Below are 56,667 nucleotides of genomic sequence, written 5' to 3' on the forward strand. Positions count from 1 at the left end.
TCAGCGATAATCTTTGTCCCAGATTCTGGACGGTTACCGATGACCTTGCGACCAGAAAACGCTTCCAATTTATCGATGATGTCTTGTGGGAATCCATTCGGGAAGGTACTCAAGGCTTTGCGAACGGGTAAGCCCATCATTTCCCAGTGACCATCCATCGAATCCTTACCTGCTGAAATCTCACGCATCTTACCGTAGTAAGCGTGTGGATCGTCAGCCACAGGAACGCCTTCGATAGGCGTATCCCGCAGGTTAGATAACCCAATTTTAGCTAAGTTAGGCAATGCCAACTTGCCGGCGAAATGGTGTCCAACGTGGCCCAAAGTGTCGGAACCTTCATCGCCATACTTGGCAGCGTCGGGTGCAGCACCTGCACCGACTGAATCCATAACTAAACCAAAAACTCGTTTGAACTTCATACCTGTATCCCCGCTTTCACAAATTAAATTCTAGTAGCCAGCCTTAGCACTTGCAGCGTCACCCGTTAAGATAGCGACCGTGGCACTAACACCTAAACGACTCGCTCCGGCATCGATCATGGCCAGTGCTTCTTCGCGGCTGTGAATACCACCTGAAGCCTTAACCCCTAAACGGTCACCGACAGTTTCACGCATCAATTTGACGTCTTCTAACTTGGCGCCAGCAGTGGAGAAGCCAGTGGACGTCTTCACGAAGTCGGCACCAGCCTTTTCGCTCAATTGGCAACCGCGAACGATTTCTTCCTTCGTTAATAAGCAGGTTTCCAAAATGACTTTGAGCAACTTGCCCTTGGCATGAACGGCGGTTGCTAAGGCCTTAATGTCAGCTTCGACAACATCATCATTACCAGACTTCAATTCACCAACATTGATGACCATGTCGATTTCTTCGGCGCCATCATCGATAGCCTTTTCTGCCTCAAAGACCTCACTAGCGGTTGCCATGGCCCCTAGTGGGAACCCAACGACGGCAATTGGATTAACCGTCATCCCCTTTAATTGCTCAGTAACGAACGGAATCCAGTAAGAGTTCACACAAACTGAAGCTGTGTTAAATTTTGCAGCTTCGTCACAAGTTTGCTTAATGCTTGCTTCAGTAGCATCTGCCTTTAAATTAGTGTGGTCCATGTATTTAGCGAGTTGTTCAGTAGTTAATGTCATTGTATGAAACCCCTTTCATTTATCATCAATAGCATACCGGATTCCTGCACAATTGTAAAGGCCTTTTCTGCACTTCCGTTCAACAACCCCCTGAATTGTGTAATACCGCACAAATAGTTTACAGCATTTTGGGTTTATCGTTTTACTAAGCACATTCCTACAACCACAGCGTTTTCGTGAGTTTGGGGTCACCAAACTAGTTAACCTGATTGACCCTAAACCCACTCGATTTGTTTAGCAAAAAATTTTTCAAAAAAATATCGCCTTGGAGCTGCTCCTCGGCGACGGTGATCCTAATTCTGTTTTTGTAACCGGATCAGCCCGGTCCCCCCTAGAACGCCTACTTAGTTCCTAGTCGCCCGTTGACGCAAAGAACGAATAAAATCGTTTTTCTTGCCAAAAAAAAGGACGGCCTTAGGAATTTGATAGAGTTGAGATAGGCGTTCGATGGTGGCTAAACCTAGGTTGGAGCTATCACGCTCCCAGGATGCCAACGTTTGATAGTGAATACCCAAACGTGCCGCAGCCTCTTTTTGCGAGTACCCCGCATTGTGGCGAGCAGCGTCAAGTGTAATCTGCACTTTCTCCATCACGCACACCTCCTTACAAACACTTTTGTATATTAAGCGAGTTTATTCGTTTTGTCAATTACTTTCAGCAGTTAATCAACTAATTAAGTTTGCTTGCATGCAATCTATTCGTTATAATGACGACAGCGGATTATTTCCTAGTCTGGAAAATGCGGTTTCCGGGTCACATAAATGACGACTCATCGTTCACGACCAATCTTGCGAATAGCCTCACATTTAGCGTCTTTTTCCAAGCACTGGTCGTAAGCAATTTGCTGTTATATTCCCTATTTATATGTTTTACTTGACCAAACTAAGGGTGCAAGGGCTTTCGCCATTAATTAATTTTTCATAGGTAATGGATGCCACTAATTGGTGGCTACAATTGACAACTGCTGTCACAAAATCCGTATCGTTTGTGAACTAACTATCCGAACTGAAGTTAGTTTTTAATTTTATACAAGCGATTGGCTCTGTCCAAACCTAGCCATCAACAAAGCTTTAAACCCATACTTATACGTAAAGGAGTGAGTGCAGTGCCCCGCCATGAACTATCTTCATTTGAAAAAAATATTCGCCGACTTATTGCTCAGAATCTCAAAACGGCCTCACGGGGCATGACCCAGGGCGACCTTGCCGCCAAAACCGGCATTCCCTCCTCAACACTTTCGGGATATTTCGCACAACGATCAACCCCCAGCCCAGAGAACGTCCAGCTACTCGCTGACATCCTCGGTGTACATAAATCGGCTATCGATCCTCGTTTCAGTGACACCCTGTTCACTCAAGATGCCGCGTTCGATGTCGCTTATCTACAACTGACGCCCAGCCGACAATTAGCCGTTCGCCTCTTCGCTCAGGAGCAGCTCAAACAACAGAACCAAGAATCATAAAAGTAGTAACGCGGTGACCGATTGGGTCGCGGCGTTACTACTTTTTTTACCAAATTTAAGTTAGATTTTTGCCTCAAAAATAAAGTTCAATTTCTGAATAAACCTAACCCGCCACGCTCTACCATAACAACAATCGCCTGTGCACTCAGGTTACGCGATACCCCTATGTATCATGATCATACATGGCAATGCCAATCGGCGTCACAAACTGAGGAAAGTCTGGCTTATAGGCGGGAGTACCTAACGCCTTACTGAAAGTATCAATAAAGTCCTTAAAATTAATAGCCCCACCAACAACAATCACCGGTTCCTGTGGTGACCCCGCTGTAACGTCGCTAGTAATTGTTGCCATTTTCTCTACAACTGGGCGAATTAGGGCGAACACATCATCTTCTTTTGCTGGATCTCGCTTAGCTTGTTCCGCTGTGTCCATATCCCAACCATTATGCCCCGCTACTACTAACGACATATGAAAGCCTCCAGTAGCCTCATCACTCACCTGAATCAATTTTTTATTCTTAAAAACACTAACGCCAGTGGTTCCCCCACCAATATCAACGACCGTACCACTTTTCACGCGTAAGAACTGCGCGGCAGCCGTTGGCTCATCGACTACTTTTCGACAAATAAATCCTGCCGACTCAATCACGTTGGCAACGATTTTTGCACTCCCCGCCCCTGTACCAGGTGGAATAGCGCCACAGGCTGTCGTCAGTGGCACACCTAAAATGCTCTCTGTCTGCTCTTTCAGTCGACTCAAAATACGAACAGAATCCATAAAGTTCACAACTAGGCCATCCCGTACAGCGTGATCGTATTCAAAATTACCGTAAATTACCTGGTCGTCTTGGTCTAAAACAACCATCACAATGCTCGAAGTTCCCAAATCAACGCCCACACGTAAAGACTCGCCCTTACGAACCGGACGAACTGCTTTATCACCATTCACTACCTGAGCAAACTGTTGCAGTTGTTGGTTCGCCTGAGTCAATAAATTACGATTACGCTGAACCATCCGTGTCACCTCATCTTCTTAGTCTATCTGTTTGTGCGATCTATGGTATCAACAAAGCTACTCATAGCCGCATCCAATTCTTTAGCGACTTGCTGATTAACCAACCTATCCTGATTATCGAATGCTGCTTGAACTCTGCCAATGGTGATGAAATCATTTTGAACGTTCATCCCCATATAACGGAGTAACTGCTGAATATGGGCATTGGCGTTTGCTCCCCCACGCTCACCAGAAGAATCAGTAATCACCAATGCGGGCTTATGAACAATGTTCGCCGGTGGTAACGGCACTGATAACACGTCAAGTGCATTTTTCAATCCACCAGGGATCGAAAAATTATATTCTGGTGTGACCAAAATCAGGGCATCCATATGGTCAACGACGCTGCGAAAAACCTGCCATTCTAACACCGGATTTTGCTCTAAATCTGGATTGTAAAGCGGTAAGATTTCGTAATTCACCTGAATAAATTTTACCGACAATTGCGCCTTCATCAAATAATTCGCAATCTTTTGGCTATAAGATTTTTGACTGAGACTCCCAACCAATATACCAATATTAGTCATCAGTGCCACTTCCTTAATAGTTATCTAGCAAATTTCTACGTCCTCTATGTACTCTTAGCATAACTGCTCTTAACGCTGACGCACGCTCTCATCAGCATCCTCCTCTAAAAAAAGTTCTTTGAGTTTAGTGAGGTCATCTTCATTGAGCCTAAGTTGTTCACGACAGTATGCCTTAATCCCACCATACTGATCATTGATAACTGCCACCATCTGGTCAAAATAGTCATCCCGAACAATGGACAAATCAAAAATCGATTGCAGGTAAGCCAGATTATCGCTGACTAACTTAGCCCCATTGAGTCGATTATTAATCCTTATTGCAGAGGCCCAATTACTATCCAAGTAGTCCGCCTTAATGGCCTTGTCCGAAATACCCAATATCATCAGCGTTAGTGCGGTTAAAACGCCAGTTCGATCCTTACCAGAAGAGCAGTGGAAAAGAATTCCTCCAGGCGTAGCGTTAAGCAATGACTTGAAGAATTGATGATACGCCTGTTGTGACTCCATACCGTCAATTAATTGACGATAACTATGCATCATCAGCTGGAATCCAGCCTGCTTATCCGTCAATTGATCAGCCAGACTCCTCAGATTCGCTGTACTCTCTGTCAAATCTTTTCTGGAGACTGAAATTTGTAAATAACGAATCCCGCTACCCAAACGATCTGGATAGGTCGTCACTTCCCTTGGCGATCTCAAATCAATAACAGTTCGTACCCCATAATCATAAAGTGTCTTTTGGTCCACACTATCCAAGTCAGACAAATAGCCTGAACGAATTAACCGATGGTGCTTGGTCATCAATCCATTGGGGGTTTGATAGCCACCCAAATCACGACAATTGAAGCCATTATTCAATTTAATCTCTTGCGCAAGTTGCATGACTATCTCCCCCCTTTATTTATCAATGACTAAAGGTTGAAAATTCCAGAGTACCGACTATGTCTGCTCTAGTAACAACAATGGAGCTAAAAATAAGTAACATAGTAGTTAACGGTATGAGCTGGAAACAGTGCAAACAACGCACCTGAGCCCATATCTGCCGACCTTTCGGCTTACGTTGTGCGCTCAGAAAACATTGAAACTAACTACAACCATTATTATTGACTGGACTAAAACCGTTAAGTAACTGTCGTCTAGAGCGTTTTACCTGATAGAACACAGTCAGCACCGGAGGAGGTCAGGAATGGAGCCAGCCGTGAAGGTGATGTTAGGTGGTGTTTTTAGCCAGCTTACATCACGGGCGACTTTGGAGACACGCGGTTTTCGTGGCTTCAAATCGAGCGAGAAGACTGGTGTTCTTCCAGTCTGAAGCGTCCCCACAGCAGGCGGAATTTCTGACAGCCGTAGTGTGCCGGATTTAGACTAGTTTAATGGGACAAACGCTTACCAATACCAAGTTGAAACCTGAGCTTCATCTTTCAACCTTTAGTCAATTACTAAGCCCAATAAGAAAAGAGCCGCGGCCTAACGCTGTGGCCCTTATTTCTTATTTAGGTTCTTGTAATTTTGGGGATGTCGAAGCCCAGGAGCTCATGTAACTTAGTGATGACCTCTTTCAGGGCAGACTCAACCTCTGACACTTCGCCAACGATGACCACCGAGCCGCTAAATCGATCGATAAATCCCAGCGTCACATTACTAGATTTAGTGGCTATATCACCAGCAATGATTGCTGCCTCACTAGGCGTAATCGTCAAAATTCCTAGTGCATTTTTCGGCGTCTGAATACCCAATTTTTCATAAATATCAGGAGTGGGATTAGCAACAATATGTGCTAATGTCACCTGCTTACCGGGCACATACTCCTGGATTGTCCGTTCAATATCACGACCCATAGAACATCCCTCGCTAACCGATACTATTCTCTACATCCTGCTTAATGCCTTCTAGTAAAGGAGAATTGTCCACATCAGCAGACTCGCCCTTAATCTTTTCCAGTACTGAATCGCGTAAATCTCTCAGTAATGGTGATGTATTGCTATCATCCAGATTGGCTCTACTTCCACTAGATTGCTGGTTCGTGCTGCGACCGGCTTCTTGGGCAATAATGTCACGAATAAGCGCTTCCATTTTTCCTTGATCCATAATCTTAATCACTCTCCTTCTTAAAAGTTTCAACAGCCACTTCACAAATAGCCTGATCCTGCTTAACAGCACCACCACTAACACCAATGGCACCAATGATTTTGCCATTAATCTCCAGCGGAATTCCACCACCAAAGGAAGTCAGTTGACCGCCCATCATGGTTTCAATTTGATATAATTCCGCCCCGGGCTGAACTTGTTCCGATATCTGAATCGTTGGCTGCTTCATCGCCAAAGCCGACCAAGCCTTTTTAGGTGCTAACGTGCTACTTACTAGATTCGCGTTAGGCATATGGTAACTCATCTGAACGACCTGGTCACTACGCATAATGGCAATGGTAACACCGATTTTGAATTCATCTGCTCGCTGTACCGCAGCGGCGATGACTTTCTCCATCTTAGTCAAAGAAAAGTAATCCACCTGTTGCTGCGCAATTACCTGTTTAATTACGCTGCTTAATTGATCTTCATTCATCTTTACCGACCGTCCTCAATTTTTGAATAGACTTTGATGACTTTTTCAGTAACATCATCCACTAAATCTTCATAGTCTTCAGACCGCGCCATGATGTATAGAAAGTCTGAGAGCCGATTAACGTATCTTTCTAACTCTGGGCGAAATTCAATACTTTTAGACAGTTTAACAAATGATCTTTCGGCTCGCCGACAAATGGTCCGACAAACATGGAGTTGTGCTCCTGCCGTGCTCGAGCCAGGCAAAATAAAACTATGGATGGGTGGCAACTCTTTGGTATAGTCATCAATGACCTTTTCCAAGGCATGCGTATCATCATCAGTGATGAATTGGCTCTGCTTTAAGAACTTATCTGTGTCTTTGGTGGCAATTTCGCCTTGAAGATAAAACATCCGATATTCAACAGTCTGTAAAATCTTTTTATTCTTTTCGCTCTTACAAAACTTATCTGCCAGACTGATATTTGCATTCAGTTCGTCAAAAGTTCCGTATGTTTCAACTCGAATCGAATCTTTTTCAACTCGCAGACCGTCAAATAGACTAGTCTTACCTTTGTCGCCGCCTTTAGTGTAAATAGCCACTAAGACTCACCCCTTAACGTCAACTTCTACTTGTCAAAACGATCAATAATTCCAACGATCGTACAATCATTAACATCCGCTGCATCCCGTTGAGAATCACCGTCTGCTCTACGGGCACCTGCGCCTCTGGTGACCAATACATTATCACCAATACCAGCGTTAACGGTATCAGACGCAACCTGTTCAAAGCGAATTGCTTTTTGGTCCGAATCAATTGGACGAACAATCATTAACTTTTTTCCAACTAAGGAAGGATCTTTCTGGGTAGATACAACACTACCGATTACTCTAGCCATATACAATTTTCTTCAGTCCTAATCTTTATTTTAATATTCTTCTTATCACAAATCTCTGCCCCTTCATCGGTCAAGGTTTGGCTCACAGTCTTGATTAAAACTGCATTATCCGGTAAAGTAGCGATTTCTCTTCTAGAAATAATTTTGTGATAACTTCCTACAATAAGCGAATTACGACCAACGACAAATTTGATTGGCCAGTCTAAGACCATTGCTCGAGGAATAAAATTAACGATGGCTTCGTTGACTTTTAAATAGAAGCAAACACCGTAATTAATGCCGTTTAACACCCATAATACCGAAGCATTATCTATTTTTAACGAATAGAGATCCTTGATAAACTGGATGGAAACGTCTTCTAAAATAACGCTGCCATAGTCAACAAACACCTGTTTATCCTGTGGAGATGGCAACTCATTCAGGGAAAGACTTGTATTCGCAGTTTGTCTTTCCTTTAATTTGGCAATAACTTTTTGAACCAAGTCATCCATCAGCACACCTCCAGCCCATTAAATATACTTAAACCTTTATTCCGCAGTTGTATCTGCAACCACCGGCAAGATGTTTTCAACCTCACTATGCGGACGAGGAATAACATATGATGAAACGACTTCACCGACCGATTGCGCCGCTTGCAGGCCTGCGTCAACGGCAGACTTTACAGCACCGACATCCCCACGGATCATAACAGTAACCAAGCCAGCACCGATTTTTTCTTGACCGGTCAATTGAACGTTAGCGGCTTTGACCATGGCATCTGCTGCTTCAATCGAAGGCACTAACCCTCTAGTTTCAATCATTCCCAAAGCATTATTCATTTATTCTTCCTCCTAATTCTTGTCGGGTTTATCCTTTTTATTCAATTCAGCTTTCTTTTCCAGCTCTTGATAGTGCAGGCACTTGTTATGTGGCTCGCCTAGTTTACGCGGACATTTGGGATCACCACATAGATTACACGTGGCCCGCTCGCTAGGTTGGTCATCATCGGATTCATCCGCGACTTGTGTCTTAGTACTATCATCAGCACTGGTTTTTGCCTGTGGATCAACTGGCATATCTTGCGTCTTGGTAACGCGATGTTCGGGATGTGGGCCAAACATTGCGGATTCTTTCATTGACCCATCTGGATTGTATTTTTCAGGATTAAATCCCCGAGGTGCCACATCACTAGCCCCTGAACTTCCCAATTTATTCAATCCATCAGCAGGACTACCAATGACTAATCCGGCGATATATTCTTTCGGCAAAGTCTGCTTGACAGTTTCAACAGCAACTTTCAACGCAGCTATGTCACCCGTAAACTCTAGCGTAATCCAACCATTTTCAGCATTACGAATTCTGCTAAGTTTAACGTCGCTTGTTTTTAACATGCGATCAGCGGCAACAGTCGCGCTGGACAGTCCGTTGCATTCTACATATCCTAACGCTTCCATAATTTTATCCCCATTCATGATAATTTCTTAAAGGGTATCCCCTTTACTAACCGAGCGGCGTTGGCTCCCAGCATTCGTAACTTAGCGGCATCATCAATCGTCAAATCAAACAACGGCTCGTGTTCCGGCAGATTCTTATAGTGGATCACGTAACGATGCGCATCGTAAGCAATCCCAACAGACAGCCTGGAAGCTAATGCTGCTTGATATGCCCGCGAGACAACATCACTAACCGCAATATCCTGCATTGCACTCGGAATTTGTTCTTCTTCGATACCATTTAAGAGTGGTTGCAACTGCGCTTGAGCAGTCGAAATCTCACCATCTACACCGATAACAATCGTTGGTCGCTCAAGCTTATCAGCCATTACTCAGCCTTCTCTCTTCAGCATAGCGAAGAACCAATCCTGTAGCGACAGCGTTCCGCGGTCCCATAATACCACGAACGTTTCCCCGGCCAGAGACCAGATTATAGTGTGCTAACTCATCTGTAACCAATTGTGGAATTTCAAAGTCCAGTGCGGATCCCCCAACAATTACGACAAACGGGATATCCCGAATATTTCCTGTGGGACTGACGTACTTTAAAGCCCGGATAGCGTTCGTCACGAACACCCGCTTCTTGGCACTTTGCCGCACTAATTTGATTTTTTCAATGCTAGGGTTACCCGTAACTGGTTCATAGCCATCTGGTTTGATGACCACAATTCGGGCAAACAGCTCGGACGGCAATGGATGATCGAAGAACTGAACGGACCCATCTTCGTGCCGCAATTGAAAGAGATTTTCAACCTTAGCTAATGGATAACGTTTAATATCTTCCGCTAGATAAGGGTCAGACAAACCCAATTCCGAGTTGATAATCATCGTCACCATATCACCAGCACCGGCAAGATGAATCGCAATCATCTTGTCTTCCTTGTTAATAATGGACGCATCCGTTGATCCAGCCCCAAAGTCAAGAATTGCAATTGGTTTAGACGTTCCGGGTGTGGTCAACGCCCCATGAATGGCAGACTCAACCTCTGCACCACCAATTTCAACCTTAACACCGAGTTCCTTTTCAATGAGCTTGGCGATCACTTCCATCTGCAGGTGGTCAGACTTGACCATTGCGGCAATTCCCACGGCAGATTCGTTCAAGAACTCCCCTGCCAAACCGCCAGTAACTTTCACCGGCACTTGGGTATCAATCGCCAACAAGTCTTGAATCGCGACATCCTTATTGTGTTTACCAGTCAAAGTCGCCATGGTCTGACGAACCTTTTCCAGCATACCACCAATGTTTGTTCCAGACTCTCCGGTAATATCCTTGATGTGCCGGAAGTTAGAGACTTTCTTCATAATTGCGTCGGCACCCCTTGAGACACCAACCTCTTCTTTTCCAGTCTCACCATTAATGATGATTTTACCAGCTGGAATCACACGAGCTTTAACGTCCCCGGCTGGCGTCTTAATGACCACTGCAGACCGGTTGCCAATCAGGGCTCGTGAGACGGGAACAATGTTTCGCGTCTCTTCAGAATCCAGATTAAACAGTGTCGCAATCCCGTACGGATTAGCCAACTGTGAAATAACCTGTCCGGGTCCAGCAACTTCAACCGCCGCCAGCATTCGAACCGGCACCTTATCAATCAGGGCAACCTCGTCAACGATTGGAATTTTCTTATTCAACCGATTATCAACAAGCACCGCATCATCGTTTTGTAGAATGGCAGCTGTCACATCGTAACCAACAGCCGTATACGCATTGATTAACTTGGCGCAATTTTCAAAATCGAGTTCTTTGGGGACAATCACAATATAGCTACGGTTCTTGTCACTTTCCCCAGCTAAATCCAAAATTGAAATTGTAAGTCCAGATGCAGTTCCCATACCACCTGGTGTATCAGGATTATGGCCAATCATGGTGGATTCCGTGACAATCGTCTCCGTAATCGTCTCCATGGCCACGTCGCCAATAACCGGAGTGGCTTCGTTAATTCTAATTAAATCAATGTCAGAAATTGATAAATTAGTCTTATCTAACACCTGATTGATTGAATCACGAATACCAACTAGGTTTTCTTTGGTTCCCTTAATACCCGTTGTTGCAGCTATCCCTGATCCAATAAAATTTGCCTCTCCACTATCGGAAACATTAGCTAGTGCAACTTCAGTTGACGAATTTCCAATATCAACGCCAATCACATTTTTCATTGCCATACCTAAACACCCTTTTTCGACTTTTACTACTTATCTCCTTTAAGCTTCTTACGGCTCTCATAGTATTTCGCAGCTTCTTCGAACCATGCCGCACAAATTTTGGCGTCGTACTTTGTCCGTAATTCGTCAGCAATGCTTAAGAGTTCGTCCTTAGAAGAACGGTATGGCCGTAACGCATTGTACATTTCCAATAAACGGTCATCGGGAATCTTGGTCAACTCTGCCGCCCGGTCAAAGTTCATTTGTAACGTCTTCCGCCCAGCATCGCCGGCAACATCGCCTTGCATTTTAAGTGCTTCAGCCGTAATCCGTAAATCTTTACGATCGACCCGATTATTTTGAATGTCATCAAGGGTAACATCATTCAATGCCTTACCAGAAGGTGTTCTAATGATGTCCCGGTGTTTTTCATATAAGGGATAATCCTTAACACCATACTGCTTGTCGTCACTAACACTGGTACTCGATGAATTAGTTGATCCAGCAGACGCGGTATCAGAATTATTAACCTGCTTTAAAATATTTGCAACTAAATCGTTAATATCGCTCATTGATACCTCTCCTTAAAATGTGACTTTAATCTCTTCTGCTGGCTTACCAGGAACAACCTGGTGCGTCTCACGAATATGTAAGATAGCAGAGATTGCTTGGAAGTTAGGCCGGGCCATTTGGTCGTTTGGTTGTGAAACGGGCTCTGGAGAATCACCCTTTGCATAACGTGCCGCATTTTTCCCAATTTGACGGAACATTTTAGCATCGATAACGGGTGCCTCAGGGAATAATTCCAGGTTGTTTAGCGCTTCTTGATCCTTCTGGTGAATGATCACAGTCCCTTTTGATTGAATCCCAATAGAGATTCCGGAACCTGACAGATGGTCAGCCTCTACGGCCATGAAGGAAACATCGGAGGTATCGTAGGCTTTAATGACCCGTGCTTTCAGCCCTTCCTCTTCAATCCCAGCAATAATCTGGCGAAGTGCCTCTTGATGGGAAACACCAGATTCAGTCTTCGTCAGCACTGTTGCGAATGCCGGGGCTACAGCAATTACAATTTCATCTTTAGAGTAGCCTGGCTTAGCTAAACCGATTGATTGGAACCAAGACACGTCCTTTTCCGGAACGGCATCGCCAGTGTATGAAGCGCTTTCAGAAGTAGCTACTGCACGACCCTTCTTCTGAAAATCAATAGTTTGGTCAGTTTGTGTTTGCGCTAAGACTTCACGGACAATTTTACGAACTAAGTTTTCATCAATTTCAGTCATAAAAATACCTCCTCCCTTACATATCGAAGTGTTCTGGATCAATGACTTGTGGAATATCCGTTACTTTCTTCCATTCTTCAGGATCATCGTAGAGCCGGTAACCGGTACCTGGTCCTTGGTAGTCATTTCCTTCATTGACAGCCGATTCAACGTGCCACTTATCATCAAAAATGGCTGACGTCTGGAGATAATCCCCAACAACCTTTTGCTTTTGCAAGTTCAGAATGGCTTCTGCAACATCTTTAACGTCGCCATCGACCAACGCCTTGATGACATCAACGGCCGTAATCCCTCTGTCCATCATGTCTTGGGCAGCCTTCATATCAGCAACCTTATCACGCTTAGGCATGTCTTCATGAACATCGGCATAGGTTGCAGCTTCAACTTCTTCGTCAGTAATTGCTGGTAACCCTAAACCTTTGAAGACAACCTGCAACGACTTAGCAGCCTTCCGACGAACATTAATGGCATCTTCTTCTTTAATTGAGTGAATCCCGAATGATTGCCCATAATCCCGTGATAGGAAGTGAATATCATCGTAGTCGTAAACGTCTTCGTTAGAACCGGCGAACGTGTTATCTGGGTTTGGTTCGGCACCATATCCGGAGCAGATAAAGTCAGTCCCACCAATGAATTGACCCATGAAACGCCAAGTCCGACGCATTGAGGAGTGAGAGAATGATTGGTCACTCCCAGTTGCGGCTTCCAGGTCATACATCATGCACAATAGGTTCTCACCTAAAACTTCACGCAGTCCATTTGGAACAGCTGTTGGAATTGAAATACAACTGAGTGACCCATTTTGCAATCCTTGCACACCAGAAGCCTTCGCTAACAAAATGCAACGTGCCTCCAAGTAGAGCATTGATTTACCTTCTGGGTACCCCATCAAAACTTCTGAACCAGAACCAGACGTAAAGCGCATCTTAATCCCACGAGAAGCATAGCAAGATGCCAAGAACCCTTTAGACCAAGGCGTATCATCACCATCGGTAAATGAACGGTCAGTCCCATAAACAGAAATGGTTTCGGCGTAAGAGGTCAGCCCCCGCATCCCCAATTGCAGTTCAGTGGCTTCATCAACGGAGCATTGGTGAAGCACACCTGGCCGGCCAGTTTGTGACCCAACCAATACTGAAAGTGCGTTGAAAGGAGCATCCCGACTGACAGCCGTCGTCGTTTCTTCTTCAGCAAATCCTCTCAAGGCAGCTTCGGCAGCATCAGCAGCTAATTCGACTGGATTATCGATGTAGTTGGTAACGTGACTTTGGTTAGCTGGCTTGCGCCGTTCACGCATCTTCTTAGCACCCATGATCATTTCACCAAAGTCAAGCTGACAGATAACATCTTGCCCCTTAGCAGGCGTCATCGCCGTCGTATATTTCAGGACTTCTTTATGAGAAACGTTTGGATCAATTAACATCTTAGCGATTTTAGCAGAATCCGTTGCCATTACTTTTTCAGCATTTTTAATGTTGATTCCGTAATTAGCAATGTACATATCAATCAAATCAAAGTCTTCGCGCTTTTTCCCGTCCATTTCGGTAATGATCCCATTTTCAACCTTAACACTTGGTTCAGGGTCATTAGGACTTTTCATGGCAACGAATCCTTCTTCAGGCCACTCTTTAACAATGACATCTTTGTTGATTGGACGCTGTTCTAGCTTTTCAAATCTTTTTTGACGTTTCATTAAGTAATCCTCCTTAGAATAAAGTTTTTACTGAATGTAGGAGGGATAATCGTTGGATGGTTTATCTCCCATTTGTCCCAGTAACTCTAGTCCACGTTCGCGAGCAGCAATGACGGCTTGACGCACTGCACCTGATTCGCCGCTGATGGTCAATGTCCCTTCGTTGGAAGGACTTCCGTTATGACTTGGTGTTGCCACCGAAATAATGTTTACACCGGCGGTCTTCAATGCCGTATCTGCCATTACAATACCGATTGCTGCAGGGCAAGCGTTGATGATGCCGAAGGCTTTACCTTCTGCAGCACCCAAGGCCTCAGTCAGGCAACCAGCAGCCCGAGCAGTATACTGTAATTCCACATAACCGGCAGCGTTCCCATACACATCGCCAAAGTAGTGATGGAGGTTCTCAAAGGTTACTTTAATCGCTTCACGTACATCTGATGGATCATAACCACCAATGACGATCATGCAGCCTTGTCCCCCGCCACCTTTGGTATCATTTGTCCATTCAACGTCAATCACTTCAGTATTAGTGGACTTGACCCCTTCATCCATTGAAAAGAGTTGCGGCCCACCACCTGTACGGTCACTGACGATACCAATTACTGAATAATGCTTTTTAACGTGCATCTTTTCTAGGAGCTCTGGATCTACGTTGGGAATACATAACCCAATTGTATCCCCAGCTGCATCAGCACCAACGAACTCCGGTGCGACACTGGTGGAATTCAAAAAGTCAATCATAAGACTGCCCCCTAATTTTTTGTAACAGAGAATTTTCAATCATATTGCTTATTACTAAAAAGGTTCTTATTTGTCCTCCACTCAAACAAAATAAGAACCAATTTTAATGACTATTCTTTATTCTTTGTGTGGAAGAATTTTCTCAACATCCGTATGTGGACGAGGGATGACATAACTGGAAACAACCTCACCGACGTTTCCTGCTGCTTGAACCCCTGCGTCTACGGCTGCCTTAACAGCACCAACGTCACCACGAACCATAGCAGTTACAAGACCAGCACCAATTTTCTGTTGGCCAATTAAGGCAACGTTTGCAGCTTTGACCATTGCATCTGCTGCTTCAATTGAAGGTACTAAACCTCTCGTTTCAATCATTCCAAGCGCTTCTTGTTCCATAAAGAAAGCCTCCTAATGTCAGTAAGCATTTGAAAACGCTTACTTTTTTAATACACGGCTATTATATAACAAGTGATTTAAATTTTCTTAGTCATTTTCATTTACAAATTATGTCAGTTCACAAGATATTAGCTAATTTTTATACGAATATTTGATTTATGTCATAAAATAAGCTATTGTGTAGTCACTAACAAGGTTAGTGACCTCTAAAAGGAGACTTTTTTATGAATTTCAATTCACAAGAAACTCGTTACATCCGCATCAAGCAAATTCTAACTTTGTTTTATCAACTAACGAAGACCCACCTTACCTTCATTGACGCCTCACTACACCTTGTCACTGGTGATGGTGTGTTCTTAGATACCAATAAAGTTACCGCTTTCTTTCGCAAAAAAAATCTTTCACTATTTTTCCCCTTGATTACAAATGGCCAATTCAATGGCTTGTTTGTCACAAATAAGAATAATATTCCAGTTAACACGATTGCCTTACATCAGGACGCCTTGGAAAATATCGCCACTAGTGTCTTAAATGCCTATTACCAGGAAATCAATATTTTATCGCCTCTGACCAAAGAGGACCTAATGAAAACGCGTCAACTCCTCAACCTGGTTATCTCTGGCTCTCCAAATGAAGCTGAAAATACAGCTAGCAAGCTTAAACAAACGCTAGGTACCACCAATAGTAAAGGAATCAATGATATCGACATTGCACTATCCTACATCGATCAGAATATCGATCAGAAGCTCACACTGGATACCGTTGCTAAAAACTCTTACTTATCGCCAGCATATTTGAGCCGTCTATTCAAAGAACACTTTAAAATCAACTTTTCTAGCTATATTCGCATTCGAAAGATTGCGCTTGCTCAGATACAATTGATTTCGACCGATCAACCCATTAGCGACATCTCAAGCACCATTGGATTTGCTCGAGCAAACTACTTCAACAAAGTGTTTAAAGAGACTACCAGTCTGACGCCTTTACAGTTCCGCAAACGGTATCGTGGCGCACAAAAAATCTACACCATCAACCGTGACTTGGCATGGAATGACAATATTTCAGTTTATGCTGCATCCCAGCACTATTTTCAAAAAGAAGGAATTACCCTTAAAGAGAAAAGTATCAATGGTCGTCCGTGCATCGTTGCCATTAATGGTTTGTCCTCTCTAAGCAACACGAAGGGCTGGATCTACCTCGTAGATGGCATCCAACCTCAAATTTTTCCAAGCGAAACATACGTCAAAAACAAGTCCGTCATCCAGTGGATTTATGTCACGCTCTCCTAACAAAATAGAATTTGACAGAATTAGCGGTGAAAATATGAAAATTTCACCGCTAATTTTGTCATTTTGACGTTAAAAACGGAAAAAAATGACAAATTATCATTGAAAATAGTCATCATTCTGCTAACTTTTCTCCAGAGTAAAAACTGACTTTTTTTCACAATCTATCTTTTGCAACCGCTTACCGTCACGGCATTAACCGCCTTTCTTCCCACTTTTTCCGGCTGATCTTTTCTATGTAAAATGCTCAGAAATGCTGATTATACAAAAAAGAAAGCGCTTTACATACAATAATCGGGTGCTATATAATACCTTTGTAACAAACTTTAGAACGGAGGCTTTATAATGGGACGTTTGCAAGGTAAGGTTGCACTGGTTACTGGTGGATCAAAGGGTATCGGCAAGTCCATCGTTGAACGTTTTGCCCAAGAAGGCGCTAAGGTCGTATTTACGGCGATTGAAAAAGAAGCTGGCGACTTATTGGAAAAGGAATTAATTCCAAACCGCTTGGTATTCATGCAACAAGATGTTTCAAAAAAGGATGACTGGGACCGCGTCATCAACGCAACAATGAAAAGATTTGGTAAAATCAATATCATCGTAAATAACGCCGGCATCGGTGTCTTTTCTGATATTGAGAAAATGGATGAAAGAAATTGGAATTCTACGATTGGTGTTAACCTCACGGGAACGATGTGGGGGGTTAAGTATGGCATCAAAGTTATGAAAAATAATCATGAAAAGAATTCCATCATCAACCTTTGTTCCGTTGAAGGCTTGATTGGCGACCCAGACTTACTTGCCTACAATGCTTCCAAGGGTGGTGTCCGACTGATGACCAAGTCCGCTGCATTACATTGTGCTCGTGAAGGTTACGACATTCGGATTAACTCTGTCCATCCTGGTTATGTAAACACACCATTAGTTGAAAACCTTGAAAAGACTGATCCTAAGGTTGCAGATCACTTAGTTTCCTTGCATCCAATGGGTCGTTTAGCTGAACCAAGCGAAGTTGCAAATATGGCTTTATTCCTGGCATCAGACGAGTCATCATTTAGTACTGGTTCAGAATTCTTAGTCGATGGTGGCTACACCGCACAATAACAGGTGCCGACTAGTAACATCATACTTAGCTTTATCTCCCTTTTAAGTATGTACTGAATAATAGAAATGAGGAACTTTTAATGTCAGATGTAAACGAAGATCTAATCAGAGAAGTAATTAAGCAAGTTCTCGCTGAATCTAAGTCTCAAGTCAGTTCAACTCCTGCAAAGAGTTCCAATTCAAATGGCAAAAAGCGTATTTTCGCCTTCAGTATTCGTAAGGATGAAGAACCTTATGTTAAAGAATGGGCAAAGAACCATCCAGAAATTGAAGTTGGCTACACTGATGAATTACTATCACCCAAGACTGCCAAATACGCTGAAGGTGCTGACGGGGTCGTGGTCTATCAACAACTTTCCTATACTGCAGAGACCCTGCAAGCACTTGCAGATCAAGGCATCACCAAGATGTCTTTGCGGAACGTTGGTGTCGACAACGTTGACTTAGCTAAGGCCAAGAAACTTGGCTTTGAAATCACCAATGTTCCTGTTTATTCACCAAATGCCATTGCAGAACACGCGGCTATTCAGACTGCACGGATTCTGCGCCAATCCAAAGTCTTGGATGAAAAGATTGCAAATGGTGACCTACGCTGGGCACCAACTATCGGTCGTGAAGTCCGCGATCAAACGGTCGGTGTCATTGGTACTGGCCATATTGGTCGGGTCTACATGCAAATCATGGAAGGCTTCGGCGCTAAAGTCATTGCTTTTGATCCCTATGAGAATGACGAGTTAAAAGCTAAGGGCTACTACGTTGATACTTTGGATGAGCTTTACGCACAATCCGATGTCATTTCCTTACACGTCCCTGCCACCAAAGAAAACACCCATATGATTAATAGCAGCTCTATTGCCAAGATGAAGGATGATGTTGTCCTCGTTAACTGCTCACGTGGTGCACTGGTTGACACGGATGACGTCATTAAAGCTTTAGACAAGGGCAAAGTTGCTGGTTTCGTTATGGATACTTACGAAGACGAAGTTGGTATCTTTAATGCTGACTGGCGGAATAAGACCTTCCCCGACAAACGTCTAGAAGATCTTATTCATCGTTCAAATGTCCTTGTTACACCACACACAGCGTTCTATACGACACATGCCGTACGGAATATGGTGCTCAAAGCCTTTGACAATAACTGTGAGCTGATTCATGGCAAACCAGCTGACACTCCCGTTAAAATCGACTAATGTTTCATATCGTACAACGCCGTAGTTAATAAGCCTCCACTAAAACTAAAGGTTGTCTGTACGTCAAAAAATAACCAAAAAGATATGGCACCCTCTAACTTGAGGATGCCATATCTTTTTGGTTTCACAGAACACAACTCAAAACGATACACTAAACGAACGACCGTTTTGAAGTGTTCCAAATGTAGCTCTACTAATCATCTAGGAACTGGCGGAGCGCTTCCGTATGATCACCAGTCAATGCAGACACCTTGAACAGCTGCTGTGCACCGGCTCTTTTCAGCTGGTCACTTGCCCAATCAATTGCAGCTTGATCGGCAATATCCGTCTTAGTGACTACCCCCACTACTGGGCGCGCAAACATTGTACTGAGCGCCTCCGGAAAGATTAAACGCTGATCTGTTGCGCTCTGCAGCATGACGACCACATCAACATCCATCGCCGTTGTTGCTAAGCTCGTATACATTCGGCGATGCTCAATGTATTCACCTGGTGTATCAACAATGTTCTGATAAAATTCAAGCGCCTGTGTCTTGTCATAATGAATGGTCAGATCCTTCAGTCGTTGCAAAAGGGTCGTCTTACCACAGCCAATAGCGCCAATAAACATCGCTCGTTTCATATTAGTACCCCGCTGTCGTGAAGTACCAGTGCACGTTGTCGCCATTAGTCACATGCTTGGCATTAGCGGCTTCGTCAATGAACTTACCGTTGACCTTATACTTCCAACCACTGCCAACCTTCACGTCGTTTTCGGCAAGACCATTAATACTGCTGACGTATACGGCCACACCACTCTGGTAGACCAACTTCAACTTGGAAGCCTTCAATACCGAGAAGGCCGTGGCATTCTTAGAAATAGCCACTGAGTCATTGAAGAACGTCTTCTTATAACCCGTCACGGTCAAATGGACTTTTCCCGTTGACTGCGACTTAGACGATGACTTTTTAGTTGTCGTAGCTGCCTGCCGTTTAGTCGTCGGCTTGGTCACTTTTGCCGTCTTCTTGGCGGACCGCGTCGGTGCTACCTGCTTGGCTTTAACGCTAGCGGCACTGGCAGCTTGCTTGGTCGTTCGTTTGGCCTTTTTAGTGGTTCTGGTACGGGCCTTAGAACTAGCCTTACGCTTGGCAGACGATGACTTTTGGTGGGCCTCCTTTTTGCTGACCACTTTTGCGGCTTGCGATGAGGAGGACGCCGATGATTGACTAGCAGATGAACGCTGACGCGATGATGAATTCGTCTGTGGCGCCGTGGACTGCTGTGCGTGCTGTTGCATGGCCAATGCCGTTCCCATGGTGAAGATGGTGACGACGACCGCCACGATGATCCAGACTGACTTTTTCATGACTGACGCTCCTTAACCTTTATTTGAACGTGTAAACCAGCTTGTTGGTGTAGGTACCATTGTGGGCAGCACTAGCAGCTAAGCTCACTTGACCATAAGCTAACGTCATGCTGAACGCATCTTTAACCGTACCGTCAGACTTTACGTAACCCAACATTGCCCGTAATGGCGTTGCAGTCTGGCCACTAGTCAGCGCCGTCTTATTGATGTTCTTGAAAGCCGCCTTCGTCGTTGCTAAGCCCATAATGGCTTCGGCAGTTGAGTTGGCGTTAGCATTTTCCTTACCGTTGTAGGTGTAACCAAAGGCACCGCTCTTGTAAACAGCCTTCTTCAAGTAACTCCGACCGGCAGTTGCCGCTGCTTTGACTGTCTTGTTCTTGCTCTTGCCCATGGCTAAGGCGTTAACCGCAACGGCCGTGGTGTCACTGTCGACACTAGCAACCGTGTTGTTGTAGGCCCAGCCCTTGTTGGCTTGTTGACTCTTAGCAATCTTCAAGCTTAATGAAGACTTGGAGAAAGCGGCCTTGCTAGGCTTCTTAAAGGTCTTGTTAGAAGAGACGGCGATCAAAGTCGTGCTTTGAACGTTAACCGTTTGCTTATTCATAGACTTCTTGTACAACGTGCTGACCAAGTTCATAGACTTCTTAGCGCCAGCTGGTTTGTAGGTCGTTGGATTGACCCCAATTGCTTGCAGACCAATGATGGCGTTCGCCAAAACGGCCGGATCACTCTTCTTGGAAACAACCAAGTTCTTCTTAACTAATTTCTTCTGGCTAGTCGTAAACTTGTAGCCTTGTTTCTTCAAGCCTAACAGAAAATCAGAGTAACCAGCAGCAGTCCCTGTCGTTGGATATGCGGACTTGCTAAAGATCTGTGCTTTGCTGGTCAAGCCGTCTTTGTTGGCTTTCAGCATCTTCTTTGCGTATGTAGTTGCAGACTTGGTCTTGCTCGTCCGGTAGCCCTTGCTGGCAGTCTTGACACTGGCGGCACCCGCGTCAACTACTGGTACTAAGGTCCCTAAAGCCAATACTGCAGTTAGTGAAGCCGTCATTACTTTGTTCATCTTAAACATTATCCCATCATCCTTTAAATTAAATTTCACTGGTGATAACCAGTCACAGTTGTCAACTGCGCCACCCCATCATGTCTCCGTGATGGGGTGAATCATAGCTAGCTACAACCCGTGTTTTATAACATATATGTTACCCACTACCATTTGACACACTAATTCCAATAACAATTGATTTTTGAATAATTTCGCCACTAATAAATGCTGTACGATAATTAATTATCCAATCAATCACTATGCTGCAAGCCACCAACAGTCAGCCTCACAACTTACCGTATGCCACTATCCAGTAACCGTCTACACCCCGTAGTAATTTCCCCGCTACGTCGACATGGGTGCTTTAGCTGTGATGCTGACGACCGCTCACCATACTCTTGGGTAAGACTTGATACTTGATGATCAGTCGATCCATCAGTCGCCGCCACGGTCGATAGAGCAGCAGAATGCTGACCGCGTTAGTAGCGGCATGTAGCGCATCGAAGAGAAAACTGCCGGCAAACGCCAGTAAGAAACTGGTGACGCGTAACGGTCGTACGTAGGCCAAGGCATACCAGAGATCCATGATCCAGCCGAACCAGAATCCCCACAAGGCTCCCCAGACGACCAGTAACCAGACATTATCCTTAAGCTGACTACGTCGTAGCAATCCCGTTGTCAGCCCCATCAGGCCCCACGCCAACATTTGCCACGGCGTCCACGGTCCCTGCCCCAAGAACAGGTTTGAGACCAGTGCCATCATCGAGCCGCTCACAAATCCCATCTCTGGGCCCAGGCTCACAGCACTCACGATGACGACAAAACTAGTCAACTGAACATTAGGAATTGCGGCTAAAGGCACCCGTCCCAAAACACCCAGCGCAACGATCACTGCTAGAAATACCAGTAAACGAGTACTCATTTCCCGCTTTTCGAAGTGCCAGTAAGCCGGTAAAAGGCTAACTGCCAAACAGCCAAAGCTGAACCAGAGGTAGTGTTTACCCTTTAGCAGGAGCATTCCTGCTAACAAGATCAGCATTAATACGACCGGAACAATCAGGCCCCAGTTAACTTGTTGTCGTCGTTGTTCGATTGTAATTCACCTCCCTTCGTGGTCAGCCGAACGTCTTGCCAAAAGAGTGCGCTAGGTACTTGTTGTCGCAGCAAACGATTAACGGCTGTGGTTGATAAAAAGTTGCTCGTAAAAAACGTACGGGTTGACTGCGGTTGACTAACTTGCCCATCAAACATAAACGTACAGTTGGTCGCAAATGCCGCACAAAAATCCATATCGTGACTGGCCATGACGACCGTTAATCCCGCTTGATGGGCCTGCTGCAAGATACCGCCAATGTGTTGTTTGGTATCTGGATCGAGCCCCTTAGTGGGTTCATCTAGCAATAACAACTCCGGCTGGGCCATCAAGGCTAAGCCTAGACCGAGCAACTGTTGCTGCCCCCCGCTCAGGTCAAAAGCATTCTGCTCAGCCACTCTGGTCAAATGACAAGTGGTCAACATCGTTTGAACGGCCTGATCAATATCGGTGCGACCCACCAATTTGGCCTGCGCCGTGAGCTCAGCTATCACCGTTTCCCCACTGAATTGTTCCGTGGGATTCTGTGAGAGGTAGCCGATGTGCGCCAGTCGTTCGCCATTTTTCAACTTCCAAACGATCTGTTGATTCAGCCGTACCTTACCATGTTGCGGTTTTTGGAGACCAGCTAAAATTGTCAACAACGTCGATTTACCCGACCCATTCTTGCCAATAATCGCCAACCAATCACCCGTATTCACGGTCAAGTTGAGTTGCCGCAGCACGGCTGACCCATTCTCGTAGTGCCGGGTAATTTCTCTAGCCGTTAATAATGGCGTCGCCGCAACCTTCAAGGTCGTCGCCGCTGGCTGTACAGCAAAGTGCCAATTACCAGTCTGCAACGCCTGTCGACCCGCCGTCACCGTTAAGGGCAAGGGTCGTACGGGTAATTCGTGAGCCAGAAAGAACTCAGGGACCGGCGGCACGAACGCCCGTAACTCCGGCGTCTGGTGCATCTGCCGCAATCCCGGCGAAACTGGCCCAGCGTAGGTGACCTGCCCAGCCGTCAGCAAGACCAGCTGATCAGCCATTGACAGGACCCGACTTAACCGATGTTCGGTCAAAATAATCGTAATTCCCAACTCATCGTGAACTTGTTGTAAAACGGTCAGAAAATTCTGAGCTGTCGTTGGATCCAACTGGGCTGTCGGCTCATCGAGTAAAATGACCTCTGGCTTAAGTGCCAGCACTGAGGCCAAGTTGACCAGCTGCAATTGCCCCCCAGAAAGACTGTCGATGGTCTGATGTAACAATTTATCCAGGCCCAAGAAGTTCGACAATTCCGCGATGCGCATGGTCATGGCCGCCGAATCAACCCCCAGATTTTCTAAAGGAAAGGCCAGTTCCTCAATCACAGTCGCCATGATTGGTTGCGTCTGTGGGTCTTGTGCCACATAGCCCAATTGCTGCGCACTGGCAACACTAGATAATGCCGTCAACGGCTGATTGTGAAAACGAACTTGCCCCATTTGTTCGCCAGCGGGTTGTAGTTCTGGTTTAAGTTGCTTCAGTAACGTGGTCTTCCCACTTCCCGTGGCACCGACGATGGTCACAAAGGCCCCCGCTTCGATGGTTAGGGAAATGTCGTTCAGTGTCGACTTCGTTTGCCCGGGATAGGTGAACGCTAGATGATCAAGCTGAATTAATTTTCCCATAAGCGATACACTCCCTCACCCAGTACTGGCAGACCAACAAACATGAGTAACGGCAAAACCAGCCACCAATCCATGCTGGCGCCAGCCGTCATCTGATAGACATCCGTGGTCCAACCGTAGCCTCGCCACCGGAAACTGATAATTAATATAAATAGGAACAGCCCACTCAAGCCAAAGATCACGTCGAGCGGTTGCCAAGCGTACGTTTGGTAATGGCTCCGCTTATGCGCCCCGAAACCCCGGGCCTCCATTAACACCGCTGTTTCCATTGCCGATGAGACAGAATCAATCAACAAGATACGCATGAGTCGACCCGTCTTTTGGATCCGTTGCCCCCAAGATCCTTCAGTAACCACAATTCCGCGTGTCTTTTGCAACATGACCAACCGGCGAAATTTCTGTGTAAATAGACTGACCAATCGTAAGGAGATCGTAAGGAGCATCGCTAGTCGGGGAACTACTGGAAATAGGAGATAGCTGAGCTTGGGAGTCGTCAAGATGCCATTAAAGAGAATAAATGCCAGAATCATCGCACCCAGCAGAATCGCCATCGTACAGCCATAAAGTAGCCCCGTACGCGTCAACCGAAACGTTATGGGGCCTAACGTCAAGCGCCAAAGTAGTCCCCGACCATGCTGATTGAGGAGTAGATTAAACAACACGATGACCGCCATTAGTGATCCGATTCCCTTTAAAACGCCGACAATCCGTTGCCGGCTAAAATACCAGCAGCTGATACCTAGTAATCCACCAAATAACGTAATTGCTAAGATTAAATGATTAAAAACTAATAATAGCGTAAACAATTCAACAAAATAAACGGCAACGACTGCCGGGTGAACTTGACTAAAAAATGATGTGCTGGCCAACGTTCCTACATTCACCAGAGGTCCCTCCCATTAATGCAACCGCTTTCAGATAGTTTCAAAACTACCCCACTACTAACTATTGCTATACGGTTACGCCAACTAAATTTTTGTTGGGCAAGTGGATTAATCGCGCTTGTTTTATTATCAACCATTTTAACAAAATTTGCTAGGGGACCTTCTCAGCCGTCCCCAAAAAATGACACTTTTTAAACGGCTACTAAAGTTTAAAAATGTAATTATGTACAATAAAATTCCCTATAATTAGCGACTTCATAGCATTTCCACTCATTTTCTATAAAAATAGTTCTCTGTTAAAAAGTGTATAAAAAAACAGCCACCCCAACCACGGATGACTGCTCTAATTTTCACACACATATTAAATCGACAATGCAAAGAATCAATGTTTATTACACATCATCTCTGATAATCGTGTTATTTCTTAACCAACACCGTCACACTTTCCACGTGTGGTGTCTGTGGGAATTGGTCAACGGGTTGAATTGGGCCATCAATGACGTAGCCGCGTTCTTGGAAGAGTTGCACGTCACGTACTAAGGTTGCTGGGTTACAGCTGACGTAGACGACCTTCTTGGGCCCCATCTTGGTGGTGGATTCAATTAAGGTTTCGGCTAGACCCTTACGTGGTGGATCAACCACGACGATATCGGGCTTGATGCCTGCCGCTTGCCACTGAATCATTTGATCTTCCGCCTTGTCCACGAAGAAGTCCACGTTGCTCAAATGGTTCTTCTGCGCGTTGACCTTAGCATCTTCAATGGCTTCGGGGACGATGTCGACCCCATAGACCTGCTTGGCGTGCTTCGCCAAAGCTAATGAGATTGTCCCAATACCACAGTAAGCATCGATCACGGTCTCCTTACCAGTTAAGCCGGCCTTGTCGATGGCCATTTGGTACAGCTTTTCGGTCTGCTGAGGATTAACTTGGTAGAAGGAGCGCGCAGAAATCGCAAACGTTAAGCCCATCAACGTGTCTTCAATGGTTGGCTTCCCATAAAGGACGCGGGTAACATTCCCCATGATGACGTTAGTCTTCTTGGCATTCACGTTTAATACGATACTCGTCACTTCTGGCAGTGCCTGATGAATCTGATCGACTAGTTGGGCCTGGCTCGGAATCTTTTGGGTCCGGCTGATCAGGACAATCATCATTTCGTGACTGTAGTAGCCGCGGCGAACCATGATATTCCGGATAACACCCTTATCACTGATTTCATTGTACGCTGGGATCTCAAATTGACGCAGCAAGTCGCGGACCTTGATGATGGCGGCATCGATAGCTGGATCTTGAATGTAGAAATCCGTCAACGGAATCAGGTCATGACTGTGTTGCCGGTAGAAACCAGTTTCCAATTGTCCCTTGATCATCCGGACAGGCACTTGGGCCTTGTTCCGGTATTGGGTTGGGTTCTCCATCCCTAACGTTGGTGCAACTTCAACATCTTGGTGCGCCTTACTGAAGAGTTCCGCAATTTGATGTTGCTTAAATTTCAATTGTGCTGGGTAGGCCAAATGTTGTAATGGCGCAATCCCGGTCTGCCGATAAGTCTTGTCGACATCTTTGACCCGGTCAGGCGATTCATTCTTCCAGGAAATCGCGCGCGCGAAACCATAGTTCTTAGCCACTTTAGTGACCTGGATTGTCAGCTCTTCACCGGGTAAGGCGTTTTCGATAAACAGTGGGAAGTCATCGACCTTAGCAACCCCCATCCCCTGATACGTCAGATCCATAATTGAAACGTCAAGTCGTTCATTTTTACTTACTGGTGCTTTAATTTTCATAGTAACCTCAATTTCTTTAATGCTTATTCTTTTTTGTTCTAAGACAATAGTTAACCATTTATTCTGAAATGAGGGTCCGACCGGTGTCATTACCGATCGTGCCAAATTTCACTGCATCTGCCATCATACATGGAAACCAACGCCACGTCCACCACTGGCTACCGAGATGTGTCCCCATCAAGCCACGGTAATGACCCGTTACTGTATGGGTTGTCTCAGTTGAAAGTTTCGTCGGCCGTGAAAGAAAGGGACTTTGCCACCTGTTGTGCAAAAGTCCCTTCCATCTTAATCTTCCGTTATTGATCCGTGTCTGGCAATTCCTCAACTTGTTTGACGAAGTTTTGTTCCGCCTCAAGTAATTCTGGAGATTCGCTAGTGACCGCGGAGTCTGGAATGGCATCCAAGTTGGCGTACATTTCGATATGTTGCCGCAGATTGCGGAACTTCATCGGTGCATCGCCACCATATTCGCCATCCAGGTTGATCATCATCCGGTCTTCAACTGGCCGGGCAACAACTTTGCTGGTCTTCTCATAGATGATGTGCGAGTCGTTGATGTGTTTTCCACCGTTCAAGACCAAGCCCATGAGCCGTAAAATTTCCGGCATACTGGCCGTCTTGACAATGATCATCGTGAACTTCCCGTCATCGAGCGCCGCATCCGGCACAATCTGCTCGAACCCCCCGATGGAATTGGTCAGCGCCAGCAAGAACATTGACGCCTTGCCACGGAAATGACCGCCATCGTAAGTCAGGTCCATATCGATTGGCTTGATCTGTGGCAGCAACTCGGCCCCTTTTAGCAAGTAGGCTAGGTAGCCAAAGATCGATTTCAAGTTCGATGGCACGTCGTAGGTCAGCTCGGTCAAGAGCCCCCCACCAGCAATATTGATAAAGTAGGTATCTCCCGCCTCACCAATGTCCATCTTGATGGTCTGATCCTTCAAAACTACCTTCGCCGCTGCCAACGGATCCTCGCGCGGAATGTGGAGCGCCCGGGCATAATCATTCGTGGTACCGGCAGGAATAATAGCCATCTTGGGACGATGAGGGAGTCCAGCAATGCCGTTGACGACCTGGTTAATGGTCCCGTCGCCCCCGGCCGCTACGATGAGTTCAAAGCCGGCCTTAGCCGCCCGTGTTGCTTCATCGCGAGCCGAGTTCGGCGCCGGCGTTGTGGCGTAGGCACTCGTTTCGTACCCCGCCCGTTCAAACACCGCTAAAATATCGATCAGGTCCTTCTTCAACGCCTCGCGTCCTGAAGTTGGGTTATAAATGACCCGTGCCCGTTTACGCATGATGTGCCTCCATTAGTTCTATTGTTGCAACGCTGCCATCAACAATTTGTTGACAACTTGCGGGTTTGCTTGTCCGTGCGTCTGTTTCATGATTTGACCAACTAAGAAGCCAACTGCCCGCTTCTTCCCGTTGTTAAAGTCCTCAATGGATTGGGGATTGGCCGACAAGACGTCATCAATAATTGGTTGCAACTTAGCAGGATCGGAGAGTTGAACCAGGCCATGTGCTTCCACGTAAGCCTTAGGTTCTTCGCCGTCAGTAATCGCCTTGAAGACCTTCTTGGCCATCTTACTAGAAATGGTCCCATCGGAAATCAAATTGATCATCCCCGCCAAGTTAGCTGGCGTCAATTTCGTTGCTTGTAAGTCAACTTGCTTCTCGTTCAGGTAGGCGTTCACGTCCCCTTGCAGGTAGTTGGCCGCCATCTTAGGATCAGCCTTTAAGGCCACCGTTGCGTCGAAGAAGTCAGACATTTCCTTGGTCTGTGTGATGACCATGGCATCGTAATCCGTCAAGCCAAGCTCGTTGACGTAACGTTCACGCCGCTTGGTTGGCATTTCTGGCATGGCATCGCCCAGCTCTTTGATCCAATCGTCACTGATGTTCAGCGCTGGTAAGTCTGGTTCTGGGAAGTAACGATAATCGTCTGCCCCGGCCTTGACCCGCATCAGGATAGTTTCACCGGTCTTTTCATCAAAGCGCCGCGTTTCCTGTTGCACAGCACCACCGGACATCAAGACCTGTTGTTGCCGTTTTTCTTCGTACTCCAACCCCCGTTGCACGTAGTTAAAGGAGTTCAAGTTCTTCAATTCCGTCTTGGTCCCAAACTTTTCTTGGCCCACGGGACGTACGGAAATGTTGACGTCGACCCGCATCGACCCTTCTTCCATCTTCACATCAGAGATCCCAGTAAATTGAATTCGTTGACGTAAAGCTTCCAAATAAGCGTAGGCTTCAGCAGGAGAAGCGATGTCTGGCTTGGACACGATTTCAATCAAAGGCGTCCCTTGCCGGTTCAAATCGACGTAGGAATAGTCCCGTTCATGGGTGTTCTTCCCGGCATCTTCTTCGATATGCATTTCGGCGATCCCGATTTTTTTCTTCACACCGTCCACGTCAATTTCGACCCAGCCATCGTGACCAATTGGCTTGTCGGATTGCGTGATTTGGTAAGCCTTGGGGTTATCCGGGTAGAAGTAATTCTTCCGGTCAAAGTGCGTGTGCTTTTCCACCGTAGCGTGTAAGGCCAGTGCGGCGATGATTCCGTCAGCAACGACCCCTTTGTTGGTGGTTGGCAGAACCCCGGGGTATCCCCAGTCGATCACGTTGGTGTTGGCGTTAGGGTCGGCCCCATAGGCAACTGGTGATGGGCTAAAGATCTTTGAATGGGTCTTTAACTCAATGTGGACTTCCAGCCCAATAGTCGTTTCAAAGTTCATTAGTTTTGGCCTCCTAACGTAGGTAATTGTAAATGAAAGTCAGTGTTTTGTTCGAAGGCGTAACCCGCTTTGTACAGCGTGCTTTCGTCAAATGGCCGGCCGATAAGTTGCATTCCGACGGGTAAATTGTTGCTAAAGCCAGCAGGTAAGGATAACCCTGGAAGGCCAGCTAAGTTGACCGGAATCGTCAAGACATCATTCATGTACATCGTGATTGGGTCTTTAATTTCAGCACCGATTCCAAAGGCCGTGGTTGGCGCAACGGGACCCATGATGAAATCGTGGTCTTTCAAGACCGCTTTAAAGTCGTTAATGATCACTGTCCGAACCTTGGCAGCCTTTAAGAAGTAGGCATCGTAGAACCCAGCGGACAAGGAGAAGGTCCCTAACATGATTCGCCGCTTAACTTCTTCGCCGAAGCCTTCGGAGCGTGACTTCACGTAAACATCTTCCAAGTTCTTCACGTCGTCTGCCCGATAGCCGTAACGAATCCCATCGAACCGTTGTAAGTTAGAGGAAGCTTCGGATGAACCAATGATGTAGTAAGCAGCGACCCCATACTTGTTGTGTGGTAAGGAAACTTCGTCGACCGTGGCACCTAACTTGCGGTAGGTGTCGGCAGCGGCCAAGATAGCGGCTTTCACCCCATCATCGACCCCTTCGGCCAAGAATTCCTTTGGCAAACCGATCCGCAACCCTTTAACGCTGGTTGCATCGTTCAAGTCGGCTGCAAAGTCAGGAACAGCTTGGGTAGAGCTAGTCAAATCATGGTCATCGTGACCGGCAATGGCACTCAAAATCGTGGCGTTGTCCTTCACGCTACGCGTCATTGGCCCAATTTGATCGAGGCTAGAGCCAAAGGCAATCAAGCCCCAACGAGAAACCCGACCGTAAGTTGGCTTAATACCAACGATACCGTTGAAAGCGGCCGGTTGCCGAATGGAGCCACCGGTATCGGAACCCAAGGCAACGGGCACCTGACCAGAAGCGACTGCGGCAGCAGAACCCCCCGAAGACCCACCAGGCACCTTGGTTTGGTCCCAAGCGTTCTTGGTCGTCTTAAAGGCGGAGTTTTCCGTCGACCCACCCATGGCAAATTCATCCAGGTTGGTCTTTCCGACGGTCACCATCTGCGCGTTAGCCAACTTGCTAACGGCGGTAGCATCGTAGACGGGGTTAAAGTTTTCTAAGATTTTTGAAGCAGCCGTGGTCTTTAAGTCCTTCGTGACCAAATTGTCCTTCAAGGCAACTGGAATTCCGGCTAGGGGCTGGTCGGCAGCGATGCCTTGAGCATCAATCGCATCCGCCTGTTTTAAAGCCGCGTCTTCATTTAAAGTTAAGAAAGCATCGATTTTAGGATCGGTGGCCTTGATGTTATCAAAAGTCGCCTGCGTCAATTCCTTGGCGCTGATCTTTTTCGCCACCAAATCGGCGTGGAGACTGGCGAGATCTTGTTTGAAGTAATTCATCTGTTAGTTATCCTCGCTTTCATCGATGATGGCCGGTACCTTGATAAAGCCCCGTGCTGCGTCTGGCGCGTTCTTTAATAACGCTGCACTTTGTCCCCAGTTATCGGCGACATCTTCACGCATCACGTTGAGTTGATCAGAAACGTTGCTGGTCACTTCGACACCGTCAGTATCGACCTCACTCAGCGTTTCAAACATACCGATAATGTCATCTAGTTGGGGCGTAAACGCATCCAACTCGGCATCCGTAAATTCAAGTTTTGCCAGACTGGCAACGTGTTGAACTTGTTCTCGATTAATTCGATTAGCCATCAATTATCCCTCTTTCTGATTTATCCGCATTCACCGTTTATCCCGGCCTTAGCCCAGAATAAACATACATTGCTATTTTACCATATATCTTGCTGGCACCAAAGATTCTGTTGGCAAATTGTGACAGTGATTCCGGCAAAACCAGTGGTCACCTAGGCGAACCGCTTCGCCTTCATCCGCCGGACCCCACCCAGTCAACCAGGTATCCCAAACGCCACCACTTTCGTTTAAGGCAACTGGTTGCATCTCGTTCATCTCGGTGATTAGAAACTGTATCATACCAAATTGACCACCCAAATAGCAACTCACCACTCACTGACCGCCAATCGTGACTGGTTAAAAAAGGACTAGGCCTCCCCAGTTGCTAACAGCACGTTGAGAAGCCCAGTCCAATTTAGGTTAAATAGCCAACTGCTAGTCTAGCAGCTAGAGCTATTCTGTTTAATAGCTATTAAATACGTGACTCGTGAACTTCTTGTCACCCGTGTTCCGTGAAAGGAAGCTCTGCACACCGTCCGTGGAAGACACAGTGATATCGATTGGTACCCCCGATGGCAAGTACTTCTGGGCCGCCGTTTGCAGGTACTGCGTGAAGCTGATGATCTCCGTTTGACTGTAGAATTGCGTCTGAATATTGACGTGCATCCCGGTCAAGCTCTTACCGTTGTAATGCGCCTGAGCCGTCACACCACTCAGGTTCGGGAAGAAGTTTTGGACTTGCGTCTTGAAGTTGGTGAAGGACGTTTCATCGTTACTGTTCGGGCTGCTAGAACCACTTTCGATTGGGAAGACGTAGTTCTTTTCGTTCAAGGCCTTCCAACTGGAAACGCTAGTAGCACCGGCTTTGTTCTCGGAGTATGCAATGAAGTCTCCACCTACCAGACTATCGTTAGAAGCCTGACGGTAAATGGCAATTGTGATTGGCACGTTCTTCAATGCTGACTTCTTACGTAACCGTTGGAGAACGGTGTTCGCTGCCTTCTTGGCATACGCCTCACCGGTCGCCTTATCGATCTTGGTTTCAAAGGTGGCTCCATACTGCGTCTTCTTGTAGTAATCGACCGAGTTTACGGCGATGCCGATGGTCACCCCACCTAAGGTCAGCTTATTGTTCTTTTGAGTCATGTAATCCTGTTCTTCCAGGGCTTGAATGTAAATAGGATTACGCTTAGTTGCCGAAGTTGAGCCGTTGCTAACGGGGTTTAGCCCCGTCGTGTTCGACTTACTCTTTCGATCCAACCAGTTCTGGACCGTATTGGCGCTCAAATACTGGCCTTCTTGAAAGACGTACTTCTTCGTCGAATACATCTTCTTAGAAACGTTCAGCATCCCGTTTTCAAAACTCTTCAGGTTGTAAGTATTTCCCGAATCCTGGCTGTTGGTGACCCCTCGTGATTTACTCGTTTGGTAGTGGCCACTCTTAATGACCCCTTCATAATCACCATCGCTGCTCTGACCAGTCAACTGCGTGGTCCCATTCTTACTGTTTCCAGAACTGCCAGACATACTGGAACTACTTAAATCGCCACATGCGGCCAAAAAGAGTGGCACCGTAGCCAACGCAATAAAGGTTCGTAACCGTTTCACGACTTGTTTCCTCCTAAAGTCATCATTTCGTTTCGTCCATAGCGGCTTGCAGCTGCGCTTCGTTCCAAATCGGAACGTTGAGCGACTGGGCCTTGGTCAGTTTGCTACCGGCGGCTTCGCCCGCAATCAGTAGGTCCGTCTTTTTCGAGACACTCCCCGTGACTGTGGCACCGTGTTGTTCCAACCATTCAGTGGCTTCTGGACGGGTCAGCTCTTGGAGTTTTCCCGTCAAGACTACCCGCTGACCAGCGAACTGTCCCTCGCCATCGCTAGCAGGAACCGCTCCGGTAAAGGTCAAATTGACCCCTACTTCGCGCAACTCAGCAATCAGCTGTTGGACTTGGTCACTGGCAAAATAGGTCACGACGCTGTCGGCAATGATTTCTCCTACCGTATCAATGGCAGAAATCTGTTCGCTGTCAGCGGCCATTAAATGATCGATGTCACCGAACTCGGCGGCAATCGAACGCGCAGCTTTGGCACCCACGTGGCGAATCCCTAAGCCAAATAACAAACGTTCTAATGAATTATTGCGACTATTATCAATGGCTGTCAAGAGATTTTGGGCCGACTTCTCCCCAAATTTATCTAAAGTTAATAATTGGTCGGTCGTTAAGCGATACAAACTAGCCACATCATCGACCAATTTTCGGTCAAATAACTGACTCACAATCTGTGGGCCCAACCCGGCAATATTCATGGCATTCCGCGAGGCAAAGTGATTCATTCCCTCGGCCAATTGGGCGGGACACCGGGGGTTGATGCAGCGTAAAGCGACTTCTTCATCCAAGTGGACTAGCTCGGCACCACAAGAAGGACAGTGGGTTGGCACCGGATACGGTTGCGCATCTGCCGGTCGTTTAGCCGTAATGTATTGTGAAATTTCGGGGATGATATCCCCGGCCTTGTGGAGCAATACGGTATCTCCCAGTCGAATATCCTTCGCTTCCAGGTAATCCGGATTGTGCAAAGATGCTCGGGCAACGGTACTCCCCGCTAAAGCCACGGGATCCATGACAGCCGTTGGTGTGACGATTCCTGTGCGCCCGACCGTCCATTTAATGTCACGAACGACCGTTTCGACCTCTTCAGGTGGAAACTTGTAGGCAATCGCCCACCGAGGCACCTTGACCGTGGCCCCAATTGATCGTTGCAACGGTAACGAATTGGCTTTAATAACGATACCATCGATGCCATAGGGCAGATCAGACCGTTGCGCTTGATACTGATCAATGTAAGCTGCCACGTCATCCATGTTGTGGGCCACCTGGTAAGTGGCATTCGTCGTAAAGCCTAATTCGGCAAGTTCATCCAATAGACCACTCTGCGTCCGCGTATTCAGCGGTCCGTAGTCGGCAATGTTATACATGAACGTCGCCAATTGCCGGTCAGCGGTGACCTGCGTATCGAGCTGCCGTAAACTCCCAGCGGCGGCATTCCGAGGATTGGCAAATGGCGCCTTACCAGCAGCCTCCCGTCGTTCATTTAACGCTAGAAAGGCTGCCTTAGGCATATAACATTCTCCGCGGACGTCAATGGTCAGCGGCCGACTCAGCGTTTGGGGAATCGACTTGATGGTTTTCAGGTTAGCAGTAATGTCTTCACCGATCTGCCCATTTCCCCGGGTGGATCCCTGTACGAATTCACCGTTTTCATACCGGAGTGAAATGGCTAAGCCATCGATCTTGAGTTCACAGTTATAGTCAAAGTCGTCTTCAACGTTCGACCGCAAGCGTTCATCAAATTCCTTGAGTTCATCAATGGAAAAGACATCCCCGAGTGACAACATCGGAATGTCGTGGGTGACCTTGGGTAGATCCCCCCGGGTACTGCCTCCCACCCGTTGCGTCGGTGAATCCGGCGTTACAATGGCGGGAAAGGCCGTTTCCAGCGCGACCAAACGCGCATACACTCGGTCATACACATCGTCTTCGACAGCCGGTGCGTCGGCATCATAGTACTGTTGGCCCCACTTTAAAAGTTGGGGGCGCAAATCGGCTGCTTCGTTAGCGGCCTGTTCTTCAGTTAAAGCATCAATGGGTTGATCAGTCATTTTCTTCCTCCCACGTTAACTTTTTTATTCAACACGTTTAATTGGTGCAAAGGCAGCCAAGAGCCGCTTAACTCCTTGTTCTGGAAAGGCAATGTCCAGTTCGGCATCTTCACCGGTCCCGTTGACCTTAACCACGGTGCCGACGCCCCATTTTTTGTGACTGGCCTTATCGCCAACGTTCCAACTCAGCTTTTCGGCGCCAGTACCAGTTGGTTCGCTGACCCGACCCGTCTTTCCGTGATAAGGATTGGCCACGGCACTAGCTGTCCGCCGGGCAAATGGCACATCGCGGCGACTTGGCGTTAATCCTGACTTAGTTTCACTGTAGTCTAAGTGCAACAACTCGGGATCGATTTCCGTAACGAACCGCGATTGCGGATTGGCCTGTCGCCGACCGTACAGCATCCGCGAGTAGGCATTGGTCAGGTACAGCTTGGTCTGTGCTCGTGTAATCCCAACGTAAGCTAACCGGCGTTCTTCTTCGAGCTCATCGTCTTCCAGCATAGCTCGCGACAACGGGAAGATTCCTTCTTCCAAGCCCATCAAGAAGATAACCGGAAATTCCAACCCCTTGGCAGCGTGCAAAGTCATCAAGGTAACTTCAGCGGGCTCTTCCTCAACATCATCTTGTGCAGAAACTAAGGCCAAGTCGGCCAGAAATTCGACCAAGCGATTGTCTTGATCCTCATCATGATCGGTGTTGTCCCAATCGCTATCAAACTTTTGCGTCACGGATAAGAATTCCTCAATGTTTTCGATTCGGGTTTCGGCTTCAAGGTTCTTGGACGCCTTCAAGGCTGCCATGTAGCCAGTCTTATCCAACAACTCACTGGTAATATCCGAAACACTCATCGTTGCTGCCTTATCCTGCACAGCTTTCAGCGTCATCCCAAATTTTTCCATAGCGTTCCGAATCCGAGCCCCCAGGTTGGTGGCCAGCGCAATGTTCTGCGTGGCTTCCAGCTCAGTCCAACCGTTAAAGTCGGCGAAGTCCCGTAATTTTTCAATACTGGTGGCCCCGATACCGCGCTTAGGTTCATTGATGATTCGCTCCAGGCTCATCGAATCGGCTGGGTTGGCGATCAACGTCAAGTAAGCCAAGACATCGCGAATTTCTTTACGGTCGTAGAACTTGTGGCCCCCGACCATGGTGTAAGGAATGTTGGCCTTGACCAGGGTTTCTTCAATCACCCGTGATTGGGCGTTAGTCCGGTAAAGGATGGCAAAATCACCATAACCGTGATGATTCTTTTGGTTCTCTTCTTGAATCTTAGCGACCACGTAATGGGCTTCATCGTTTTCGTTTTGGCCCCGGTAATAGGAAATCTTTTCGCCATCAGGATTTTCCGTCCAGAGGTCCTTTTTCTTTCGGTTGACGTTCTTTTGAATCACATCGTTAGCGGCCTTCAAGATGGTCTTGGTCGACCGGTAGTTCTGTTCCAGTAACGTCACGTGCGCGTTCGGATAGTCGTGCTCAAAATTCAGGATATTTTCCATGTTGGCGCCCCGCCAGCCATAGATACTTTGGTCCCCATCCCCAACGACGCAGAGATTGCCATGCTTTTTAGCCAACAAGTTAACCAAGGTGTACTGGGCATCGTTGGTATCTTGATACTCGTCGACGTGAATATACTGGAACTTTTCTTGGTAATACCCCAGCACGTCTTGATCCTGATTGAACAGCTTGATGGTCAACATGATCAGATCATCGAAGTCCATTGCTTGGTTGGCCAACAATTCCCGTTGGTAGCTGTCGTAGACGTCGGCAACCGTTGTTTCAAAGGGATTGCCAGCAGCTTCTTTCATCATCGCTGGTGTCTGCAAGGCATTCTTCGCGTTTGAAATTGCGCCCAAAACGGACCGGGGATCGAACTTCTTCACGTCTAGGTTCTGCTGTTGCAAGACCCGTTTGACCAGCGTCCGTTGCTCACCGGGATCGGCAATGGTGAAGGCCCGATTATACCCTAGTTTATCCGCATCGCGCCGCAAAATACGGACACATAACGCATGGAACGTGGAGACCCAGACATCATTGCCATCTGGTCCTAGCAATTTAATGACCCGCTCGCGCATTTCCTTAGCGGCCTTGTTCGTAAATGTAATGGCCAAAATCCGCCATGGCATCACGTTATTATGTTCGATCAAGTAGGCGACCCGGTGCGTTAACACCCGGGTCTTCCCACTACCAGCACCTGCTAGCACCAGCAGTGGTCCCTCGGTCTGAAGGACGGCCTCCGTTTGTTTATCGTTCATGCCAGTTAACAATTCTTCTCCTGCCACCCTGAACACAATCCTCTCTGTAATTAGTCTTGAATAGTATACCAAAAAAACATACGTTCTGCTGAGACTCCAGCCGATATTTTAAAATTTTACGTGGTGTTCGCCCGCGGGATTCATCACCCGCGCGGCCGCTGTCAATCGGCCACCTATTCCTGTTAAGTTGACCAACTGAATTAATCGTCAATGTCTTTTGTTTACGCATTAAGCTTAACTAAAAGATTAAAAGTTCCAAAGTACCGGCTATGCCTGTTTTAGCAACAACGGCAATAAAACAGGGAAGTATCGTGGTTACATCGCCTTACTAGCCGGCAACCATGGGTTTACATAGCGTTCTCAGACAACAATGAGAATCACTATAATCGTCGTACTCAATTGCCACCCAAAATGTTAGATAACCGCGCCTTACAGCTGTTGTTATGATAAAACACAGTCAGCGCCGGAGGAGGCCAGGGATGGAGCCAGCCGTGAAAGTGGTGTTAGCCGGCGATTCTTTTCCCGCCGGCTTACAGCACGGGCGACTTTGAAGCCACGTGGTTTTCGTGGCTTCAAAGCGAGCGAGAAGACTGGTGTTCTGCCAGTCTGAAGCGTCCCCACAGCAGGCGGAATCCCTGGCAGCCGTAGTGCGCCCAATTTAGCCGAATTGAATAGCACGAATACGTCTCAATACTGGATCAAGACCTGAATTTTATCTTTCAACCTTTTAAGCTTAACAAATACCAGCCTGAAATACGATAAACATTCTGATATTCCAGCCACCCAAGACCACATAAAGAGCGCCGTAGAAAGACTCTCACTTGAGAATTCTACGGCGCTCAGTGTTTCGGACTTAACCTAATTTATTCTGCGCTATCTGATTTTTCCGACCAGATACCGGTGTCGTCGAGCTGATCCAAGATTGGCTTCACTGACGGCCCTTGAACGGCGATGTGGCCCATCGTCTCATTGTCTTGCTGGTGACGCAGATGGTAGAAGTTAAAGTGCCAGTTGGCCTTTAACTGCCATTGTGTCCGCATGGCACTCAGCTGTCCCGCAGTAAATGAGGCCGTCACCGCTGGCGTCAAGATTTGTGGTTCAGCCAATGGTAACCCTGCGATGGCCCGCAAATGCTCAGAGAACTCATCGATCGTTGCGGCGGCCGCGAAGACATACCCCGTTTCGCTAGGTGCCGGGACGATCTTCTTCACGTAAATGGCACCACTGCTGGTTAGGTAGAATGAGACCTCGAACACACCCACGTAGCTGACGTTCTTAGCGACTTCGCTGGCTACCCGATGGATTTCACCGGCAACCGCATCATCGACCTGTGCAGGCACCCACGTGCGGATAGGCCGGTCGTCGACGGACTGGACCTCCGTAATGGGAAACGCCTGTTGATTGCCCTCTTGGTCGCGAGCCACAAGAATGGAGTATTCGCGATCATAAGCGACTTGCGACTCAAGGATGTACGTGCCCCAGTCGAGTAGGCCAGCAGCCTTCGCGATATCCGTTTGGGTCTTGATGACCAACTCACGACCATGCGACCATTCCTTTTGGATTGGCTTTAGCACACACGGATAGCCAATAGAATTGACGGACTGGTACACGTCATCGAGGTTAATGATGGTGGCATAAGGCGCGATGTTCACGTTGAGTTGTTCGAAGAAAGCCCGCTCCAACAGCCGGTCTTGCATCATTTCCAACATGTCGCTCCCCTGCGGAATCCGGGTAAACTGCGCCAAGAATTTGATTACATCCGTGCTGACCCGATCCGAGTCGTACACGATAGCCGCACAGCTCTCGGCAAAGTGCTGCAACTTATCGCGGTCCTTCGCTGAACCAACTGCCTTGAAATCGGCCAATTGTAGCGCTTCGCTCGTTTCATCCACGCCGTACGCACCAACGCGCAGCCCCATCTTGCGGGCCGTTGTCACTAACATTGCGGCGTTGGCACTACTGCCAACCACCCCAATCGTATCTCCAGGATATAAGACCGTGTTCGCCAATTTTACTCCCTACTTTCTCGCTTAAAGTTTAATAATCTTTCCGTTAAACACTGCAATGGTTTACTACTTTCATTTTAAAGTCTTGCCAATAATTAAACAAGTCTAGCATTTTATTTATCAGCGGCGAAAATAACCTGACCATCTTCAAACGAAGCGATGCTGGCCAGTGCCTCCAACTGAATACCAGCGTCTTCGACCAATTGATGGCCCTTTTGGAAGCGTTTCTCGATGACGACCCCCACACCAGCAACCTTGATATTAGCGGTAGCGGCAATGTCCAAGAGGCCTTGCACGGCTTGTCCGTTGGCTAAGAAATCATCGATGATCAACACTTTTTCTGCTGGCTTCAAAAAGCGGCGGTCGATGGAAATGTCGTTATTGACCTGCTTGGTATAGGAATAAACCTTCGCCGTGTATAAGTTATCGGTCAACGTCAGGCTCTTGTGCTTCCGGGCAAAAATCACGGGCACGCCCATGTGTAACCCCGCCATGACGGCTGGCGCAATTCCGGATGACTCCACGGTCAGAATCTTAGTGATGCCAGTATCCTTGAAACGACGCGCAAATTCAGCGCCCAATTCGTCCATCAATTGGGGATCAACCTGGTGGTTCAAAAAGTTATCGACTTTAAGGACATTGCCGGGCAGCACAGTCCCGTCGCGACGAATCCGATCCTCTAATAGTTTCATTGCAAATGAACCTCCATCTTTGTTTTACCTGCGCCATGGTGGCATTCCCTGACCAGAGACCCGTCAAGTCATGACCGCTGCTCACAGGTGTTTCTTTTTATTGTACCTGACTGAACCTTAAAAGCACAACGGGAAGCCGTCGACATTTACGAATGCTTAACCCCACCACAATCCGAGAACCTCAGCGACCACCGTACTTAGCGCGAGAATGCCGAGACTGCGGACGGCGAGGATGAAGGTTTCTTTTTTGACTTGAACGCGAAATAATCCTTGCACATTGCGGTAAATCAGTGGGATACTCAGCAGGGCCAGTAACGACCAGCGCGGCAAGTCCCCGATGGCAACACTGACGATCAATGACAGGTAGCCGAGCACGTAGAAACTGGCAAACAACCAGAGGGAGCCCCGTTTGCCTAAATAGTAGACGATGGTCTTCCGGTTCAAATCCAGATCTTCTTTGGCGTCACAGATGTTATTCGCCAGTAGCAAGGCGGCAATCGCCGCAATTGCGATCCCGGAAGCGAGCAACACCCGGGCCAATAACGTGCCGGTAAACTGCGCCGTTTGATAGAGATTTAGGTAGACGGTGATAAGCATGATCATGTAGCCCATGGTAAACCCTGCGAAAAATTCGCCAGTTGGCGTGCCGGACAATGGTTTGGGACCGCCGGCGTAAAGATAGCCGACTAAGAAACAGAATATCCCCATCAGCAGTAGCGGCCACCCCGTCACCCAGACTAAATACAAGCCGATGATGCCGGCCACGACCGCCATACTAGCCATCAAGGCAAAGATGCGGTGCACGGCCAGATGGTTAACGCCAATGATATTGGTATTTTTCTTCCACGCCGCGGCCTGATTACCAGCCTTCGTGTAGTCCTGATAGTTGTCGTTGATGTCAACGGCCATGTTAAATAGGAGCATCGCCACGAAGAATAAGCTGGTCACTCCCCAGTTGAGGTGTTGAAAGTTAGCCTGAACGAAAATCAAGCCGAGTAAAAACGGCCAGACAGATGCAATTTTTGCCTTAATTTCTACTAATTCGAGAAAGATTTGAACAGTCATGAGCGTCCCCTTTAAAATAATTTCTAAACCGATGATAACCTTTATTTGACAACGTTTCCATATATCGGTAACATAAAATTTATCGTATACGGATAGACTAGTGAGGTGCAAAATGGATCGACAACTTTGGCGGCAATTTCCCCAGGTAGAACCGCAATTAAATGCGTTGCAAAAATACTTAATGGCAGCGGTTCAGCTGGATAACCAGCCCATCCACAATAAAATATTAGCGCTCTTAAACTCCGGCGGCAAGCTTCTACGCCCCGGATATTTTTACTTATTTAGTGAATTTGGCGATCAAGCCACCTCGGAACAGTTGCAAGCGGGCGCGGCGGCCTTAGAGATTCTCCACGTGGGGACGCTGATCCATGACGACGTGATCGACGAATCAGCCACACGACGCGGCGTGCGAACGATTCAGATGAAGTATGGCCAGCGCAACGCCATTTATGCCGGTGACTTCATGTTCACGGTCTACTTCAATCAGGTGTTAAAGTCTACGGCTGACCGTGATCTCGTTCAAAATCACGTCAATTCCATGCACCAGATTCTCTGGGGCGAACTCCACCAGATGGACCTCAACTACCGGGAAAATACGACGCTAGACGAGTACCTCGCAGAAATTTCGGGTAAAACCGCCGAACTATTTGCCCTCAGCTGTTACCAGGGAGCCATGGTCGCCGGCGCACCACAGGCCGTCACCCGCTTAACCAGGGAAATTGGACTCGCGATTGGCCGGGCCTACCAGATGCTCGACGACATCTTAGACTACGCCGGTGACCCACAGAAGACGAAGAAGCCGATCCTAGAAGACTTGCGGTCCGGCGTCTATTCCCTTCCCCTGCTTCTCGCGATTCCTAAGGCCCCGCACGAATTTCACCGGCTCTTGAAGAAGCAACATGATATGACGGCCACAGATATTCAGGCTGTCCAAGCGTTGGTGACCCAGTACGATGGTGTCGGTGCCGCGCGGAAGCTCGCAACGGCATGGACGGATAAGGCCTTGAGCAGCATCGCGCAATTACCGGCGGGCACCACGCGAAATGACTTGACGAAATTAACTACGATGCTGCTGCGCCGTGATCACTAAGTTAATCGCTTAGCGGGTACCACGATTGGCGAATGGCTTGCTTGTCATCCCGTGTAACCACGACGATAAGCGTTGACAGTTGCCACCGCAGTAATGAGAGTGGGACATCAAGGCGGTTAGTTTGCGAGCATTAACGTGAGAACAGGGATTAAGCGCAACAAACTGACTGGTGGCGCACGTTTCGACACGATAATGGCAAAAATAAAGTATCCTAGATACAACCTAAAAAAATGTTTTCCCAGAATTTGAAAATTCTGAGAAAACATTTTTTGTTTATACCATTATGGTGCCATCTACTCTAACCTCTACCGACCACGGTCCAAGTCATACAACGACCGGAACCGCGCGTTATCACGGTACAACTCATCTGGTGTTCCCTGCATGTCGAAGTGACCACCTTCAATGAAGCGGACCTGATCGACATGGTTAATGCCCGCCAAATGGTGGGTGACCCAGATGATGGTCTTGTCATGGAGCACGCTAAAGACGGTATCCAGTAAATGCTGTTCCGTAATTGGGTCCAAGCTGACCGTGGGTTCGTCCAAGATAATAATTGGGGCATCCTGTAACAGGATCCGGGCCAGTGACAACCGTTGCCGTTCCCCACCAGAGAAGCGGCTCCCGGCCTCTTGAACCTCCGTGTTGTACCCTTCCGGCAAGCTCGCAATCAGGTCGTCCAATTCAACGGCCTTGATGGCGGCCCGCACCTCGTCATCCGTGGCCTTTAAATTACCCAGACGGACGTTGTTCATGACCGTCGTGTTGAAGAGGTACGGCTGCTGATCGAGCACTCCAAAGAGCTGGGCGCGTTGATCCTGTAACCGTGCGATGGGCTCGCCATTTAACGTGACGCTCCCACTGGATGGCCGTTCATCACCGAGCATTAATTTCAGCAAGGTACTCTTTCCCGTTCCACTGGGACCCAGCAACGCCAGCTTCTCGCCGGGATGCAGGGTCAACGACAAGTCATCGATGACCTGCCGCTGCGCCCCAGCATACGTAAAATGCACGTGGTCGAGCTTCAGTTCTTCCAGCGCACCAATTTCCGTTTGAGCGACCTTGACCGGCTCATTCTCGTCCAGCGCGTTGACCCGTTGAATGGAATTGCGGTAGACGGGCCATTCGCTGACCCCCTGACTCATTTCAGAAAAGGGTTCGACCGTTGGAAAGAGTGCCAGGCCAAAGGCAGCGACCCAGTTGGCTTCGGCTTGATTGTGGGTGAACATGACACCGGCCCACCAGACCAGGAAAATCACCGCTGCCCCAAAGACGACCTGAATGGCAAAGTTGCGCCACCACTGGAAATGGTGGTCAGCCCGCCGGAGCGAGGCAATCTCGTCAATGGGGGCGTCCTGTTGGGCGAGAAAATCATGGCGGCGACCAGAAATCAGCCAGTCACCCAAACCCAATACGGCGTCCGTCAGCTGCGTATAGAACTGACGTTGCACCTGCCGCGCCTGGAATTCTCGCCGCCCGTTAATGGCCACGGATAGTAGCGGCATCAAAATGACGATGACGCCCAGCAACAACAGCATTAACAGCCCAAATGGCCAGCTAAAGTAGCCGATGCCGATGACCACGAACAGGTACAGCAACCAGCCGATGACCAGTGGGAAGACCGTTCGTAAGTACAAATTTTCAATATGGTCGATGTCCTCGGCTAAAATGCTCAGGACATCCCCCGTTTGGTGCGTCTGCCGAATCGCAACGGCCTGCTTCTCAACGGCTTGATAGAGTCGCTTACGGAAGTCGGAGACGATTCGGAGCACCCAGTTGTGGCTAGTCAGTCGCTCCGCATAGCGAAATGCTGGCCGGCCAATCCCGAAGGCCCGGGCCAAAACGATGGGCACATAAATCATCAAAATGTTATAGGGGTGCGTCGCCGCTCGACTGATCAGGTAGCCGGAGTTAAACATCAGCGCCGCCCCACAGAAATACGTCATAAATCCTAAGAAGAGAACCAACGCCAGCAATTTCCGGTAACGCCGGAGGTAGGGCATGACCCAGTGATCATGTTTAAATGTCGCAAAGAACCCTTTCATTTGACCGTCGCTCCTTCCATTTCTGACCGTAACCGGACGTACGCCCCGTCACGCTGCTGTAACTCAGCCGGTGTCCCCTGTTCCACGATCTTTCCGTGATCCATGACCAGAATATAGTCCATCTCGTTCATCCAGTGGAGCCGGTGGGTCGCGAAGAAGACCAGGTGGTGGTCAAAGACGGGTAACATGGTCTGCTTCAACTCAACTTCGGTCTCGATGTCCAAATGCGCGGTCGGCTCGTCGAAGAGCAAGATACGGCGGGAATCATCCAAAAAGGCCCGCGCCAACGCAATCCGTTGCGCTTGCCCGCCACTGACGCCCCGTGCGCCCTCACCAATGGACGTGTTCAGACCATCGGGTAAGGTAGCGATCCAGTCGGTCAAGCCGGCCTTCGCCGCCGCAGCGTTGACCGCGTCATCATCGGCATCCGGCGAATAGAACGCCAGATTATCTCGGAGGCTGGCGTGAAACAGATACGGCGCCTGGGGAATGTAAACGAAGCTACGTTGCCAAGCCTTTTGATCCAGGTGAGGCACCTGCGTTCCCCGAACGTTGATCTCACCAGTTTGTGGGCTCAAGAAGCCCCCCAAGGTGTTGATCAACGTTGACTTGCCGGATCCGGACGCCCCAATGATGCCGACCTTCTGAAAGCCGTGAACGTCAAAGCTGATGTCCTGAAGCGTGGTGTCGTCGGCGCTGTAGCCCACGTTCACGTGATCAAATTTGAGGGCATCGTCGGCTTGCCAAACGGGATCACGGTCGGGCAGCAATTCCCGGTCACTGGGCGTGTCGCGTTGTAAGACATCCAACACGGCGGTCAACGCGTTTTTCCCGTTCAGGGTGGCGTGGTAGTCGTTGGCGAAGTTGCGGATGGGCGCAAAGTAGTCCGGCGCCAGCGTCAAGATGACCAAGGCTGGCAAGAGTTGAATCGTGCTGTTCATCAATCCAAAGCCCAAGAAGACGGCAATGATGGCGATGGACAATGTTGTAAAGAAATCGAGGGCAAAGGTGGAGGTCATGGCAATCGTCAGGGTCGCCATGGTCTTCTTACGGTAGTCCTCGCTGACGTGATAAACGTTGTCGGCATAGGTCTCGTTTAGCCCCAACTGTTTCAAGGTCGGCAATCCCCGCAAAGTGTCCACAAAGTGATTGGACAGCCGCTGATAACCGGCGTACTGCTTGTCGGCCTTGGCTTGGGCGGCTAACCCCAAGATAATCATGAAGAAGATGATCAGTGGGTAGATGGCGAGCAGAAACAGCGCCTCTTTCCACTGGATCATGGCAATATAAATCAGGATCAGCCACGGTGTGATCGACAGGTCAAGAACCTTACCGATGATCATCATCAGGTAGGTCTGAATCTTGTCGATGCCTTCCAGGCCCATGGTGACCACGTTGCCAGTCCCCTTCTCTGCCACGACACTGGGGCCGAGGTCGAAGAGTTTAGCCATGAATTGCTTCCGCAGCGTCTTGGTCGTTTTTTCGACGAACGGATACAGGAGCCAATCCTTTAAGATGGTTAACAAATGGCGGCCCAAAAAGGCAACCGCAAAGACGGCCAACGGGGCCACAATGGTCCCAATCGGCTGTTGTTTCCACAAGTGGACGATGGCCACGGACAGGTACTGAGCTTGTAAAATAATCATAATGGCTTGAATCACTGTCAGTACCGCCATGATGGCCGCCGCCGGTTTCACCCCGGGAAACTTAAATACACGTTGATCAATCAAATCCAAACGCCCCCTAAAGATTAGGTACACTTGATGCTAAATGGTCGCCCGCTTGGTCAAACGGCGTGCTAAAGCAGCACCGCCCTAGTTTGGTAGCACACCTGCCGCATACCTTGATGTACCATCAAACCAACTTCCCAAGTCCGTGAGTTCTCACCCCCAGCACGACCATGTTAACCGCGACCGTCACCCAGTCACAGCTGAAACGACTAACCCTATGTAACCGCAATACATACAGTAATGATACTGCTTTCACAGCCGTATTTCGAGTAATCGACCCCGGTGCATTGCGGTAACGAAACAGGCGCCATGGTTACCATCCCCGGTCGACCCGGTACGGCTTCCATGGCGTCTGCCAATTTAATCAGGAAAAAATTCAACTCATAGCTTGTGCGTCCATCACCCACTGTGGGAAATGGCTAAGCGTCTTGCTTAGGTGAAGCCAAGCGCTTGTAGAAGACCCAGTAACTCCAGATGAAGTAGATCAGAACGATTGGCAAGATGCTAAACGTTAAGATCGTCATCAAATGCAGCGTGTACGGGGAGTTCGACGAGTTCTTGATCAGCAAGGAGTAAGCTGGGTTGTTGGCGATCATGACCCGTGGGAACAGGCCATTGAAGATCAGCACAACGACGCTGACCAGCCCTAACCCACTGCCGATAAAGGAGAGCCATTCGTGGTTGCCCAGAACCCCCCAGTAAGCTAAGCAAGTCACGATGACTAATGCGACCACGATAGCCGTGGTGCTCAGTGGCTTCTTGTCGAAGAAGTCGGTGGAGAAGTAGAGTAAGACTGCGAATAAGACTTCGCCAGCAAATAGAACGGGATAGAGAATCTTGTTCCAAGCCAAGGCCCGGTCACGGAGGCTACCTTCCGTCTTTAAGCGGATGAAGTTTAACCCGTGGACCAAGCACAGCACCGTCACGGCGACCCCACCGACTAAGGAGAACAGGTTGACGTAGTCCGTAAAGTGGGCGGTCATGTCCCCGTTCTTATCGATAGGCATCCCGGCAATCATTGAAGTGAACAGCATCCCAAACAGGAAGGCGGCACAGAAGCTCCCAATGGTTGCGGCCCATTCCCAGAAGTTCCGCCAAGTATCCGTTTGCATATTTGCCCGGAACTCGAAGGAAACACCCCGGAAAATCAGGGCAGCTAGGATCAGGAACAGGATCAGGTAGTACCCGGAGAATAAGGTAGCATACCACATTGGGAATGAGGCGAACATCGCCCCACCAGCTGTGATCAGCCAAACTTCGTTACCATCCCAGTGTGGCCCAATCGTGCGGATAACGACGTCACGTTCAGCCGTATTTTTCGCAAAACTCTTCACGAGCATCCCCACACCGAAGTCGAAACCATCGAGGAAGAAGAACCCGCTAAACAGCACACCGATTAAGATAAACCAGACAAATTGCAGACTAGTCATGGTTGAACGCCCCCTTTGAGTAAGGATCGAGGTCAGTGTCGCCGGATGCGTACCCGTCAGTCAATTCGTCGTCTGGACCAGATTTCAAAACCCGGTGGCAGAGGACAATCATTACGACGCCCATGCCAGCAAACATTAAGAAGTAAACAATGTTGGTCGTCAGTAACGAGGCCACGGAAACATTTGGTGAAACCGCGTCGGCAATCGTTAACAGCCCATAAACGATCCATGGGTAACGACCGAATTCAGTGATGAACCAACCAGCGGTGTTGACGATAAATGGTAGCCACAGGCACAGTCCCAAGATGTACAGGAACCAGCGTTGCTTCATGATGGCTTGCGACTTCTTACGGTTGAAGATCAACCCCACGATGGCGAGTAAGGCAAACAGTGCCCCCGCACCAGACATGATCCGGAAGCTCCAGAACAACGTCTTGGTTGGGACGTAGTAGTTCATGTCACTCCCGAACTTCTTATCGTACTTCGCATGCATCTCTTTGTTGATGGTGTTCATACCTTTAATCGTCCCGGTGGTCTTGTGATAACTCAACAAGTTCAGCACGTAAGGCACGTCAACCGACCAAGTCGTCTTGTGTTGCTTGGTGTCAAACCCCGCAATTGCGGACCATTCCCCTTTGTTTGTGGAATCCTTGTAAAGACCTTCCATGGCGGAGAACTTCATTGGTTGGTTGTTGATTAAGTAACGGCTTTGCATGTCCCCACTGGCAATGGAGCCCAGAGAGAAGATGAGACCGATGACCAGGGCCACGTTCAATGACTTACGGTAGAACGTGACGTGATCCTTCTTGAGTAACCGCCAAGCACAGCAACCGGCGATGACAAAGGAAGCGGTAACAAAAGCACCGAAAATAACGTGCGGAAATTCATTCCACAGCTGCGGGTTCCCCACCACTTTACCGAAACTGACCATTTGGACATGACCAGTCTTGGCGTTGATGATGTAACCCAAAGGATTTTGCATGAAACTGTTAGCAGCCAGAATCCACAGTGCGGAAAGTGAAGACCCGAACATAACTAACCAAATAAATAGCGTGTGGACCCACTTATTGAAGCGGTCCCAGGTAAACATCCACATGCCGATGAATGTAGATTCCAAGAAGAAGGCGGCCAAAGCTTCAATGGCTAGTGGTGCACCGAAGATATCTCCCATGAACCGAGAGTATTCGGACCAGTTCATCCCGAATTGGAATTCTTGAATGATACCGGTAACCACACCAACGGCGAAGCTATACAGGAACATTTTGCCCCAGAACTGCGCCATTTTCTTGTAATCTTTATCACCCTTGATGGCGTACATGGTTTCCATGACGGCCACCACGAAGGCTAACCCGATTGAAAATGGAACGAAGAAGAAGTGAAAGACAGTCGTCATTCCAAATTGAAATCTGGCTAGGCCTAGGATATCCAGACCAAGATTTAACATTTTTCTAACCTCCCCAAACGTTATGTGTGTAAATAAATAATTGCTGTCTTGTGTCCATTATATCGAGTGATAAGTCAAGTTTCAATGGTTGGGCGCTAATATCGTCAAAGTTGATGGATTATATCAGAAATTTCTACTGGGATTGTTGGTTGACTATCGTAACAGATTCTAAAATGTGTGTTAATCGTTGAAAACGTTTTCGACTTGTGGTCAAAGAAATATGCCCGTAATTGAGCAAACTCGTGCTAAAATAAAGCTAACACGATTGGTCGGAAAAAGTGGTGGTGGTATCCGACTGAATTTAATCAGCGCAGATGGCGGTCTGATCAGCCCTAAGTGACGCTGATTACCAAGAGCTGAGCTGGCTATTAGCAATGATTCAAGCTGTAGGTAATCCGCGGCTTGGCTAATTGTTGGTGTCATTAGTCGACTGCTCGTGTGAATTGCTGCGCACCAATGTGGTTGATTGTCCATTTGAACGGACAGTTAACAAACCAGCCAATGAATTTTTGCCACGCCCCGTGCGGTCGACCGACTACACTGCAGGCAAGGTCAGATGCCACCCCACCCTTTTTCCACAAATCGTCACTGAACTTTAATTGCTCGAGGAGGTTTTTACGATGACAGAACGAATTTTAACGTTTCAGGCATTGAATCCGGACCAAACGAAACAGATTGAAGCTTTAGGCGCCGAAGTGGTCCCGTTTGAAAAGTTGGCTGAAGCCAGTGGCATTACCGCCATCTTTGGCTGGAGTCGCAAACACGGACTGAACGTGCTGCAGGATCCGCATAACGATGTGAAATGGATTCAAACGGTGAGTGCCGGGGTGGACTATCTGCCACTGGACTACATCAAAAATCACCACATCATGCTGAGTAATGCAGTCGGCGTGTACTCCCCGGCAATTGCGGAATCCACGATTGGCTACCTGCTGTACTTCTTGCGAGGCTTCAATGAAGCAGTAAAGAATCAGGCCGGCCACTTCTGGCAGCCACCAGAGCGCAACGATTTAGTGCTGCTGGCGAGTCAAAAGGTCGTCATCTACGGGACCGGGAGTATCGGCCAATCCATTGCGGAACTGTTGAATGGCTTTGGCAATTACCCGTACGGCGTGAACCGCTCGGGCCGTTCGGTGGCCGGATTTGCGGGCACGGTGGCCCAGAAAGATGACGCTGCCTTGATCAAAGACACTGACGTCATCATTAACGCGATGCCATCGACGCCAGAAACGGACCACTACTTCAACGAGGCCTACTTCAGCCAATTAAATGGCGTGCGGGTCTTCGTCAACGTTGGCCGGGGCACTTCGGTCGACGAACAAGCGTTGATCGACGGCTTGCTCCACCAGAATGTGCTGAACGCTGCCCTCGATGTGTTCAATACGGAGCCGCTCCCCAAGGACTCGAAGTTGTGGGACCTGCCAAACGTACTGGTCACACCGCACCAGACTGGCTTTGCGATGGAGAATACAGCACCGATCTTTGGCTTCCTAGCGGATAACTTAAAGAGTCTGCAGGAGACTGGGGAATTGAAGGTTAATGTGGTGGACCCGGGCCGTGGATATTAATTAAAAGTCAAAAGATAGTGTTAGAAATTCGATTCTGAATTCTCTAACACTATCTTTATTTACAACCAAGCCAGCATACTTATTTTCAATCAATACTATTTGATTGTCATTATCCATCATTTATCGGCTTTACAAAATCTGTACACAAAATCTACACCCCCACTACATTCTCCTGTTACGCTAATTTAGGTATTAAGAAAGTGTCCAAAATTAGGAGGAGAAAAATGCATCGATCAACTATTGTTAAATCACTGAGCCTCGCCGGTGTCGCCTTATCCCTTATGGGTGTTGGTGTTCCTAGCGCAGCCGCAGCGACAACTTCACAAACGCCAGTCATCGCAACTAGCACGACGGGGACGCAAGCAACGACGACTGGTAAGACTGACAAGCAGTTAGCCCCCCTCACGGTTCAGCCCCGTCTCTCAACCGACGAGATGGCAGAACAGGTTGCCCTTTATGGCGATGTGAACGACACTCTGATCAAATTGTCCGGTACCAAAAACACACGGGATATTGGTGGCTATAAAACTGCTGACGGCAAATGGCAAATCAAACACAACCGTCTTCTTCGTTCTGACAACTTGAACAAACTAACCAATACAGACAAGACCATTTTAAGTAAAGACCATCACGTCACGTCTGTTGTTGATTTCCGAACTAACGGTCAAATTAACAAAGCTCCTGACCAACTAATTCCAGGCGCTAAAAATACTGATATTTCAATTCTTGGCGAATACGCTTTTACTGACGGTACTGCCTTAAACTCAGATAAATTCTCTGGCGATGGTGGTTTCTACGTTCAACAACTCGAATTCGGTTTTCCCGCAGTTAACGGCTACAACCAATTCCTAAACATGCTGTTGGCCAATAACCAAGCCACCCTTTTCCACTGTTCTTCGGGTAAGGACCGGACTGGAATTGCAACCGTCCTGGTAATGTCCATCTTCGGTATGGATCGTAAAACCATCATGAATGACTTCATGCAGTCTTACCAAACTGGCCGGACAGTAAAACCAGATTGGCTCAACGAGTACTTCAGAGAAATCATGTCCCGTTACGGTACTATGGACAAGTACATCACCAAAGTTCTTAAATTCTCTCCAGCACAACAAGCTGAACTGCGAACTAAGTACCTGGTCTCCACAGACGGTAAGAACACACCTTACACGGACCCTAACGCCGTTAAACCAACACCGGCGCCAACGCCAGCACCTTCAACTCCTTCAGTAGTTGCACCAGCACCTTCAACTAAGCCCCAACCAGAAAAGCCAGCGCAACCAACACCTGTCGTGCCAACTACTGAAACAACGACTCCTGCCAAACACAAGGCCAAAAAGGTTAAGGGTAAAATTACTTCAACCAAAAAGCTGAACACCAAGTACGTTTACCACCTGAAGAGCAACAAGAAGTGGTTCAAGGATGCCCATCTCCAAAAGCTTCTCGGTCACACGAGCAAGAAGCACAAGAACACCACTTGGAAATTGGTCAAGGTTGAACGGATCAAGATCAAGGGTAAGACGCACACCTACTACCAAGTTAAAGATCACGCAGGTCACAAAGCGTGGATTCTCAAGTCTTACGTGGTAAAGATCAAAACTAACAAGATGCACCACCAGGCATAAGCCCACCTCTCCCCTTTAGAGGTGACGACAAATAGAGAGCAGCTCGGCCATCCCAAGAAATGGTCGAATTGCTCTCTTTGCTTTTGATATCTTTATCAACACCACTTATATTAAAATGGCAACTCGTCGTCAATACTATTATATTGCCCTTTATAGGCAACATGATTATCCACCATAACCTCTAATGTATATATAGGCTCAGGCTTTCGGAGCCGAAATGACATTTGTTCTTTAAATAAAGCCTTATGACCATCCCGCGGCCAGTTAACCACTCGACCATCTGGTGTTATTGATTTTATCGTAACATTTAAATAACGATCTCTAGCATCTGGATTGACAGCATACTTTGGTTCATTTGCGTTCGTAACTCCCCAGTCAGATGGATACGGATTCTTCACACGATTCTGAATACTGAACTCTGTTGACGACATTGAAACATCCCTAACAAAGTTTCGATCCATATAAAAAGTAGATTCGTCCCCTAGCTGTATGTAATCATCAAATTGATAGTTTCCACAGTCATGTAGCAGCGTTAATAAGGTTGTCTTCTCCGCAGTTGAACGTACTAAAATCTGTCTTAGTAAATTTAAGTCAACTTTCTCTGGAATGACGATCTCTGCGTGCTTATGCCCTGTAACATCTCTTCTTTGCTCCGGAGAGAGGCCCATCATACTGGTATCATGATAAATATACCGAAATGGTAACTGGCTAAATTCTTCTGGTGAGCTCATCAGCTCCACATTTTCATTCCTAGCCAATGTACGGTCACTAAATCTAGTATCCGGTAAGTTCAACAACTCTGGCAAACTAAAGAGTAAGAACACAGGTACCGGACAATTCGCAGTCAATTTTCGCTGTTCGCGACTATAGGATGTTTGAAAGCCTTCATTATAGAATTGCGTAGGTGTCCGTGGCCTAAAATAGAATCTTACCATTTGTTCAACTAAATCCTTTGTTCCCGAAATAACTGAATCGCTAGCATTATCGTTGATCATGATATGATGACTCGCCGCATAGTCCCGGGAGACAAGAAAGCCACTATTTAGTATGCTCACTGCATTAAGTATATCCGTGAAATGAAATGCAAATCTCGGCCAATACCTACGTTTAGTGGGATTTAGACCAACATCAATTGTGTTAGATGTCAACTGCGTAATCACGTCTATATATCGCATGTTTACCCCTCCAGCAACGTTCGGAAATCTTCTTTATGACTCGCTTCATCTTTCTCACTGGCTAATCGTTTTTTAAGCGTCAAAGCGAAGATTTGATTATCTCCTAATGAAACTGGTATTAGCTCAATATATGCTAGTTTAACCATTAACTTTTTAAAAAAGCCATTATCATAATGGCTTAAGATTACTCGCGGGAAATCAACATCTAACATAATTCCTTGATCACGCAAACGTGTCCAGAAATCAGAAATATCTGACTGCGTAAGTGCATAACTACGCTTATCCGGCAAGCTTACCACCATAAAATCACTAGAAGTTTCATCGATTTCATCTTCATTATCAACAATTTCAACATGATGCTTATCCTCATAAAAGTCGCTTGCCCCTTGCGCCAACTTAAAGTCATGCTTGAACTCACCTAGGCTTAGAGACGTTGGTTCACTTTCAATCCATTGACGCATCTCTCTGACATTTTTATACTCTGGTTTTCTTTCCCATTTGGAATAAATATGCACGTAAACCTTAATCGGTAGCGGCTTCAGGTAACGCTCCATCAACGGCTTAACTTCCTTATCCCAATCCAAGCCACCATTTCCAGCGCCTAATTGTGGAAACGAGATCGATTCAATTCCCCGTTCACGATAAGTCGCGACGAACTTCTTCAAACCCGCTTCAATATATTCCAACTTAGACTTATTTCGCCAATTTTTTTTGGTGGGGAAATTCAATATCCATTTGCTAGGTGTCTTATAAATGTATAGTTTTCCAACAGTTAAGCTGCCATTTTCACAAAACTTTTGATACTGCATAAACATATCCGGATAGAGCTTTTTAAATTGAAGTGCAATTCCCTTACCCATGACACCCACAGTATTCACGGTATTCACCAGCACCTGGGCTGGGCTGTCAAATAAGTTTGAGTTTACATACAATAACATAAAAAATTGCCTCCCCCAGTTTCAAAAAAGTCTCAGATATCGCAATTAATTATACCACATTGCCTCTGTTCTCCCGCTACGCTACTACTCACCCCACACGATTTTCCTACCAGTTAGTAACCCGTCCCCGCGCAACTATCAGCAATCCATTCTATTTCTAGTTATCAATTATCTTTCATGTTAACGTATTCCTAAACCCTGCGGCTAGTTACTAGTGTCTTAGACTCAGAGTCTAGCGGACCGCGGTGTCTCCGGGGCCTTCTAGCTGGGACACTGCCACCACCTAACTGCCGCACAGTACAGACTAACGACTACTTTACCGCTAGCCCGCTAGCATGCCTCGCCAATCGCAAATGGCTGCCACCCAGCTCTCAGCCACGCTCGCCGCTGCCCGCCACTTTGATTCATGAGAGGAAGTCTTCCTATGAAAATTAGGAATCTGTCGAACAATGCAACGCGTCAGCACTTTCAACTCCATTACAACGAGCCAGCAGAATTACTTGAGGTGCGCATCATCACCGGTGAAATCTACGTCTACCGCGATGTCAGTCGATCCACCTATCAGCATTTCAGCACTGCGGCCGATCCCGTCGCCTACTATCGGGACAGCATCGTTCATCACGGCCACATTCAGATTCGCTTCAATCGGTTTCAGCTCAGTGACGTTGGCCGGAATACCGCGAAACTATTGCCGCTTAACTGTCACCTGATCATCTCGATTGCCTATGACAACAACCAGCGGCTCCTGCTGGTTAACCTGTTGGAGAAGACCCAGTTGCTCTACCCTAACGTGCCCCGTGAAATTGTGGAGATGTTGCTGCACGCGCCGGATCAGGATAGATTTTACCTGGAAATGATTGTGCTGCACTACCCTTGCTGTGCAGTTCGATGACCGCCATGGAAGCCTTACCGGGAGAAACGCCACTCATGACCCGCACATTAGAACTCGAAGAACAAACACTGATGGACGGTCGCTACCGGCTGCACTACGCATCGGGCGCACAACTGCTGGAGGTTCAGACCGCCAACGGGCAAATCGTGGTCTTTCGCCGCATCAGTCACAAGTTTTACCGCGACTTTGTGACCTGCCACCAGCCGGATATGTATTACGAAACGAAGCTGCTGAAACGTCACCACATCAACCTCAATACCGTCAGCCTGACGACTAGTGAGGTGGGCGCGACCAGTGCCAAACAAATCAGGCTCCCCTGCGGCGTCCAGGTCACGGCGATGACCTATGATGGCCAGCTTAGCGTGCTGCAATTGACGATGGCCAATCACCAACACCAGGTTTATGGCGATGTCTCCTTTGATGAGGCGCTGGGTATTACCCTGACGCGCCAGGTGGACGACTACTACCATCACCATTTCGACGACCGCAAGCCGTTGGTGTTCTGAGAGAAAGGAGACCATTGACATGGAAATAGCGGAAACGTACGATGCCCATCGTCACTACTTGTTGCACTATCAGCCACGCGCGGAATTGTTGGAGGTGAAGGTCAACACGCAGCCAATCATCGTCTATCAGGACGTGTCGCCGACGACGTACCACGAGTTCGTCAAGAGCCGCCACGCGAATAACTATTACAGTCGGATCATCCAACACCACACGTCACTGACACTGACCTTTGAGCATGAACCGGCAGCTAAAAGTCTGACGACGGGCCGACCACAACGCCTGTGGGGAAAGATCGTCTACAGCATGACTTACGATGCGCACGCCAAATTACTGCAACTGACGCTACACCATATCCCCCGCACGAAGAACCCGGATCTCAATAAGCGCGCGTTCATTCTGTACATCTACGCCAATACGGAAAGTTCCCTGGCAGATGGGCTGTTGCTGGCTCCGGATCCGGATGAGTTCTATACGCAGATGATTGCGCCTAGGCCGGCGATGCAGGTTGAGGTGGTGCATTGGATGGAGAATTAGTGGGATATTGATTACTGTGGATTGAGGGGATGGAGTTATTGATTACTAGGTACTTTTAGTGAATACGAAGTAAGCACCTAATAACTGACCGCGTTGAAATATAGATCAAAAGGAAGATTGTGCCCTCGATTTTTGAGACGCCATCTTCTGCGAGTAGTTTGACCATCCCTCTAATATAGTCGAACTACTCGCTTTTTCTTTCCCAATTTACCATTTCTATAAGCAATAAGTCTTAAGATGGACTGGCCCTTGCTGAACTTCAAGGTAATTTTGGGGCTACGTGTAAATGGCGGTCGTAAAATGTAGGAAAATGGCAATTGGAAATTGTCGGTTTTCCTACATTTTTTTGATATCATAAATCACATTGGAACCATGGAAAGAAGATGGCGTCCTCGGTTTTTGAGGACGCCATCTTCTTTCCATGCCTTAAGCGGCTACTGTATTTAGCTGAGCGTTACCTGAAGAATTATGCGCAAAATTCCATGGTAAATAAGCTTCCAGCTCTGATTTCTTTGCGAATGCTGGCAGTTGTGACATGTTTTCTAAAAGATAACGAATATATTCTTGTGGATTGTTGCCACTTGCTTTGGCCGACGCAATTAGAGTCATCCAAATAGCTGTAGCTTCCGCTCCAGCTTGACTCGTACTGAACAACCGGTTCTTTCGGCCGATGACTAGGCTCTTGATATTACGCTCGGCAGCGTTATTACTGAAATCAAACTCGCCATGATCAAGGATTCTGTTCAATGCTGCTCGTTGGTTCTGAGCATAGATGAT

Annotated in this window: 56 protein-coding genes (1 of these 56 cut by a window edge); 10 read left to right on the forward strand and 46 right to left on the reverse strand. The window is 47.6% G+C overall.

Annotated elements, in window-relative coordinates; translation table 11 throughout:
- From FAY32_RS11680 to FAY32_RS11690, 3 genes are all read right to left on the reverse strand, one after another.
- Positions 1-419: the 5' portion of a phosphopentomutase gene (locus FAY32_RS11680; RefSeq protein ID WP_143463610.1), read on the reverse strand. 769 nt of this gene lie to the left of the window's left edge; the window shows 419 of its 1,188 coding nt (coding positions 1-419); the start codon lies at positions 417-419; its stop codon lies beyond the left edge, outside the window.
- 30 nt (positions 420-449) lie between these two features.
- Entirely contained in the window at positions 450-1,139 is a 690-nt protein-coding gene (deoC, locus tag FAY32_RS11685) for a deoxyribose-phosphate aldolase (protein ID WP_143463611.1), read from the reverse strand.
- Positions 1,140-1,483: 344 nt separating this feature from the next.
- Entirely contained in the window at positions 1,484-1,729 is a 246-nt protein-coding gene (locus FAY32_RS11690; RefSeq protein WP_143463612.1) for a helix-turn-helix transcriptional regulator, read from the reverse strand.
- A 515-nt stretch (positions 1,730-2,244) separates the two neighbouring features.
- Here FAY32_RS11690 and FAY32_RS11695 point away from each other — a divergent pair.
- Positions 2,245-2,601 (forward strand): helix-turn-helix domain-containing protein, encoded by a 357-nt coding sequence (locus tag FAY32_RS11695; RefSeq protein ID WP_143463613.1) that lies wholly within the window; start codon positions 2,245-2,247, stop codon positions 2,599-2,601.
- 163 nt (positions 2,602-2,764) lie between these two features.
- Here FAY32_RS11695 and eutJ read toward each other — a convergent pair whose 3' ends face one another.
- The 18 genes from eutJ to FAY32_RS11785 form a co-directional block, all read right to left on the reverse strand.
- Complete coding sequence (eutJ, locus tag FAY32_RS11700; RefSeq protein WP_143463614.1) at positions 2,765-3,616, reverse strand: ethanolamine utilization protein EutJ; 852 nt, start codon at positions 3,614-3,616, stop codon at positions 2,765-2,767.
- Between the two features lie 23 nt (positions 3,617-3,639).
- On the reverse strand, positions 3,640-4,182 hold the full coding sequence (locus FAY32_RS11705) for an NADPH-dependent FMN reductase (protein WP_143463615.1): 543 nt from the start codon (positions 4,180-4,182) through the stop codon (positions 3,640-3,642).
- Positions 4,183-4,251: 69 nt separating this feature from the next.
- The gene (locus tag FAY32_RS11710; RefSeq protein ID WP_143463616.1) at positions 4,252-5,064 is read right to left on the reverse strand and encodes a tyrosine-protein phosphatase; all 813 of its coding nucleotides are present in this window, start codon (positions 5,062-5,064) and stop codon (positions 4,252-4,254) included.
- Between the two features lie 611 nt (positions 5,065-5,675).
- Complete coding sequence (locus FAY32_RS11715; protein WP_048735691.1) at positions 5,676-6,020, reverse strand: BMC domain-containing protein; 345 nt, start codon at positions 6,018-6,020, stop codon at positions 5,676-5,678.
- A gap of 13 nt (positions 6,021-6,033) precedes the next feature.
- Entirely contained in the window at positions 6,034-6,270 is a 237-nt protein-coding gene (locus tag FAY32_RS11720) for a hypothetical protein (RefSeq protein ID WP_143463617.1), read from the reverse strand.
- A 4-nt stretch (positions 6,271-6,274) separates the two neighbouring features.
- Positions 6,275-6,745 (reverse strand): GlcG/HbpS family heme-binding protein, encoded by a 471-nt coding sequence (locus tag FAY32_RS11725; RefSeq protein ID WP_143463618.1) that lies wholly within the window; start codon positions 6,743-6,745, stop codon positions 6,275-6,277.
- Positions 6,746-6,747: 2 nt separating this feature from the next.
- Entirely contained in the window at positions 6,748-7,326 is a 579-nt protein-coding gene (locus tag FAY32_RS11730; RefSeq protein WP_143463619.1) for a cob(I)yrinic acid a,c-diamide adenosyltransferase, read from the reverse strand.
- Between the two features lie 26 nt (positions 7,327-7,352).
- Positions 7,353-7,622 carry a EutN/CcmL family microcompartment protein gene (locus FAY32_RS11735; protein WP_082153273.1) on the reverse strand — a complete coding sequence of 90 codons (270 nt, stop codon included), beginning with the start codon at positions 7,620-7,622 and terminating at the stop codon, positions 7,353-7,355.
- Positions 7,610-8,113: a PduM family microcompartment protein gene (gene pduM / locus FAY32_RS11740; protein WP_143463620.1), complete on the reverse strand. Its 504-nt coding sequence runs from the start codon at positions 8,111-8,113 to the stop codon at positions 7,610-7,612. Before pduM ends, FAY32_RS11735 begins: the two co-directional genes overlap by 13 nt.
- 36 nt (positions 8,114-8,149) lie before the next feature.
- A complete protein-coding gene (locus tag FAY32_RS11745) occupies positions 8,150-8,440 on the reverse strand; it encodes a BMC domain-containing protein (RefSeq protein ID WP_048735685.1) in 291 nt (96 codons plus the stop codon).
- 12 nt (positions 8,441-8,452) lie between these two features.
- Positions 8,453-9,055, reverse strand: coding sequence for a BMC domain-containing protein (locus FAY32_RS11750; protein WP_143463621.1), 603 nt, complete (start codon positions 9,053-9,055; stop codon positions 8,453-8,455).
- Positions 9,056-9,069: 14 nt separating this feature from the next.
- Positions 9,070-9,423 carry a glycerol dehydratase reactivase beta/small subunit family protein gene (locus FAY32_RS11755; protein WP_143463622.1) on the reverse strand — a complete coding sequence of 118 codons (354 nt, stop codon included), beginning with the start codon at positions 9,421-9,423 and terminating at the stop codon, positions 9,070-9,072.
- On the reverse strand, positions 9,416-11,260 hold the full coding sequence (locus tag FAY32_RS11760) for a diol dehydratase reactivase subunit alpha (protein ID WP_318635489.1): 1,845 nt from the start codon (positions 11,258-11,260) through the stop codon (positions 9,416-9,418). The genes FAY32_RS11755 and FAY32_RS11760 overlap by 8 nt, the downstream gene beginning before the upstream one ends.
- A gap of 26 nt (positions 11,261-11,286) precedes the next feature.
- Positions 11,287-11,811 carry a diol dehydratase small subunit gene (locus tag FAY32_RS11765; protein WP_143463623.1) on the reverse strand — a complete coding sequence of 175 codons (525 nt, stop codon included), beginning with the start codon at positions 11,809-11,811 and terminating at the stop codon, positions 11,287-11,289.
- A 12-nt stretch (positions 11,812-11,823) separates the two neighbouring features.
- A complete protein-coding gene (locus FAY32_RS11770; RefSeq protein WP_143463624.1) occupies positions 11,824-12,522 on the reverse strand; it encodes a propanediol/glycerol family dehydratase medium subunit in 699 nt (232 codons plus the stop codon).
- Positions 12,523-12,538: 16 nt separating this feature from the next.
- Positions 12,539-14,215, reverse strand: a complete 1,677-nt coding sequence (locus FAY32_RS11775) for a propanediol/glycerol family dehydratase large subunit (RefSeq protein ID WP_143463625.1) — start codon at positions 14,213-14,215, stop codon at positions 12,539-12,541.
- Positions 14,216-14,242: 27 nt separating this feature from the next.
- Positions 14,243-14,959, reverse strand: coding sequence for a propanediol utilization microcompartment protein PduB (pduB, locus tag FAY32_RS11780; RefSeq protein ID WP_143463626.1), 717 nt, complete (start codon positions 14,957-14,959; stop codon positions 14,243-14,245).
- 117 nt (positions 14,960-15,076) lie between these two features.
- Entirely contained in the window at positions 15,077-15,355 is a 279-nt protein-coding gene (locus FAY32_RS11785; RefSeq protein WP_048735679.1) for a BMC domain-containing protein, read from the reverse strand.
- Between the two features lie 224 nt (positions 15,356-15,579).
- Between FAY32_RS11785 and FAY32_RS11790 the strand changes: the two genes are divergently transcribed.
- The 3 genes from FAY32_RS11790 to FAY32_RS11800 all read left to right on the forward strand — a co-directional run bounded on the left by FAY32_RS11790 (position 15,580) and on the right by FAY32_RS11800 (position 18,935).
- On the forward strand, positions 15,580-16,644 hold the full coding sequence (locus FAY32_RS11790; RefSeq protein ID WP_143463627.1) for a helix-turn-helix domain-containing protein: 1,065 nt from the start codon (positions 15,580-15,582) through the stop codon (positions 16,642-16,644).
- Between the two features lie 342 nt (positions 16,645-16,986).
- Positions 16,987-17,745 carry a glucose 1-dehydrogenase gene (locus FAY32_RS11795; RefSeq protein ID WP_143463628.1) on the forward strand — a complete coding sequence of 253 codons (759 nt, stop codon included), beginning with the start codon at positions 16,987-16,989 and terminating at the stop codon, positions 17,743-17,745.
- A gap of 80 nt (positions 17,746-17,825) precedes the next feature.
- A complete protein-coding gene (locus tag FAY32_RS11800; protein WP_143463629.1) occupies positions 17,826-18,935 on the forward strand; it encodes a D-2-hydroxyacid dehydrogenase in 1,110 nt (369 codons plus the stop codon).
- 193 nt (positions 18,936-19,128) lie between these two features.
- Here the strand turns inward: FAY32_RS11800 and FAY32_RS11805 are convergent, their stop codons facing one another.
- The 18 genes from FAY32_RS11805 to FAY32_RS11890 all read right to left on the reverse strand — a co-directional run bounded on the left by FAY32_RS11805 (position 19,129) and on the right by FAY32_RS11890 (position 40,918).
- The gene (locus FAY32_RS11805) at positions 19,129-19,557 is read right to left on the reverse strand and encodes a EutP/PduV family microcompartment system protein (protein WP_143463630.1); all 429 of its coding nucleotides are present in this window, start codon (positions 19,555-19,557) and stop codon (positions 19,129-19,131) included.
- Between the two features lies 1 nt (position 19,558).
- Positions 19,559-20,281, reverse strand: coding sequence for a DUF4430 domain-containing protein (locus FAY32_RS11810; protein WP_143463631.1), 723 nt, complete (start codon positions 20,279-20,281; stop codon positions 19,559-19,561).
- A gap of 19 nt (positions 20,282-20,300) precedes the next feature.
- Positions 20,301-21,353, reverse strand: a complete 1,053-nt coding sequence (locus tag FAY32_RS11815) for a prenyltransferase/squalene oxidase repeat-containing protein (protein WP_143463632.1) — start codon at positions 21,351-21,353, stop codon at positions 20,301-20,303.
- A 337-nt stretch (positions 21,354-21,690) separates the two neighbouring features.
- Entirely contained in the window at positions 21,691-22,365 is a 675-nt protein-coding gene (locus tag FAY32_RS11820; protein ID WP_143463633.1) for an ECF transporter S component, read from the reverse strand.
- A 17-nt stretch (positions 22,366-22,382) separates the two neighbouring features.
- Positions 22,383-24,074, reverse strand: a complete 1,692-nt coding sequence (locus FAY32_RS11825; RefSeq protein ID WP_143463634.1) for an ABC transporter ATP-binding protein — start codon at positions 24,072-24,074, stop codon at positions 22,383-22,385.
- Positions 24,062-24,958: an energy-coupling factor transporter transmembrane component T gene (locus FAY32_RS11830; RefSeq protein ID WP_143463635.1), complete on the reverse strand. Its 897-nt coding sequence runs from the start codon at positions 24,956-24,958 to the stop codon at positions 24,062-24,064. The genes FAY32_RS11825 and FAY32_RS11830 overlap by 13 nt, the downstream gene beginning before the upstream one ends.
- 417 nt (positions 24,959-25,375) lie before the next feature.
- Positions 25,376-26,743, reverse strand: coding sequence for a 23S rRNA (uracil(1939)-C(5))-methyltransferase RlmD (gene rlmD, locus FAY32_RS11835; RefSeq protein WP_143463636.1), 1,368 nt, complete (start codon positions 26,741-26,743; stop codon positions 25,376-25,378).
- Between the two features lie 296 nt (positions 26,744-27,039).
- Positions 27,040-28,041 carry a diacylglycerol kinase gene (locus FAY32_RS11840; RefSeq protein ID WP_143463637.1) on the reverse strand — a complete coding sequence of 334 codons (1,002 nt, stop codon included), beginning with the start codon at positions 28,039-28,041 and terminating at the stop codon, positions 27,040-27,042.
- Positions 28,042-28,059: 18 nt separating this feature from the next.
- Positions 28,060-29,481, reverse strand: coding sequence for an Asp-tRNA(Asn)/Glu-tRNA(Gln) amidotransferase subunit GatB (gatB, locus tag FAY32_RS11845; protein WP_143463638.1), 1,422 nt, complete (start codon positions 29,479-29,481; stop codon positions 28,060-28,062).
- A complete protein-coding gene (gene gatA / locus FAY32_RS11850) occupies positions 29,481-30,950 on the reverse strand; it encodes an Asp-tRNA(Asn)/Glu-tRNA(Gln) amidotransferase subunit GatA (RefSeq protein WP_143463639.1) in 1,470 nt (489 codons plus the stop codon). Before gatA ends, gatB begins: the two co-directional genes overlap by 1 nt.
- Before the next feature lie 3 nt (positions 30,951-30,953).
- Positions 30,954-31,262 (reverse strand): Asp-tRNA(Asn)/Glu-tRNA(Gln) amidotransferase subunit GatC, encoded by a 309-nt coding sequence (gatC, locus tag FAY32_RS11855; protein WP_143463640.1) that lies wholly within the window; start codon positions 31,260-31,262, stop codon positions 30,954-30,956.
- Between the two features lie 72 nt (positions 31,263-31,334).
- Entirely contained in the window at positions 31,335-31,541 is a 207-nt protein-coding gene (locus FAY32_RS14915; protein ID WP_143463641.1) for a hypothetical protein, read from the reverse strand.
- A gap of 162 nt (positions 31,542-31,703) precedes the next feature.
- Positions 31,704-32,849, reverse strand: coding sequence for a CamS family sex pheromone protein (locus FAY32_RS11865; protein ID WP_143463642.1), 1,146 nt, complete (start codon positions 32,847-32,849; stop codon positions 31,704-31,706).
- A 22-nt stretch (positions 32,850-32,871) separates the two neighbouring features.
- On the reverse strand, positions 32,872-34,902 hold the full coding sequence (gene ligA, locus FAY32_RS11870) for an NAD-dependent DNA ligase LigA (RefSeq protein ID WP_143463643.1): 2,031 nt from the start codon (positions 34,900-34,902) through the stop codon (positions 32,872-32,874).
- Between the two features lie 24 nt (positions 34,903-34,926).
- Positions 34,927-37,155 (reverse strand): DNA helicase PcrA, encoded by a 2,229-nt coding sequence (gene pcrA / locus FAY32_RS11875; RefSeq protein ID WP_404820143.1) that lies wholly within the window; start codon positions 37,153-37,155, stop codon positions 34,927-34,929.
- Between the two features lie 863 nt (positions 37,156-38,018).
- Complete coding sequence (locus tag FAY32_RS11880; RefSeq protein ID WP_191988187.1) at positions 38,019-39,164, reverse strand: ATP-grasp domain-containing protein; 1,146 nt, start codon at positions 39,162-39,164, stop codon at positions 38,019-38,021.
- Between the two features lie 110 nt (positions 39,165-39,274).
- Positions 39,275-39,853, reverse strand: a complete 579-nt coding sequence (locus FAY32_RS11885) for a xanthine phosphoribosyltransferase (protein WP_143463645.1) — start codon at positions 39,851-39,853, stop codon at positions 39,275-39,277.
- A gap of 156 nt (positions 39,854-40,009) precedes the next feature.
- On the reverse strand, positions 40,010-40,918 hold the full coding sequence (locus tag FAY32_RS11890) for a 1,4-dihydroxy-2-naphthoate polyprenyltransferase (protein WP_143463646.1): 909 nt from the start codon (positions 40,916-40,918) through the stop codon (positions 40,010-40,012).
- A 112-nt stretch (positions 40,919-41,030) separates the two neighbouring features.
- Here FAY32_RS11890 and FAY32_RS11895 point away from each other — a divergent pair, with 112 nt between their 5' ends.
- Positions 41,031-42,008, forward strand: coding sequence for a polyprenyl synthetase family protein (locus FAY32_RS11895; RefSeq protein ID WP_143463647.1), 978 nt, complete (start codon positions 41,031-41,033; stop codon positions 42,006-42,008).
- Between the two features lie 305 nt (positions 42,009-42,313).
- Here the strand turns inward: FAY32_RS11895 and cydC are convergent, their stop codons facing one another.
- The 4 genes from cydC to FAY32_RS11915 all read right to left on the reverse strand — a co-directional run bounded on the left by cydC (position 42,314) and on the right by FAY32_RS11915 (position 48,654).
- Positions 42,314-44,050 (reverse strand): thiol reductant ABC exporter subunit CydC, encoded by a 1,737-nt coding sequence (gene cydC, locus FAY32_RS11900; protein WP_143463648.1) that lies wholly within the window; start codon positions 44,048-44,050, stop codon positions 42,314-42,316.
- Entirely contained in the window at positions 44,047-45,780 is a 1,734-nt protein-coding gene (gene cydD, locus FAY32_RS11905) for a thiol reductant ABC exporter subunit CydD (protein ID WP_143463649.1), read from the reverse strand. Before cydD ends, cydC begins: the two co-directional genes overlap by 4 nt.
- Positions 45,781-46,199: 419 nt before the next feature.
- Positions 46,200-47,210, reverse strand: coding sequence for a cytochrome d ubiquinol oxidase subunit II (gene cydB / locus FAY32_RS11910; RefSeq protein WP_143463650.1), 1,011 nt, complete (start codon positions 47,208-47,210; stop codon positions 46,200-46,202).
- Positions 47,203-48,654 (reverse strand): cytochrome ubiquinol oxidase subunit I, encoded by a 1,452-nt coding sequence (locus tag FAY32_RS11915; protein WP_143463651.1) that lies wholly within the window; start codon positions 48,652-48,654, stop codon positions 47,203-47,205. Before FAY32_RS11915 ends, cydB begins: the two co-directional genes overlap by 8 nt.
- A gap of 620 nt (positions 48,655-49,274) precedes the next feature.
- Here FAY32_RS11915 and FAY32_RS11920 point away from each other — a divergent pair.
- Both FAY32_RS11920 and FAY32_RS11925 read left to right on the forward strand, forming a co-directional pair.
- Positions 49,275-50,222 (forward strand): NAD(P)-dependent oxidoreductase, encoded by a 948-nt coding sequence (locus tag FAY32_RS11920; RefSeq protein WP_143463652.1) that lies wholly within the window; start codon positions 49,275-49,277, stop codon positions 50,220-50,222.
- Positions 50,223-50,446: 224 nt separating this feature from the next.
- The gene (locus tag FAY32_RS11925) at positions 50,447-51,844 is read left to right on the forward strand and encodes a tyrosine-protein phosphatase (RefSeq protein ID WP_143463653.1); all 1,398 of its coding nucleotides are present in this window, start codon (positions 50,447-50,449) and stop codon (positions 51,842-51,844) included.
- Between the two features lie 110 nt (positions 51,845-51,954).
- Here the strand turns inward: FAY32_RS11925 and FAY32_RS11930 are convergent, their stop codons facing one another.
- A complete protein-coding gene (locus tag FAY32_RS11930; protein ID WP_143463654.1) occupies positions 51,955-53,019 on the reverse strand; it encodes a DarT ssDNA thymidine ADP-ribosyltransferase family protein in 1,065 nt (354 codons plus the stop codon).
- 2 nt (positions 53,020-53,021) lie between these two features.
- Entirely contained in the window at positions 53,022-53,957 is a 936-nt protein-coding gene (locus FAY32_RS11935; RefSeq protein WP_143463655.1) for a macro domain-containing protein, read from the reverse strand.
- A 424-nt stretch (positions 53,958-54,381) separates the two neighbouring features.
- On the opposite strand from FAY32_RS11935, the gene FAY32_RS11940 reads away from it, so the two are divergent.
- Genes FAY32_RS11940 through FAY32_RS11950 form a run of 3 tightly spaced genes read left to right on the forward strand, consistent with a single transcriptional unit; the run spans position 54,382 to position 55,890 of the window.
- Positions 54,382-54,849 (forward strand): KTSC domain-containing protein, encoded by a 468-nt coding sequence (locus FAY32_RS11940; protein WP_158727588.1) that lies wholly within the window; start codon positions 54,382-54,384, stop codon positions 54,847-54,849.
- Between the two features lie 35 nt (positions 54,850-54,884).
- On the forward strand, positions 54,885-55,355 hold the full coding sequence (locus tag FAY32_RS11945) for a hypothetical protein (protein WP_143463657.1): 471 nt from the start codon (positions 54,885-54,887) through the stop codon (positions 55,353-55,355).
- Positions 55,356-55,374: 19 nt separating this feature from the next.
- Positions 55,375-55,890, forward strand: coding sequence for a KTSC domain-containing protein (locus FAY32_RS11950; RefSeq protein ID WP_143463658.1), 516 nt, complete (start codon positions 55,375-55,377; stop codon positions 55,888-55,890).
- A gap of 426 nt (positions 55,891-56,316) precedes the next feature.
- Here FAY32_RS11950 and FAY32_RS14675 read toward each other — a convergent pair.
- The coding region (locus FAY32_RS14675; RefSeq protein ID WP_158727589.1) for an IS66 family transposase at positions 56,317-56,667 on the reverse strand (351 nt) is incomplete at its 5' end.

The sequence above is a fragment of the Levilactobacillus enshiensis genome, assembly GCF_007115095.1.
Lineage (GTDB): Bacteria > Bacillota > Bacilli > Lactobacillales > Lactobacillaceae > Levilactobacillus > Levilactobacillus enshiensis.

What these genes read in the sequence shown, in the direction of transcription:
- FAY32_RS11915 (WP_143463651.1), bottom strand. Translation starts at nt 48,654, where the DNA reads ATGTTAAATCTTGGTCTGGATATCCTAGGCCTAGCCAGATTTCAATTT.
- pduB (WP_143463626.1), bottom strand. Translation starts at nt 14,959, where the DNA reads ATGATTGACTTTTTGAATTCCACCAGTGTCGCACCGGAGTTCGTTGGT.
- FAY32_RS11800 (WP_143463629.1), top strand. Translation starts at nt 17,826, where the DNA reads ATGTCAGATGTAAACGAAGATCTAATCAGAGAAGTAATTAAGCAAGTT.
- FAY32_RS11815 (WP_143463632.1), bottom strand. Translation starts at nt 21,353, where the DNA reads ATGTTTAAGATGAACAAAGTAATGACGGCTTCACTAACTGCAGTATTG.
- ligA (WP_143463643.1), bottom strand. Translation starts at nt 34,902, where the DNA reads ATGACTGATCAACCCATTGATGCTTTAACTGAAGAACAGGCCGCTAAC.
- FAY32_RS11825 (WP_143463634.1), bottom strand. Translation starts at nt 24,074, where the DNA reads ATGGGAAAATTAATTCAGCTTGATCATCTAGCGTTCACCTATCCCGGG.
- FAY32_RS11725 (WP_143463618.1), bottom strand. Translation starts at nt 6,745, where the DNA reads ATGAATGAAGATCAATTAAGCAGCGTAATTAAACAGGTAATTGCGCAG.
- FAY32_RS11940 (WP_158727588.1), top strand. Translation starts at nt 54,382, where the DNA reads ATGAAAATTAGGAATCTGTCGAACAATGCAACGCGTCAGCACTTTCAA.
- pcrA (WP_404820143.1), bottom strand. Translation starts at nt 37,155, where the DNA reads ATGAACGATAAACAAACGGAGGCCGTCCTTCAGACCGAGGGACCACTG.
- eutJ (WP_143463614.1), bottom strand. Translation starts at nt 3,616, where the DNA reads ATGGTTCAGCGTAATCGTAATTTATTGACTCAGGCGAACCAACAACTG.
- FAY32_RS11785 (WP_048735679.1), bottom strand. Translation starts at nt 15,355, where the DNA reads ATGGAACAAGAAGCGCTTGGAATGATTGAAACGAGAGGTTTAGTACCT.
- FAY32_RS11710 (WP_143463616.1), bottom strand. Translation starts at nt 5,064, where the DNA reads ATGCAACTTGCGCAAGAGATTAAATTGAATAATGGCTTCAATTGTCGT.
- FAY32_RS14915 (WP_143463641.1), bottom strand. Translation starts at nt 31,541, where the DNA reads ATGATACAGTTTCTAATCACCGAGATGAACGAGATGCAACCAGTTGCC.
- FAY32_RS11770 (WP_143463624.1), bottom strand. Translation starts at nt 12,522, where the DNA reads ATGACTGAAATTGATGAAAACTTAGTTCGTAAAATTGTCCGTGAAGTC.
- FAY32_RS11790 (WP_143463627.1), top strand. Translation starts at nt 15,580, where the DNA reads ATGAATTTCAATTCACAAGAAACTCGTTACATCCGCATCAAGCAAATT.
- FAY32_RS11820 (WP_143463633.1), bottom strand. Translation starts at nt 22,365, where the DNA reads ATGCTGATCTTGTTAGCAGGAATGCTCCTGCTAAAGGGTAAACACTAC.
- FAY32_RS11950 (WP_143463658.1), top strand. Translation starts at nt 55,375, where the DNA reads ATGGAAATAGCGGAAACGTACGATGCCCATCGTCACTACTTGTTGCAC.
- FAY32_RS11805 (WP_143463630.1), bottom strand. Translation starts at nt 19,557, where the DNA reads ATGAAACGAGCGATGTTTATTGGCGCTATTGGCTGTGGTAAGACGACC.
- FAY32_RS11810 (WP_143463631.1), bottom strand. Translation starts at nt 20,281, where the DNA reads ATGAAAAAGTCAGTCTGGATCATCGTGGCGGTCGTCGTCACCATCTTC.
- FAY32_RS11705 (WP_143463615.1), bottom strand. Translation starts at nt 4,182, where the DNA reads ATGACTAATATTGGTATATTGGTTGGGAGTCTCAGTCAAAAATCTTAT.
- gatA (WP_143463639.1), bottom strand. Translation starts at nt 30,950, where the DNA reads ATGAATTACTTCAAACAAGATCTCGCCAGTCTCCACGCCGATTTGGTG.
- FAY32_RS11890 (WP_143463646.1), bottom strand. Translation starts at nt 40,918, where the DNA reads ATGACTGTTCAAATCTTTCTCGAATTAGTAGAAATTAAGGCAAAAATT.
- FAY32_RS11945 (WP_143463657.1), top strand. Translation starts at nt 54,885, where the DNA reads ATGACCCGCACATTAGAACTCGAAGAACAAACACTGATGGACGGTCGC.
- FAY32_RS11775 (WP_143463625.1), bottom strand. Translation starts at nt 14,215, where the DNA reads ATGAAACGTCAAAAAAGATTTGAAAAGCTAGAACAGCGTCCAATCAAC.
- FAY32_RS11920 (WP_143463652.1), top strand. Translation starts at nt 49,275, where the DNA reads ATGACAGAACGAATTTTAACGTTTCAGGCATTGAATCCGGACCAAACG.
- FAY32_RS11750 (WP_143463621.1), bottom strand. Translation starts at nt 9,055, where the DNA reads ATGGAAGCGTTAGGATATGTAGAATGCAACGGACTGTCCAGCGCGACT.
- pduM (WP_143463620.1), bottom strand. Translation starts at nt 8,113, where the DNA reads ATGGATGACTTGGTTCAAAAAGTTATTGCCAAATTAAAGGAAAGACAA.
- cydB (WP_143463650.1), bottom strand. Translation starts at nt 47,210, where the DNA reads ATGACTAGTCTGCAATTTGTCTGGTTTATCTTAATCGGTGTGCTGTTT.
- FAY32_RS11715 (WP_048735691.1), bottom strand. Translation starts at nt 6,020, where the DNA reads ATGGGTCGTGATATTGAACGGACAATCCAGGAGTATGTGCCCGGTAAG.
- FAY32_RS11895 (WP_143463647.1), top strand. Translation starts at nt 41,031, where the DNA reads ATGGATCGACAACTTTGGCGGCAATTTCCCCAGGTAGAACCGCAATTA.
- FAY32_RS11720 (WP_143463617.1), bottom strand. Translation starts at nt 6,270, where the DNA reads ATGGATCAAGGAAAAATGGAAGCGCTTATTCGTGACATTATTGCCCAA.
- FAY32_RS11760 (WP_318635489.1), bottom strand. Translation starts at nt 11,260, where the DNA reads ATGGCAATGAAAAATGTGATTGGCGTTGATATTGGAAATTCGTCAACT.
- FAY32_RS11935 (WP_143463655.1), bottom strand. Translation starts at nt 53,957, where the DNA reads ATGTTATTGTATGTAAACTCAAACTTATTTGACAGCCCAGCCCAGGTG.
- FAY32_RS11735 (WP_082153273.1), bottom strand. Translation starts at nt 7,622, where the DNA reads ATGGCTAGAGTAATCGGTAGTGTTGTATCTACCCAGAAAGATCCTTCC.
- FAY32_RS11795 (WP_143463628.1), top strand. Translation starts at nt 16,987, where the DNA reads ATGGGACGTTTGCAAGGTAAGGTTGCACTGGTTACTGGTGGATCAAAG.
- FAY32_RS11745 (WP_048735685.1), bottom strand. Translation starts at nt 8,440, where the DNA reads ATGAATAATGCTTTGGGAATGATTGAAACTAGAGGGTTAGTGCCTTCG.
- rlmD (WP_143463636.1), bottom strand. Translation starts at nt 26,743, where the DNA reads ATGAAAATTAAAGCACCAGTAAGTAAAAATGAACGACTTGACGTTTCA.
- gatB (WP_143463638.1), bottom strand. Translation starts at nt 29,481, where the DNA reads ATGAACTTTGAAACGACTATTGGGCTGGAAGTCCACATTGAGTTAAAG.
- cydC (WP_143463648.1), bottom strand. Translation starts at nt 44,050, where the DNA reads ATGAAAGGGTTCTTTGCGACATTTAAACATGATCACTGGGTCATGCCC.
- FAY32_RS11755 (WP_143463622.1), bottom strand. Translation starts at nt 9,423, where the DNA reads ATGGCTGATAAGCTTGAGCGACCAACGATTGTTATCGGTGTAGATGGT.
- deoC (WP_143463611.1), bottom strand. Translation starts at nt 1,139, where the DNA reads ATGACATTAACTACTGAACAACTCGCTAAATACATGGACCACACTAAT.
- FAY32_RS11925 (WP_143463653.1), top strand. Translation starts at nt 50,447, where the DNA reads ATGCATCGATCAACTATTGTTAAATCACTGAGCCTCGCCGGTGTCGCC.
- FAY32_RS11930 (WP_143463654.1), bottom strand. Translation starts at nt 53,019, where the DNA reads ATGCGATATATAGACGTGATTACGCAGTTGACATCTAACACAATTGAT.
- gatC (WP_143463640.1), bottom strand. Translation starts at nt 31,262, where the DNA reads ATGGCTAATCGAATTAATCGAGAACAAGTTCAACACGTTGCCAGTCTG.
- FAY32_RS11885 (WP_143463645.1), bottom strand. Translation starts at nt 39,853, where the DNA reads ATGAAACTATTAGAGGATCGGATTCGTCGCGACGGGACTGTGCTGCCC.
- FAY32_RS11690 (WP_143463612.1), bottom strand. Translation starts at nt 1,729, where the DNA reads ATGGAGAAAGTGCAGATTACACTTGACGCTGCTCGCCACAATGCGGGG.
- FAY32_RS11840 (WP_143463637.1), bottom strand. Translation starts at nt 28,041, where the DNA reads ATGCGTAAACGGGCACGGGTCATTTATAACCCAACTTCAGGACGCGAG.
- FAY32_RS11765 (WP_143463623.1), bottom strand. Translation starts at nt 11,811, where the DNA reads ATGAGCGATATTAACGATTTAGTTGCAAATATTTTAAAGCAGGTTAAT.